53 protein-coding genes (2 of these 53 running past the window's edge) are annotated in these 56200 nt (G+C 69.6%); 26 read left to right on the forward strand and 27 right to left on the reverse strand.

The window, feature by feature from the left end:
• A protein-coding gene (locus RAH39_RS13610; protein ID WP_306590671.1) for a methylmalonyl-CoA mutase family protein crosses the window boundary here: on the reverse strand, nucleotides 1-2675 show its 5' portion. The gene continues 754 nt to the left of window position 1, outside the view; the window shows 2675 of its 3429 coding nt (coding positions 1-2675); its start codon is at nucleotides 2673-2675; the stop codon falls past the left edge of the window.
• Between the two features lie 68 nt (nucleotides 2676-2743).
• Between RAH39_RS13610 and RAH39_RS13615 the strand changes: the two genes are divergently transcribed.
• Nucleotides 2744-3910 carry a S1C family serine protease gene (locus RAH39_RS13615; RefSeq protein WP_306590672.1) on the forward strand — a complete coding sequence of 389 codons (1167 nt, stop codon included), beginning with the start codon at nucleotides 2744-2746 and terminating at the stop codon, nucleotides 3908-3910.
• Between the two features lie 6 nt (nucleotides 3911-3916).
• Here the strand turns inward: RAH39_RS13615 and RAH39_RS13620 are convergent, their stop codons facing one another.
• On the reverse strand, nucleotides 3917-4954 hold the full coding sequence (locus tag RAH39_RS13620; protein ID WP_306590673.1) for a hypothetical protein: 1038 nt from the start codon (nucleotides 4952-4954) through the stop codon (nucleotides 3917-3919).
• Nucleotides 4955-5103: 149 nt separating this feature from the next.
• On the opposite strand from RAH39_RS13620, the gene RAH39_RS13625 reads away from it, so the two are divergent.
• The gene (locus RAH39_RS13625) at nucleotides 5104-6741 is read left to right on the forward strand and encodes a PKD domain-containing protein (RefSeq protein ID WP_306590674.1); all 1638 of its coding nucleotides are present in this window, start codon (nucleotides 5104-5106) and stop codon (nucleotides 6739-6741) included.
• Nucleotides 6742-6957: 216 nt separating this feature from the next.
• Nucleotides 6958-7392 carry a secondary thiamine-phosphate synthase enzyme YjbQ gene (locus RAH39_RS13630; RefSeq protein ID WP_306590675.1) on the forward strand — a complete coding sequence of 145 codons (435 nt, stop codon included), beginning with the start codon at nucleotides 6958-6960 and terminating at the stop codon, nucleotides 7390-7392.
• Here the strand turns inward: RAH39_RS13630 and RAH39_RS13635 are convergent.
• Complete coding sequence (locus RAH39_RS13635) at nucleotides 7379-7810, reverse strand: response regulator (protein WP_306590676.1); 432 nt, start codon at nucleotides 7808-7810, stop codon at nucleotides 7379-7381. The two genes, RAH39_RS13630 and RAH39_RS13635, sit on opposite strands and share 14 nt — an antisense overlap.
• A 217-nt stretch (nucleotides 7811-8027) precedes the next feature.
• Here RAH39_RS13635 and RAH39_RS13640 point away from each other — a divergent pair, with 217 nt between their 5' ends.
• On the forward strand, nucleotides 8028-8441 hold the full coding sequence (locus tag RAH39_RS13640) for a helix-turn-helix transcriptional regulator (RefSeq protein ID WP_306590677.1): 414 nt from the start codon (nucleotides 8028-8030) through the stop codon (nucleotides 8439-8441).
• A gap of 141 nt (nucleotides 8442-8582) precedes the next feature.
• Here the strand turns inward: RAH39_RS13640 and RAH39_RS13645 are convergent, their stop codons facing one another.
• From RAH39_RS13645 to RAH39_RS13690, 10 genes are all read right to left on the reverse strand, one after another.
• Nucleotides 8583-9485 (reverse strand): cation diffusion facilitator family transporter, encoded by a 903-nt coding sequence (locus RAH39_RS13645; protein WP_306590678.1) that lies wholly within the window; start codon nucleotides 9483-9485, stop codon nucleotides 8583-8585.
• Between the two features lie 17 nt (nucleotides 9486-9502).
• Nucleotides 9503-10186, reverse strand: a complete 684-nt coding sequence (locus tag RAH39_RS13650) for a hypothetical protein (RefSeq protein ID WP_306590679.1) — start codon at nucleotides 10184-10186, stop codon at nucleotides 9503-9505.
• 45 nt (nucleotides 10187-10231) lie between these two features.
• A complete protein-coding gene (locus RAH39_RS13655; RefSeq protein WP_306590680.1) occupies nucleotides 10232-11458 on the reverse strand; it encodes a bifunctional folylpolyglutamate synthase/dihydrofolate synthase in 1227 nt (408 codons plus the stop codon).
• Nucleotides 11458-12312: an acetyl-CoA carboxylase, carboxyltransferase subunit beta gene (accD, locus tag RAH39_RS13660; protein ID WP_306590681.1), complete on the reverse strand. Its 855-nt coding sequence runs from the start codon at nucleotides 12310-12312 to the stop codon at nucleotides 11458-11460. Before accD ends, RAH39_RS13655 begins: the two co-directional genes overlap by 1 nt.
• Nucleotides 12313-12320: 8 nt before the next feature.
• Nucleotides 12321-13190 carry a ParB/RepB/Spo0J family partition protein gene (locus tag RAH39_RS13665; protein WP_306590682.1) on the reverse strand — a complete coding sequence of 290 codons (870 nt, stop codon included), beginning with the start codon at nucleotides 13188-13190 and terminating at the stop codon, nucleotides 12321-12323.
• Nucleotides 13190-13969 carry a ParA family protein gene (locus RAH39_RS13670; protein ID WP_306590683.1) on the reverse strand — a complete coding sequence of 260 codons (780 nt, stop codon included), beginning with the start codon at nucleotides 13967-13969 and terminating at the stop codon, nucleotides 13190-13192. The genes RAH39_RS13665 and RAH39_RS13670 overlap by 1 nt, the downstream gene beginning before the upstream one ends.
• 115 nt (nucleotides 13970-14084) lie before the next feature.
• Nucleotides 14085-14624 carry a diaminopimelate epimerase gene (locus tag RAH39_RS13675; protein ID WP_306590684.1) on the reverse strand — a complete coding sequence of 180 codons (540 nt, stop codon included), beginning with the start codon at nucleotides 14622-14624 and terminating at the stop codon, nucleotides 14085-14087.
• A gap of 265 nt (nucleotides 14625-14889) precedes the next feature.
• Nucleotides 14890-15192, reverse strand: coding sequence for an FtsB family cell division protein (locus RAH39_RS13680; RefSeq protein ID WP_306590685.1), 303 nt, complete (start codon nucleotides 15190-15192; stop codon nucleotides 14890-14892).
• A gap of 9 nt (nucleotides 15193-15201) precedes the next feature.
• The gene (gene eno, locus RAH39_RS13685; protein ID WP_306590686.1) at nucleotides 15202-16482 is read right to left on the reverse strand and encodes a phosphopyruvate hydratase; all 1281 of its coding nucleotides are present in this window, start codon (nucleotides 16480-16482) and stop codon (nucleotides 15202-15204) included.
• Nucleotides 16483-16553: 71 nt separating this feature from the next.
• A complete protein-coding gene (locus RAH39_RS13690; protein ID WP_306590687.1) occupies nucleotides 16554-18002 on the reverse strand; it encodes an indole-3-glycerol phosphate synthase TrpC in 1449 nt (482 codons plus the stop codon).
• A gap of 296 nt (nucleotides 18003-18298) precedes the next feature.
• Between RAH39_RS13690 and upp the strand changes: the two genes are divergently transcribed.
• The 3 genes from upp (at nucleotide 18299) to RAH39_RS13705 (ending at nucleotide 19803) form a co-directional block, all read left to right on the forward strand.
• Nucleotides 18299-18925 carry a uracil phosphoribosyltransferase gene (upp, locus tag RAH39_RS13695; RefSeq protein WP_306590688.1) on the forward strand — a complete coding sequence of 209 codons (627 nt, stop codon included), beginning with the start codon at nucleotides 18299-18301 and terminating at the stop codon, nucleotides 18923-18925.
• Between the two features lie 156 nt (nucleotides 18926-19081).
• Nucleotides 19082-19516 (forward strand): flagellar export chaperone FliS, encoded by a 435-nt coding sequence (fliS, locus tag RAH39_RS13700; RefSeq protein WP_306590689.1) that lies wholly within the window; start codon nucleotides 19082-19084, stop codon nucleotides 19514-19516.
• Nucleotides 19513-19803 (forward strand): hypothetical protein, encoded by a 291-nt coding sequence (locus RAH39_RS13705; RefSeq protein WP_306590690.1) that lies wholly within the window; start codon nucleotides 19513-19515, stop codon nucleotides 19801-19803. The genes fliS and RAH39_RS13705 overlap by 4 nt, the downstream gene beginning before the upstream one ends.
• Here RAH39_RS13705 and RAH39_RS13710 read toward each other — a convergent pair.
• From RAH39_RS13710 to RAH39_RS13740, 7 genes are all read right to left on the reverse strand, one after another.
• Nucleotides 19788-21239, reverse strand: a complete 1452-nt coding sequence (locus RAH39_RS13710) for a tetratricopeptide repeat protein (protein ID WP_306590691.1) — start codon at nucleotides 21237-21239, stop codon at nucleotides 19788-19790. The two genes, RAH39_RS13705 and RAH39_RS13710, sit on opposite strands and share 16 nt — an antisense overlap.
• Nucleotides 21240-22559, reverse strand: coding sequence for a tetratricopeptide repeat protein (locus RAH39_RS13715; RefSeq protein WP_306590692.1), 1320 nt, complete (start codon nucleotides 22557-22559; stop codon nucleotides 21240-21242).
• 3 nt (nucleotides 22560-22562) lie between these two features.
• On the reverse strand, nucleotides 22563-24017 hold the full coding sequence (locus tag RAH39_RS13720) for a tetratricopeptide repeat-containing glycosyltransferase family protein (RefSeq protein WP_306590693.1): 1455 nt from the start codon (nucleotides 24015-24017) through the stop codon (nucleotides 22563-22565).
• Nucleotides 24018-24038: 21 nt separating this feature from the next.
• Nucleotides 24039-25088: a glycosyltransferase family 9 protein gene (locus RAH39_RS13725; protein WP_306590694.1), complete on the reverse strand. Its 1050-nt coding sequence runs from the start codon at nucleotides 25086-25088 to the stop codon at nucleotides 24039-24041.
• Between the two features lie 115 nt (nucleotides 25089-25203).
• Nucleotides 25204-26883: a flagellar filament capping protein FliD gene (gene fliD, locus RAH39_RS13730; protein WP_306590695.1), complete on the reverse strand. Its 1680-nt coding sequence runs from the start codon at nucleotides 26881-26883 to the stop codon at nucleotides 25204-25206.
• 39 nt (nucleotides 26884-26922) lie between these two features.
• Nucleotides 26923-27330, reverse strand: coding sequence for a flagellar protein FlaG (locus tag RAH39_RS13735; RefSeq protein WP_306590696.1), 408 nt, complete (start codon nucleotides 27328-27330; stop codon nucleotides 26923-26925).
• Nucleotides 27331-27402: 72 nt separating this feature from the next.
• The gene (locus RAH39_RS13740) at nucleotides 27403-28065 is read right to left on the reverse strand and encodes a flagellin (protein WP_306590697.1); all 663 of its coding nucleotides are present in this window, start codon (nucleotides 28063-28065) and stop codon (nucleotides 27403-27405) included.
• 219 nt (nucleotides 28066-28284) lie between these two features.
• On the opposite strand from RAH39_RS13740, the gene RAH39_RS13745 reads away from it, so the two are divergent.
• Nucleotides 28285-29463 carry a hypothetical protein gene (locus RAH39_RS13745; RefSeq protein ID WP_306590698.1) on the forward strand — a complete coding sequence of 393 codons (1179 nt, stop codon included), beginning with the start codon at nucleotides 28285-28287 and terminating at the stop codon, nucleotides 29461-29463.
• 1 nt (nucleotide 29464) lies between these two features.
• Here the strand turns inward: RAH39_RS13745 and RAH39_RS13750 are convergent, their stop codons facing one another.
• Entirely contained in the window at nucleotides 29465-30814 is a 1350-nt protein-coding gene (locus tag RAH39_RS13750; RefSeq protein WP_306590699.1) for a tetratricopeptide repeat protein, read from the reverse strand.
• A 159-nt stretch (nucleotides 30815-30973) separates the two neighbouring features.
• Between RAH39_RS13750 and RAH39_RS13755 the strand changes: the two genes are divergently transcribed.
• The 10 genes from RAH39_RS13755 (at nucleotide 30974) to queA (ending at nucleotide 41851) form a co-directional block, all read left to right on the forward strand.
• Nucleotides 30974-32530 (forward strand): serine/threonine-protein kinase, encoded by a 1557-nt coding sequence (locus RAH39_RS13755; protein ID WP_306590700.1) that lies wholly within the window; start codon nucleotides 30974-30976, stop codon nucleotides 32528-32530.
• Between the two features lie 2 nt (nucleotides 32531-32532).
• On the forward strand, nucleotides 32533-33234 hold the full coding sequence (locus RAH39_RS13760; RefSeq protein ID WP_306590701.1) for a ribonuclease III family protein: 702 nt from the start codon (nucleotides 32533-32535) through the stop codon (nucleotides 33232-33234).
• A gap of 49 nt (nucleotides 33235-33283) precedes the next feature.
• A complete protein-coding gene (locus RAH39_RS13765; protein WP_306590702.1) occupies nucleotides 33284-34000 on the forward strand; it encodes a HisA/HisF-related TIM barrel protein in 717 nt (238 codons plus the stop codon).
• A gap of 11 nt (nucleotides 34001-34011) precedes the next feature.
• Entirely contained in the window at nucleotides 34012-35799 is a 1788-nt protein-coding gene (locus RAH39_RS13770) for a hypothetical protein (protein ID WP_306590703.1), read from the forward strand.
• Nucleotides 35800-35864: 65 nt separating this feature from the next.
• The gene (locus RAH39_RS13775) at nucleotides 35865-36875 is read left to right on the forward strand and encodes a hypothetical protein (RefSeq protein WP_306590704.1); all 1011 of its coding nucleotides are present in this window, start codon (nucleotides 35865-35867) and stop codon (nucleotides 36873-36875) included.
• Nucleotides 36872-37468, forward strand: a complete 597-nt coding sequence (locus tag RAH39_RS13780) for an RNA polymerase sigma factor (RefSeq protein ID WP_306590705.1) — start codon at nucleotides 36872-36874, stop codon at nucleotides 37466-37468. The genes RAH39_RS13775 and RAH39_RS13780 overlap by 4 nt, the downstream gene beginning before the upstream one ends.
• Nucleotides 37465-38154 carry a hypothetical protein gene (locus tag RAH39_RS13785; protein WP_306590706.1) on the forward strand — a complete coding sequence of 230 codons (690 nt, stop codon included), beginning with the start codon at nucleotides 37465-37467 and terminating at the stop codon, nucleotides 38152-38154. Before RAH39_RS13780 ends, RAH39_RS13785 begins: the two co-directional genes overlap by 4 nt.
• The gene (locus RAH39_RS13790; protein ID WP_306590707.1) at nucleotides 38151-38960 is read left to right on the forward strand and encodes a tetratricopeptide repeat protein; all 810 of its coding nucleotides are present in this window, start codon (nucleotides 38151-38153) and stop codon (nucleotides 38958-38960) included. The genes RAH39_RS13785 and RAH39_RS13790 overlap by 4 nt, the downstream gene beginning before the upstream one ends.
• A gap of 21 nt (nucleotides 38961-38981) precedes the next feature.
• Nucleotides 38982-40787, forward strand: a complete 1806-nt coding sequence (locus RAH39_RS13795; RefSeq protein ID WP_306590708.1) for an ABC transporter ATP-binding protein — start codon at nucleotides 38982-38984, stop codon at nucleotides 40785-40787.
• Nucleotides 40787-41851, forward strand: coding sequence for a tRNA preQ1(34) S-adenosylmethionine ribosyltransferase-isomerase QueA (gene queA / locus RAH39_RS13800; RefSeq protein ID WP_306590709.1), 1065 nt, complete (start codon nucleotides 40787-40789; stop codon nucleotides 41849-41851). Before RAH39_RS13795 ends, queA begins: the two co-directional genes overlap by 1 nt.
• Here the strand turns inward: queA and RAH39_RS13805 are convergent.
• On the reverse strand, nucleotides 41848-42195 hold the full coding sequence (locus RAH39_RS13805) for a hypothetical protein (protein ID WP_306590710.1): 348 nt from the start codon (nucleotides 42193-42195) through the stop codon (nucleotides 41848-41850). The two genes, queA and RAH39_RS13805, sit on opposite strands and share 4 nt — an antisense overlap.
• A gap of 26 nt (nucleotides 42196-42221) precedes the next feature.
• On the reverse strand, nucleotides 42222-43010 hold the full coding sequence (locus RAH39_RS13810) for a sulfite exporter TauE/SafE family protein (RefSeq protein ID WP_306590711.1): 789 nt from the start codon (nucleotides 43008-43010) through the stop codon (nucleotides 42222-42224).
• A 92-nt stretch (nucleotides 43011-43102) separates the two neighbouring features.
• Between RAH39_RS13810 and RAH39_RS13815 the strand changes: the two genes are divergently transcribed.
• Entirely contained in the window at nucleotides 43103-43882 is a 780-nt protein-coding gene (locus tag RAH39_RS13815) for a hypothetical protein (RefSeq protein WP_306590712.1), read from the forward strand.
• A 2-nt stretch (nucleotides 43883-43884) separates the two neighbouring features.
• Here RAH39_RS13815 and RAH39_RS13820 read toward each other — a convergent pair whose 3' ends face one another.
• Nucleotides 43885-44367: a DUF192 domain-containing protein gene (locus tag RAH39_RS13820; protein WP_306590713.1), complete on the reverse strand. Its 483-nt coding sequence runs from the start codon at nucleotides 44365-44367 to the stop codon at nucleotides 43885-43887.
• Between the two features lie 85 nt (nucleotides 44368-44452).
• Here RAH39_RS13820 and RAH39_RS13825 point away from each other — a divergent pair, with 85 nt between their 5' ends.
• Complete coding sequence (locus RAH39_RS13825; protein ID WP_306590714.1) at nucleotides 44453-46894, forward strand: DUF5916 domain-containing protein; 2442 nt, start codon at nucleotides 44453-44455, stop codon at nucleotides 46892-46894.
• Here RAH39_RS13825 and RAH39_RS13830 read toward each other — a convergent pair.
• On the reverse strand, nucleotides 46875-48089 hold the full coding sequence (locus RAH39_RS13830) for an aminotransferase class V-fold PLP-dependent enzyme (RefSeq protein WP_306590715.1): 1215 nt from the start codon (nucleotides 48087-48089) through the stop codon (nucleotides 46875-46877). The two genes, RAH39_RS13825 and RAH39_RS13830, sit on opposite strands and share 20 nt — an antisense overlap.
• Nucleotides 48086-48766: an FAD-dependent thymidylate synthase gene (thyX, locus tag RAH39_RS13835; RefSeq protein ID WP_306590716.1), complete on the reverse strand. Its 681-nt coding sequence runs from the start codon at nucleotides 48764-48766 to the stop codon at nucleotides 48086-48088. The genes RAH39_RS13830 and thyX overlap by 4 nt, the downstream gene beginning before the upstream one ends.
• Before the next feature lie 162 nt (nucleotides 48767-48928).
• Between thyX and fsa the strand changes: the two genes are divergently transcribed.
• The 6 genes from fsa to RAH39_RS13865 all read left to right on the forward strand — a co-directional run bounded on the left by fsa (nucleotide 48929) and on the right by RAH39_RS13865 (nucleotide 55406).
• A complete protein-coding gene (fsa, locus tag RAH39_RS13840; protein ID WP_306590717.1) occupies nucleotides 48929-49576 on the forward strand; it encodes a fructose-6-phosphate aldolase in 648 nt (215 codons plus the stop codon).
• A gap of 88 nt (nucleotides 49577-49664) precedes the next feature.
• Nucleotides 49665-51524 carry an aspartate ammonia-lyase gene (locus tag RAH39_RS13845; RefSeq protein ID WP_306590718.1) on the forward strand — a complete coding sequence of 620 codons (1860 nt, stop codon included), beginning with the start codon at nucleotides 49665-49667 and terminating at the stop codon, nucleotides 51522-51524.
• A gap of 85 nt (nucleotides 51525-51609) precedes the next feature.
• A complete protein-coding gene (locus RAH39_RS13850; RefSeq protein WP_306590719.1) occupies nucleotides 51610-53148 on the forward strand; it encodes an acyl-CoA carboxylase subunit beta in 1539 nt (512 codons plus the stop codon).
• 8 nt (nucleotides 53149-53156) lie between these two features.
• A complete protein-coding gene (locus RAH39_RS13855) occupies nucleotides 53157-53870 on the forward strand; it encodes a tetratricopeptide repeat protein (RefSeq protein WP_306590720.1) in 714 nt (237 codons plus the stop codon).
• A gap of 141 nt (nucleotides 53871-54011) precedes the next feature.
• On the forward strand, nucleotides 54012-54524 hold the full coding sequence (locus RAH39_RS13860) for a tetratricopeptide repeat protein (RefSeq protein WP_306590721.1): 513 nt from the start codon (nucleotides 54012-54014) through the stop codon (nucleotides 54522-54524).
• Nucleotides 54525-54548: 24 nt separating this feature from the next.
• A complete protein-coding gene (locus tag RAH39_RS13865) occupies nucleotides 54549-55406 on the forward strand; it encodes a CPBP family glutamic-type intramembrane protease (protein WP_306590722.1) in 858 nt (285 codons plus the stop codon).
• A gap of 10 nt (nucleotides 55407-55416) precedes the next feature.
• Here the strand turns inward: RAH39_RS13865 and RAH39_RS13870 are convergent, their stop codons facing one another.
• A protein-coding gene (locus RAH39_RS13870) for a class I SAM-dependent methyltransferase (RefSeq protein ID WP_306590723.1) crosses the window boundary here: on the reverse strand, nucleotides 55417-56200 show its 3' portion. The gene runs 74 nt beyond the window's last position; 784 of the gene's 858 nt are visible here — the last part of the coding sequence; its start codon lies beyond the right edge, outside the window; the stop codon is at nucleotides 55417-55419.

The following is a 56200-nucleotide window of genomic DNA, read 5'->3' on the forward strand; positions in this document are numbered from 1 at the left end:
ATCCGCCGGGCCACGCGGCCGATGACGCTGTACTCGGGGTCGAGGCCGTTGCTGAAGAAGAAGCTGAGGTTTGGCGCGAAGTCGTCGATGTGCATCCCGCGCGACAGGTAGTACTCGACGAAGGTGAACCCGTTGGCGAGCGTGAAGGCCAGCTGGCTGATGGGATTCGCGCCTGCTTCGGCGATGTGGTATCCGCTGATGCTGACGGAGTAGAAGTTGCGGACCTTCTCCTCGATGAAGGTCTGCTGGATGTCGCCCATCACCTTGAGGCTGAACTCCGTGCTGAAGATGCAGGTGTTCTGCGCCTGGTCCTCCTTCAGGATGTCGGCCTGGACCGTGCCGCGAACGGTCTGGAGGGCCTCGGTCCTCAGCTTCGCGTAGACCTCGGGCGGCAGGAACTCATCCGACGTCACGCCCAGGAGGGCCAGCCCCAGGCCGTCGTTCCCCGCGGGCAGGGCGCCTTCGTAGCGGGGCCGGACCAGGCCCTTCGCCGCGTACATCGCGTCGATCTTCGCCTGGGCGGCCTCGAACTGGCTGTGCTCCTTCAGCCACTGCTCGGCCCGCTGGTCGATGGCGGCGTTGAGGAAGAAGGCCAGCATGGTGGGCGCCGGGCCGTTGATGGTCATGCTGACGCTGGTGGTGGGGCACAGCAGGTCGAAGCCCGAGTACAGCTTCTTCGCATCGTCCACAGTGCAGACGGAGACGCCGCTGTTGCCCACCTTCCCGTAGATGTCGGGGCGGACGTGGGGATCCTCGCCGTAGAGCGTGACGCTGTCGAAGGCCGTGCTCAGCCGCACCGCGGGCTGGCCCTGGCTCACGTAGTGGAAGCGCTTGTTGGTGCGCTCCGGCGTGCCCTCGCCCGCGAACATGCGGGTGGGATCCTCGCCCACCCGCTTGTACTCGAAGACGCCGCCCGTGAACGGGAAGCGCCCCGGGAGGTTCTCCAGAAGCTGCCAGCGCAGCAGCTCGCCCCAGCCCGATTGGGGCGGCAGCGCCACCTTGGGAATGGGGGAGCCACTGAGGGACACGGTGTAGTTGGCGGTGCGGATCTCCCGGCCGCGCACCACGTAGACGTTCTCGGGCTCCGCGTAGCTCCGCTTCAACTCCGCCCAGTCGTGGACGAGGCGGCGGCACTCGCCGTGGAGCTCGCCCAGGTGTTCCTGGTAGCGCTGGCGCAGCACCCGAATGGCCGGTCCCTGCTCGCCTTCGACGGATTCCGTGAGGTGGGCCGCGTCGTAGAAGGCGCCCGCCGCGGGGACCTTGTCGCCCAGGGTCCGGAGGCTTGTCCACAGGGCGTGGGCCAGTTCGGCGGTCTCCGCCTGGCGGCGGGCCCAGGCCTTGTAGCCCTGGACGGTGTCCGCGATCTCCGCCAGGTAGCGCCCGCGCTCCGGCGGGATGATGGCCGCGCGGCGGGGGTTTCCGGGCCCCGCTTCCAGCTTCGGCGCCCAGTCCACGCCAGCCTTGGCGGCCAGGACCTTCACCAGGTTCACGAACAGCCAGTTGGTGGCCGGATCGTTGAACTGGCTGGCGCAGGTGGCGAAGACGGGCATGTCGTCCAGCGCCTCGTCGAACCGCCGGTGGGCGCGCTGGTACTGCTTCCGCACGTCGCGCAGGGCGTCCTCGGCGCCCCGCTTGTCGGCCTTGTTCAGCACCACCACGTCGGCGAAGTCCAGCATGTCGATCTTCTCGAGCTGGCTGGCGGCGCCGTATTCGGGGGTCATCACGTACATGGACAGGTCCACCAGGTCCGCGATCTCGCTGTCGCTCTGCCCGATGCCCGCCGTCTCGACGATCACCAGGTCGTAGCCGGCGCCCTGGGCGGCGGCGATGCTCGCCACCAAGGCCCCGCTGGTGGCCCGGTGGGCCGCGCCGCGGGTGGCCAGGCTCCGCATGAAGACGCGGTCGCGCAGCTCCGGATGGTAGAGCGAGTTCATGCGGATGCGGTCCCCCAGCAGGGCGCCGCCGGTCTTGCGCTTGGTGGGGTCCACGCTGAGGACGGCCACCCGCTTGTCCGGGAAGTCCACCAGGAAGCGCCGCAGCAGTTCGTCGATGAGGGAGGACTTCCCCGCGCCGCCGGTGCCCGTGATGCCGAGGACGGGCACCTTGGCGACGGGCTTCGCGAGTCCGTCCGTCTCGCCCAGCTCGATGCGGGTGATGCGGCGGGCGAGGGGATGGAACTCGGGGGTGGTGCGGGGGTCGAGGTCGCACTGCCGCACCATGTCGTCGATCATCCCCTGGAGACCCATCCGGCGGCCATCCTCGGGGCTGTAGATGCGGGCGACGCCGTAGGCCTCCAGCTCGCGGATCTCCTCGGGCGCGATCACCCCGCCCCCGCCGCCGAAGACCCGGATGTGGCCCGCGCCCCGCTCCTTCAGGAGGTCCACCATGTACTTGAAGTACTCCACGTGGCCGCCCTGGTAGCTGGAGACGGCGATGCCCTGGGCGTCCTCCTGGACGGCGGTCTCCACCACGTCCAGCACCGAGCGGTTGTGGCCCAGGTGGATCACCTCGCAGCCCGCGGCCTGGAGGATCCGCCGCATGATGTTGATGCTGGCGTCGTGGCCGTCGAACAGGCTGGCGGCGGTGACGAACCGGATCTTGTGGCGCGGGACGTAGCCCTCCGGCGGAAGGCCGGAGCCGGCGGCGGGCTGAGTGGGCGCGGTGGCTGTGGACATGGGACCCCCGTTCGGGCGAAAGCCCAGTCTAGCGGCCCCGCCCGCCGCATAATCGGAAGGGAGCTCCCATGATCCGCGCCGCCCTGATCCTCCTCGCCGCCCTGGCCCTCCCCGCCCAGGGGCCGACCACCCAAGCGCCCCGCCCCGCGGCTCCCACCGAGGAGAGCATCATCGAGCGGTTCCGCGCGCACGCGGCTCCCCGCCCGGTGGCCCCCGCCGCCCCCCTCAGCGCCGAGGAGCGGAACACCATCCGCCGGTTCAAGGAGATCAAGCCGAGCGTGGTGTTCGTGTCCGCCTACGTCCAGCTCTCGAACGACTCCGACAAGATTCCGGCGGGCTCGGGCACGGGCTTCGTGTGGGATGAGTGGGGGCACATCGTCACCAACCACCACGTCATCAGCAAGGAAGTGAACGGAAAGCTGCTCGCTGACGCCAAGGAGGTGGAAATCACCCTGGCCGGGGGCAAGACCTACAAGGGCCGCGTGATCGGCGCCAGCTTCGCCTACGACATCGCCGTGATCCAGGCCTTCGCGCCCCTGGATGCGCTGCGCCCCATTCCCATCGGCGCCAGCGGCGGCCTCCAGGTGGGCCAATCGGTCCTGGCCGTGGGCAACCCCTTCGGCCTGGACCACTCCCTCAGCCGGGGCGTCATCTCCGCCCTCGGACGGGAGATCGCCACCGGGTACAGCACCTGGATCCTCAATTCCATCCAGACGGACGCCGCCATCAACCCCGGCAACTCCGGCGGCCCCTTGCTCGACAGCGGCGGGCGCCTCATCGGGATGAACACCGCCATCGCGGCCACCCGGGGAGAAGGGTCCGTGGGCGTCGGATTCGCGATCCCCGTGGACACCCTGAACGGGGTGGTGCCGCGGCTGATCGCCCGGGGCTTCCTCCACCCCCCGAGCATGGGCTTCGATTCCTGGCCCTCGGCCATCACCCAACAGACGTTCGGGCTCCGCGGCATCCTCATCGGAAAGGTGACGCCCGGGACGCCCGCCGCCCGGGCCGGCCTCCGCGCCATGGAGCTGGACGATTCGGGCCGCGTGCGCGTGATGGGCGACGTCCTGCTGGGCTACCAGGGGCGGGCGATCGAAAGCGAAGGCCAGTTCATGGCCATGCTCGAACTGGAGCCGCCCGCCGACGAGATCGTCTTCGACGTCCTGCGGGACGGCAAGATGATCAAGGTGACCCTCCGCTTCACCGAAGAGGACGCCCGGCCCGCCAGCATCTGAGTCGCTTCAGTGCGTGTGCGGATGGGCGTGTTCGTGCGCCTCGGGCGGCGGAGGCAGGGGCCTGGGCTTTTCCGCCGGGGCCTTGGGATCCAGGAACCGCAGGGGCACGTTCAGGGGCGCCTCCAGGTTCGAGCAGCGGAGGACCAGCACCGCGTCGGCACTCGCGCCGGTCCGGCGGATCCGCAGGACCTGCCGCGCGGCCGAAGGATGCAACTCGTCCACCACCGTGAATCCCGCCCCCTCGATGGCCATCTCCCGGAGCTCGAAGGGCCGGCCATCCCGGGCCGTCAGTTCCAGTTCCAGCTCCGTGGTGCGGAGGTCCGCGAAGACCAGGCGGGAGGGCGTCGCGATCACCGGCAGGGTCAGGCGCCAGTCCGCGTAGAGCGTGAACACCGGCTGCCGGGGCGCATTGGTCGCCACCTTCACGATCTCCAACCCCGCGGTGACGCCGGGCTTCAGGGCACTGGGCCGCAGCTTCAAGCGCAGGTCGCCGCTGTCCCCGGCGGGACCCAGCTCCGCCTCCAAATAGGAGGGCAATTCCGAGGCGAGCACCAGCTTGAGGGGATCGCCCCCCTCCCGCCGGAAGCGGAAGGTCACCTCGGGCCGCTCGTGGGGCAGGACGTCCCCGAAGCTGCGGCGCTCGGCGTCCACGGCCACTTCGGGCCGCACCAGCATGTCGTAGCGCAGGATGTAATTGGGCTGGGCGGGATCATCCGTGCCCAGGCGCACGGCGCCCTTGATGGGGCCTTCCAGGCCCGTGGGATCCACCTTCACCCGGACGGTGCGGACCTCGCCCGGCTGCAGCGGCGCCGCCAGCTGGGCCTCGTCCAGGCTCAATCCCAGCGACAGGTCCAGGACGCGCAGGCGGAACGGGCGGTCGTGGAGGCTGCGGATGCCGTAGGCGGCCTCGCGCGTCTCCCGCGGCCCCACGCTGCCCAGATGCACCGGAAAGGGCGTGGTCATCTCGATGCGGGCCGGAGGCACGGGATCCGGCGCGGGAGCGGGGGCCTGAAGCAGGGAAAGGAGGAGCGCGAAGGCGAGCATGGCGATTCCTGGGGAATCCCTCCAGTGTGCCGCGCGAAACGGCCCGAAGAAGGATGTTAATTCTTGTGAAGAACAGGAAATTCACGTTCACGACACGCCCGATGCCGGTGGAATGGAGAGGATCCTTCCTTCCCCTTTTCGAGGTGTCCATGCGCTCCTTCCGCGTTCCGCTGATCTTCGCCCTGGCGTCGGCCCTGGCGATCTCCGCCCAGGCTCCCAAACGGATCCTGTTCGACCACACCCGCCACGAGGAGGCGGGCACTTCCGCCGAGTGGGTGATCTGCTCCGCCAGCGAGCCCGATCCCAGCCCGGCGGCCCCCGCGTCCGAAGCCGACTGGAACGGCGGCATCAGCGCCTGGGCCTTCGACCTCTACCAGGCGGGCTACAAGGTCCAGTCCCTCCCGCCGTCGGGCCGCCTCACCTACGGCGACGCCACCAACGCCCAGGATCTCTCCAACTACGCGGTCTACATCCTTCCGGAGCCGTACCTGAAGTTCACCGCGGCGGAAAAGCAGGCGATCCTCGCCTTCGTCCAGAACGGCGGCGGACTGTTCCTGGTGGGCAACCACCCCGGCTCCGCCCGCTACAGCGGCACGGGCGGAACCGACGCCTACACGGCCTTCAACGACCTGGTGGCGGTGAACGGGACCAATCCCTACGGGTTCACCTTCGTGCCCGGCCACGGCCCCGGCGACTCCCTGGCCGACACCACCAGCACCGCCTTCTCCACCGGCACGAGCCCCGCCGAGCAGGCCATCCTCCACGGCGCCTACGGGTCCCTGGGGCTGATGGACTTCCACTCCTATTCCTACCTGACCGTGAACACGGCCCAGAACCCCAGCGTGCGCGAGATCCTCCGCACCCAGGTGAGCGGCGACACGGGGTCGTTCATCGTGACCTGCACCCTCGGGAACGGCCGCGTGGTGGCCATCAGCGACAGCGCTCCCACCGACGACGGGACCACCACCACCTCGGGCAAGGCGCTGCACAACAGCTACACGATCAACAGCAACCGCGCCTTCTTCCTGAACGCCACCGCCTACCTCGCCGGGGACAGCGGCCCCGCGGCGCCGACGCCGGTGGTGGGGATCGCGACGCCGGCCTCGAACGTCTCCCTCGCCGCGGGCGGCTCCGTCAGCTTCCAGGGGACCGCCAGCATCTCCGACGGCAGCGCCCTCAGCTACGGCTGGGCCTTCGGCGACGGCGCCACCGCTGCGGTCCTGGGTCCGATCAGCCACGCGTACGGAACGGCGGGCACCTACACCGCCACCTTCACGGCCACCAGCAACCAGGGCAAGTCCGCGTCCGCCACCCGGACCATCACCGTCACCTCCGCGACCGGCAGCAGCCTGAAGGAGACCTTCGACACCGGCGACAAGGCCGCCTACGCCACGGGGACCGTCGCCCTCCCCACCGGCACGTGGACGCTGAACGACGCCCTGCTGGGCGACACCGCCAGCGACCGGAAGGTGGGCGCCCAGAGCGTCCGCGCCCGCAACAGCGCCAAGGTCACCATGAACTTCAACTTCGCCGGCGGCGCCAAGACCGTCACCGTCAAGCACGCCAAGTACGGGACGGACGACCCCTCCACCTGGGGGCTGTGGTACTCCACCAACGGCGGCGGCGCCTGGACGCAGGCGGGAACGGCGGTCAGCACCACCTCCACCACCCTGGCCACCGCCACCTTCACGGTGAACGTCGCCGCGCCCATCCGCTTCGAGCTCCGCAAGACCGACGGCAGCTCCAACCGCGTGAACTTCGACGACGTCACCATCACGGGCTACTGATACCTGTTTGCATTCAATTCAAAAGATAAGGATCACCACCAAGGCACCAAGGACACCAAGAACCACATCCGCAGTGGACAGAGCTTTTCTTGGTGCCTTGGTGTCTTGGTGGTGAAAAGAAAACCCTGCGTCTTGATCCCACATGGATAGGAGCGCCCCTCCGCCCCGCTACGCGAACCCCGGGTCCCCACCCGGGGTTTTCGCTATCCTGCCCCCATGAAGAGCCACCGCAAGGTCCTCACGCTCCACGTCCCCGGCCGCACGGGCTTCGTGAACCTCACGGAAGAGGTGGCCGCCGCCGTCCGCGCCAGCGGCGTGAAGGAGGGCCTGTGCCTGGTGAACCCCATGCACATCACCGCCAGCGTGTTCATCAATGACGAGGAGTCCGGCCTGAAGCAGGACTACCTCCGCTGGCTGGAGAAGCTGGCGCCCTTCAATCCCGGCAGCGATCCCGCCGCCGGCGGCTACCTCCACAACCGAACGGGAGAGGACAACGGCGACGCCCACCACAAGCGCCAGGTCATGGGCCGCGAGGTGGTGGTGGCCATCACTGGCGGGAAGCTGGACTTCGGGACCTGGGAGCAGATCTTCTACGGCGAATTCGACGGCGGGCGCGACAAGCGCGTGCTCATCAAGATCATCGGCGAGTGAGGAAAGGCTCGGGAACCAGGGCGGTCGCGCCTTCCAGGGCCAGGCACTCGGCGAGCTTCTCGCCCAGTTCGCCCACGGTGTAGGGCTTGGGAAGGAAGCGGGTCCGGGGATCCTCCGACAGGATGTGGCCCACGTCCTCATGGGGGAAAGCCGACGACAGCAGGATGGGGACCCGCGCGCCCGCGCCGCCCCGGCTCCGCAATTCCCCCCGCAGCTCGGCTCCCCCCATCGCGGGCATGGTCATGTCCAGGAGCACCAGGTCGATCTCCGCCCTCCGGCGGTCGAATATCCGCAGGCCCTCGGGCGCCGTGGCCGCCTCGATCACCTGGAAGCCGAGGAAGAGGAGCACCTCCCGCACCACCTCGCGGACCATGTCCTCGTCCTCCACCACGAGGACGACGGGCGGCGCCTTCTTCACGGGATCTGCTTCCGGAATCACTGGGCCTTTCCCCTTAGACAACTGAGTTGTATCACATTCGATGACCGCCGTGGTTTTCCAACCTCGACTTCCCTCCGCCCTCGCACTTAACTAGCCTGGAGGTCATGCGGCTACGGATTTTCGGCCACTCCTTCTCCCGGGGTGGCAGGTGCGGCCGTTCCGTTTTACAACAGCGTTGTCCACCGGGACACACCCCATGAACTCGCCCGGGACCGGATTTCCCCGTCGGCTGCGCGAGGTGCGCGAGTCCCTGGGCTTCGGCCAGCAGGCCTTCGCCGACCTGCTGGAAGTCAGCCAGCAGACGGTCTCGCTGTGGGAGCGGGGCCGGCGCGTCCCGGGGCGGCGGATGTGGTCCCTGATCGAGCGGAAGCTGGGCTATTCCCGCGAGTCGCTGGAGACGGGCACGGGCTTCACGCTTCCGGATCCCGGCGTGGCCGAACGCCCCCTGGCGGGCCTCACCGTGCCCCTGCCCGTCCCCCGCGAGGGCGTGGCCGTCACCCGCGTGGGTCTGACCGGCCTCGCCGCCGAGGCCCTGGACCTGGGCCCCGCCCAGCGCGCCCTGCGCGAAGCCGTGCGGAAGGGCCGGCCAGTGTGGCTGGTGGTGGGCTGATACGGGTTTGCGCCTGAAAGAAGGATCACCACCAAGGCACGAAGACACCAAGCAAAGCAGGGGCCGGTTCCCGGGCCGTTCTTGGTGCCCTTGGTGTCTTGGTGGTGAAAGAGTCTTTTCAATGCGTGACGGGCCTGGGCCTCAGGCTTCGTCGGGCTCCACGAACAGGTGCTGGATCTGGGGGAAGCGGGCGCGGAGGCTCCGCTCCAGGGCGTTGATGGCGTCCACGAGGGCCCCGCCGCTGGGCTGCTCGTGGAACTTCACCTTGAGGGCCACCATCAACCGGTCGCTGCCCACGATCACCGCCACCAGGTTCAGGACGCGCTCCACGCCGGGATCCGCATCCGCGGCGGCGCGGATGGCGCCCCGCAGCGCCAGGGGCGGGGCCTCGTTCAGCAGGAGGCTGGCGACCTCGGCGCCCACGAAGGCCGCCACGGCGATGAGCAGCAGCCCGATGGCGACGCTCCCGATTCCATCCCACACGGGATTGCCCGTAGCCAGCGTCAGGAGAACCGCCGCCAGGGCGATCACCAGCCCCAGCAGGGCCGCCATGTCCTCCGCCAAAACCACCACCAGCTCGGTGCTACTGGACTGGCGCAGGTAGCGCAGCAGGGACCGGCCCCGGCGCTCGGCCTCGGCGGCGTGGAGCGCCCCGCGCAGGGACCAGCCCTCCAGGGCGATGGCGAACAGCAGCAGGGCCACCGCCCACCCCAGCTGATGGGGGTGCTCCGGGTGGCGGATCTTGTGGATCCCCTCCACCAGCGAGTAGAGCCCGCCCACCGTGAACAGCAGCAGGGCCACCAGGAAGCTGGCGACGAAGGCCGCCTGGCCGTGGCCCAGCGGGTGCCTCGCGTTGGGGGGCCGGCTGCTCCCGCGGAGGCCCAGGAACAGCAGCACCTGGTTGGCGCAGTCCGCGGTGGAATGGATGGCCTCGGTGAGCAGGCTGGAACTGCGCGTGACGAAGAAGACACCGAACTTCGCCACGGCGATCCCGCCGTTGGCGATCAGGGCGAGGGCGACGGCGCGGGTGGAGGCGGCGGACATGGGTCCAGGTTAGCGGGTCAATCCCAGTGGCGGATCCAGGCCGGATCGTACTTGCCCTCGGCGGCGCGGGCCTCGGTCTCCACTTCGGCGTGGGCGACGCCCAGGGCCTGGAGCGCCGCCTGGAGAGCCTCGGCCCGCTGCTTCTGGAGGGCCGGCTTGAGGGCGCGGGTAACGGGCACCTGGACCGCCCACCGCCCGTCGGCGCCCCACCCTTCCACCCAGGTCCGCAGCTTCTCCTGCCCCGCGGGACTGAGCTCCGCCCGCTGGGGCAGGAAGAACAGGAGCCCCTCCCGCGGCGGCGCCTGGGAAACGGCCTTCGGAGACGAAGGCGGGGCGCCCGCCTCTTCCGCGACCGGGGGCAGTTCCGGCAGGGCCGCCAGATCCGTCCGCCAGGCGAGGTCGCCCTTCAACGGCGCGCCCATGGAACCCGGCGCCGGCTCGAACCGGCTCTCGGCCACGGCGTCGCGCACCTCCACCACGGCCAGATGGCCCAGGGTCGCGGAGGATCCCGGCCGCCGCACGGTCAGCCGCTGGCCCACTCGCAGCCCGCGGTCCCGGCCGCCCTCCAGCAGGTAGACCCGATCCGCGGACTCGTAGGGCGGCAGGCCCTTGCGCTCCACCGCCACGATCCGGCAGGGAGCTTCCGCCGGGACCGAGGCGGCCAGGAGGCCCGGGAGGCAGAGCAGGAGAAGACGTCGCACGGGTGCCTCATCGACCGGAGGAACGCAGGACTTGGGGGACGGCGTTCAGAAGGGCCGGACACCCAGTTCCCGCAGCAGGTCGCCCGCGAGGTACAGCGATCCCGTGACGAGGCGGGGGGCGTCCGCGGGTTCCCGCAGCCGGGCCGCGGCTTCGGGAACGCTCAGCAGGGGCGCCTCTGCGCCCCAGGCGGCGGCCAGGGCCTCGGCCGTGGCGTAGCGCGCGCCCTCGCCTCGGACGAAGGTGAGGGACAGGGGCTGCATCCGCTTCAGCTCCGCGGCCACGCCCGCCAGATCCTTGTCGCCCATGGCGCCGAACCACAGGTGGGGGCGCGTCCCGCAGGCCACGGCGTGATCCGCCAGGGCCCGGGCGCCATCGGGGTTGTGGGCGCCGTCCAGCCACACGTCCTCCAGCCCCGGAACCGCCCACAGCCGCCCCGGCCAGCGGGTGGCCGCCACGCCGGCCCACAGCCGGTCATCGGGCAGGGAGAAGCCCTGCGCCCGCACCTGCCGCGCCGCCTCGAAGGCCGTGGCCAGGTTGTCCAACTGGTGGAGGCCCGCCAGCCCGACGCGGTTCCCCGCCACCTCCGAGTGGTCCCACCGCAGCTTCGCCGGACCCAGCCGGGGCGCGGGGCACAGGATGGGCTGGCAGGGAAGGAGCGGCCGGATCCACGCCGGATCCAGGGAGGGGCCCAGAACGAGGGGACGGCCGTCGCGGGCCGTGCACAGCTTCTCGCGGGCGATGGCCTCCCGCGTGTCGCCCAGGTACTGCTGGTGATCCAATCCCACGGTGGTGAGCACCGTGACGATCGGCTCGGTGGCGTTGGTGGCGTCCCAGCGGCCGCCGAGGCCCACTTCCACCACGGCGATGTCCACGCGCTTCGCTCGGAAGGCGGAGAGGGCCGCGGTGATCATCAGCTCGAAGTAGGTGGCCCGGAGATCCGCGCAGACTTCGGCCTCGAAGGCCTCGCCCAGGAGGCGGTCCAGGGTGTCTTCGTCGATGGGCGCGCCGTCCAGCCAGATGCGCTCGGTGGGATCCACCAGGTGGGGCGAGGTGGTCCAGCCCACGCTGAGGCCCGCGGCCTTCAGCATGTGCGCCAGGAAGGCGCCGGTGCTCCCCTTCCCGTTGGTGCCCGCGACGAGAACCACGGGATAGCCCGCGTCCGGCCGGCCCACCGCTTCAAGAAGGGCGCGGATGTTCTCCAGGCCGCACTTGATGCCGAGGTGGCCCCGCGCCTCGAGCCGCGGAAGATGGACCCGACCCGCGCTGCCCATCAGTCGCGGGGGGCGGGGCCCATCCACGCGAGGCAGGCGGCGATGAAATCCTTCAGGTGATCGCGGGTGACCACCTTGTCCACCATCCCGTGGGCCTGGAGGAACTCGGAGCGCTGGAAACCCTCGGGCAGGCTCTGCTTGATGGTCTGCTCGATGACGCGCGGCCCCGCGAACCCGATGAGCGCCTTAGGCTCGGCGATGTTCAGGTCGCCCAGCATGGCGTAGCTGGCGCTGACGCCGCCGGTGGTGGGATCGGTGAGGATGCTGAGGTAGGGCAGGCCCGCCTTGTCGAGCTTGGCCAGGGCGGCGCTCACCTTGGCCATCTGCATCAGGGACAGGGTGCCCTCCTGCATTCGCGCCCCGCCGCTGCAGCTCACGATCAGGTAGGCGCAACCCTTCTCGAGGGCCCGCTCCGCGCCGAGGCGCAGCTTCTCGCCCACCACGCTGCCCATGCTGGCGGCGAGGAAGTCGAAGTTCATGATCGCGGCCACCACCACGTGGCCGGCCAGGGTGCCCTCCACGACCACCACCGCGTCCTCGGTCTCGCCGGCCTGCTCCAGCCGATCGAGCTGTTCGCGGTAGCTCTTGGTGGCGGCGAAGCCGAGGGGATCCGTACTGCGGAGGTCGCCGAACAGGCCGGTCCAGCCCGCGTCCATCAAGTTCTCCAACCGCTCCTCGACGCCGATGCGGAAGTGGTAGCCGCACTTGGGGCAGACGTTGTGGGTGTTGACCAGCTCCTTGCGGTAGATCAGCTCCTTGCAGGCGTCGCACTTGATCCACAGGCCTTCGGGAACGCGGACGGTCTTTTCTTCGACGGCGATCTTCTGTTGGCGCTTCTTCACGAACCAGGACATGGGAACTCCTACCGGCGCTTCGCGGGACCGTGCTTCAGGGCCTCGAAGAGGCGATCCAGCTCCCCTTCGCTGCCGTAGTGCATCACCAGGGCGCCGACCTTGCCCTTGGCCTTGATCTCCACGCGGGTGCCCCAGGACTGGGTCAGCTCCTCGGCGGCGGCCTTGATGAACAGCTCCTGGGGATGCTTCTTCCGGCCCTTGGCCTTCACCTGCTTCTGGAGCTGCTGGATGCGGGCTTCCAGCGCGCGCACGCTGAGCTGCTGGGCCACCACCTCGTGGGCGAGCTGCTCCTGGAGGCGCGGATCGGGAACGCCGAGGAGCACCTTGGCGTGCCCCGTGCTGAGCCGCCCGGCGGCCACGTCGGTCTTCAGTTCCGCCGGCAGGCGCAGCAGGCGCAGGGTGTTCGCCACCTGCGGCCGCGACTTGCCCACGCGGTCCGCCACCTGCTCCTGGGTGAGGCGCAGGTGCTCGCCCAGCTGCCAGTACGCGGTGGCTTCCTCGATGGGATTCAGCTCCTGGCGCTGGATGTTCTCCACCAGGGCGATCTCGAGCAGGCGGTCGTCGGGGACCTCCTTCACCACCACCGGAACCATGGCAAGCCCCGCCTTGCGCGCGGCCCGCCAGCGGCGCTCGCCGGCGATGATCTCGAACTGCTCGCCCACCTTGCGGACGACGATGGGCTGCACCATCCCGTGCTGCTTGAGGCTCTCCGCCAACTCGGCGAGGGCCGTCTCGTCGAAGTGGGTGCGCGGCTGGGCGCGGTTGGGCACCAGGCTTCCCAGCGGCAGCTCCCGCTGGGGGGCGTCCTCGGGCGCCATCTGGCTCATGAGCGAGGTCAGGCCCCGGCCGAGGGCCGGGCGCTTCACGGGCGTCGTCATCAGGCTTCCCTCCTCGCGGGAACCTCCAGGCCCATCCACTCCTTCGCGAGGTTGAGGTAGGCCTGGGCGCCCTTGGAGCGCAGGTCGTAGAAGGCCACCGGCTTGCCGTGGCTGGGCGCCTCGGCGAGCCGGATGTTCCGGGGGATCATGGTCTGGAACACCTTGCCGGGGAAGGCGTGCCGCACTTCCGCGGCGACGGCGGCGCCGAGGTTGGTGCGCTCCTCCGCCATCGTGAGCAGGATGCCGCCCAGCTTGAGCCGGGGATTGGGACCCGCCTGGATGCGCCGCAGCGTCTCCGTGAGTTCCGCCAGGCCGTCCAGCGCGAAGAACTCGCAGGGCATGGGAACAATGACCTCGTCCGCCGCGGACAGGGCGTTGAGGGTGATCATCCCGAGGCTCGGCGGCGGGTCGATCAGGATGTAGTCGAAGCGATCCATCAGCGGCGCGAGCGCGCGGCGGAGCACCTGGAGCTGGGGCAGCTCGAACAGCTCGAACTCCAGCTGGGCGAGGTCCTTGCCGGCGGGGATGACCTGCATCATGGGCACTTCGGTGCTGAGCACCAGCGCCTCGGCCGGCGCGCCCTTCATCAGGGCGTAGGCGCCCGCGCGGTGGTCCGGCTTGGGAAAGCCGAGGCCCGTGGTGCTGTGTCCCTGGGGATCGAAGTCCACCAGCAGGACCAGCTTCTCCATCATCGCGAGCGACGCGGCGAGGTTGATGGCCGACGTGGTCTTGCCGACGCCGCCCTTCTGGTTCGCGAGAGCCACCACCCGGGCGCGCATCAGACGGCCCTTCTCGTCGCGCAGGCGCTGGTGAAACCTCGCATCGGAACATCCCCTCGGGTGTGGAACACACCAGTCTAGCAGGTCGGGGTTCCACGGCGGAGCGCTGGTGTGGTCAGGGATGCGGCCCCGTCAGGAGCGCGGGATCCACGCGCACGACGCCCAGGTGGCGGGCGGGTCCGGAGAGCCACAGGTCGCGCCAGGCGCCGTCGTCGCCGAGCTGAAGTTCCACCGACAGCGTCTCGCCCGCGGCGTTGTGCAGGCGCCAGCGGGAGACGCCCTCGGTGCGGGCCAGCCACGCGACGGCGACGGCGCTGCCCGTGCCGCAGCTGAGCGTCTCGCCCTCCACGCCGCGCTCCCAGGAGCGGATGCGAGCCTCGCCGGGAGCGAGCACCTCCACCACGCTCACGTTGGTTCCGCCCTCGAGCGCCGGATGGTGGCGGAAGGGCGGCGCGAACACGGCCAGGTCGACGTCGGCCACGGAAGGCACGCGCATCACGAGCTGCGGATTCCCGATCCAGCCGAAGCCCGCCGGGTGCGGCGTCGGCATGGGCACCGCGCGCAATCCGAAGCCGTCGCCCTCGGGCATCCGGATGGCGACGTCCGCGCCGTCCCTACGAAGCCGAATGCGCTCGCCGGTGGAGAGGACCTCCACGACCTCGCCTTCGGGCGCCTCGGGGACCGCCAGGGCGGCCCTGCTACCATTGGAACAAAAGGTCTTAGCCCCATCCGTATCCCAGTGCTCGAGCCTCCACGGGCCGTCTTGAGGCCTTTGCATCAAAAAAAGGCCATCTAAACCGAATCCATGGCTCCGGGGGCACAGGATTCGTGTGTAATGCTCGCCAAAACTATCTTTAGCCTCATCGACCCACAGGTAGCCGAACAGGTTGCCGGAGGCCGACGCGAGGTGGAGATCCATGTCAGCGCTCGCGGTTGCGGAAGGTGTAGACGGTCTCGCCGGGGCGGGCGTAGCCCTGGCGGCGGGCCAGGGCTTCCATCAGTTCGGGATCCTTCGCGGCGAGCCGCTGGACCTCCTCGAGGAGTTCGCGGTTGTGCCGATTGAGCTCCACCAGCCGTCCGCGGGCGGTCGCCAGTTCCGCCTCCCGCTTGCGCAGTTCCGGCAGCCCGCCCTGGGAGAAGAGGAGCGCCACCAGGGACAACAGCCCCGAGGCTCCCAGCGCGCCCCATACGGTGGACGACTTCAGGAGCCAGTTGGCGTTCATCGGGACCTCCTAGGCGAGGCGGGAACCGAAGGCTTCGCGGCCGGCATAGCGAGCGGCGGCGCCCAGTTCCCATTCGATGGAGAGCAGGCGGTTGTACTTGGCGACCCGGTCCGTCCGGCAGGGGGCGCCGGTCTTGATCTGGCCCGCGCCCGTGGCCACGGCGAGGTCGGCGATGAAGCTGTCCTCGGTCTCGCCGCTGCGGTGGCTGATGATCGCGCGGTAGCCCGCCTTGTGGGCCATCTCCACGGCCCGCAGGGTCTCGGTGACCGTCCCGATCTGGTTCAGCTTGATGAGGATCGCGTTGGCCACGCCCTCCTGGATGCCCTTGGCGAGGATGGCGGGGTTGGTCACGAAGAGGTCGTCGCCCACGAGCTGGGTCTTGGCGCCCATGGCGTCCGTCTGGGCCTTCCAGCCCTTCCAGTCGCCCTCGGCGAACCCGTCTTCGACGGACAGGATGGGATGCCGGGACACCAGGCCCTGGTAGTACTCGACCAGCTGGGCGGCCGACTTGTGGGCGCCGTCGAGGGCGTAGGTCTTGCCGGTGTGGAACTCGCTGGCGGCGCAGTCCAGGCCCAGGAACACATCCTTCCCGAGCTTGTAGCCGGCCTTCTTGACGGCCTCGCCGATCAGGTCGAGGGCCTCCTCGTTGGAGCCCAGGTTCGGGGCGAACCCGCCCTCGTCCCCCACGCCCGTGGCCAGCTTGCGGTCCTTCAGGACGGCCTTCAGGGCGTGGTAGATCTCCACGCCCCACCGGAGGGCCTCCCGGAAATTCGGGGCGCCCACGGGCAGCACCATGAATTCCTGGATGTCCACGTTGTTGTCCGCGTGGGCACCGCCGTTGAGGATGTTCATCATCGGGACGGGCAGCAGGCGCGCTGAGGCGCCGCCCAGGTAGCGGTACAGCGGCATCCGGGCGGCGCGGGCGGCCGCGTCGGCCAGGGCCATGGACACGCCCAGGATGGCGTTCGCGCCCAGGCGGGCCTTGTTCTCGGTCCCGTCCAGGTCGCACATCAGCTCATCGAGCTCGGCCTGCTGGAAGGGATCCATACCTTCGAGCGCCGCCGCCAGCTCGACATTGATGGCGTCCACCGCGCCCAGCACGCCCTTGCCGAGGTAGCGCTTCTTGTCGCCGTCCCGGCGCTCCAGCGCCTCGCGGCTGCCGGTCGATGCGCCCGAGGGGACCAGGGCCTGCCCGACCGTCCCGTCGGAAAGGTGGACCCGTGCCAGCACCGTGGGGTTCCCCCGGCTGTCCAGCACTTCGAGAGCGGAGACACGGTCGATCAGATTCATGAGGCACCCGGCTCAGAGAGGCGCGCTCGCGCGCCTCTCTGATCTTAGCCAGGTGTGCGCGACGACCAGCGCTACTTCTTGGCGGCCTTCTTCGGCGCAGCCTTCTTCACGGCCGGCTTCTTCGCGGCGGTGGCCTTCTTCGGCGCGGCCTTCTTCACGGCCTTCTTCACAGCGGTCTTCTTGGCGGCCGGCTTCTTCGCGACGGCCTTCTTCGGCGCCACGGCCTTCTTCACGGCGGTCTTCTTGGCGACCGGCTTCTTGGCGGCGGCCTTCTTCGGCGTAGCCTTCTTCACGGCCGGCTTCTTCGCGGCGGCCTTCTTCGGAGCGGCCTTCTTCACGACGGCCTTCTTGGCAGCCGGCTTCTTCGCGGCGGCCTTCTTGGGGGCGGCGGCCTTCTTGGCGGCCGGCTTCTTCGCGGCAGCCTTCTTGGGGGCGGCGGCCTTCTTCACGGCCGGCTTCTTCGCCGCGGGCTTTTTCGGCGCGGCCTTCTTCGCCGGCTTCTTCGCGGCGACGGGTTCGGTCGGGACGACCATGTTGGTCAGTTCAGCCATGGGTGGCTCCTTTACGCCCTTTTGGGCGGGGTTGGAAGGGGTCGGGCGGGAAGACGGCTTAGCCTTGGCAAGCTGGATGCCAACTCCAGGCGCATCCTTCCGCGGGGTGGATGGGCTTTCCTTGGCTGCCGGAACAGCCTGGGGGGCTTGCGCCGCGTCGGCGGCAGAGCCGGTCTTGCCTTTGGGCTTCACGGCTTTCTTCGGGGGCTCGACGCCGGCCAGGATCTGGGCGAGGCGCTTGCCGGGATAGTAGTCGTCGAGGAGCGCGTCGCCGACGATCAGCCCATGGACGCCCAGGGCCTCCATCTGCTTGATCTGCTCCAGGCGGTGGATGCCGCCTTCCACGATCTTCAGGCAGCTCTTGGGCACCTTCTTGACGAGGGCCACGGCCTGCTCCCAGGCGGCCTCCCAGGTGTCCAGGTTCCGGCCCACGGCGCACACGATGTCCGCCCCGGCTTCCACGGCCCGCTCCAATTCGGACTCGGAGGTGACTTCCACCACCACGTCCAGGCCCTTGCTCATGGCGAACTTCAGGAGGGCCTGGAGCCGCTCTTGGCCGAGCAGCGCGGGCATCAGGAAGATGGCGTCCGCGCCGAGGATCTTGCTCTCCTCGACCTGGTACTCCTCGAAGATGAACTCCCGCCGCAGCAGGGGCACCTTCACCTGGCTCCGCACTTCGGACAGGTGCTTGTCCTCGCCGTAGTACAGGAACTTGTCCGTGGCCACGGAAAGGGCCTTGGCCCCGTTCTCGACCAGGCTCTTGGCATGGGTCGAGGCCTTGTAGGATTCCCGCACCTGGCCGCGGCCGGGGTCGCCCCCGGCCACTTCACCCAAGATGGTGATTCCAGGCTGACTTAGCTCTTCCTTCAACGAATGGTGGCCCTTGTAGGCATCCTTGACCGCCACGGGTCCTCGCTGCTTCTTGATTTCCACATCCAGGGCCTTGAAGATGGCCACTTTCTTTAGCATTTCCCACGCTCCAAATCTCAGATACCTCGCTGCTGGCCCTATGGGGAAGATGATCGGTCGTTTTTCCTCTGATTCAACATCAAACCAGCGATCCGGATGAGGTCAACAGAGAAATCTCCCGAATCTTCATTTTTTTGGACGCTACCTCCCCTTCCCGACCCATTCGTTTCCGCCCTTCGGATGCCCGTACGGACGCGAGCGGAGTCGACGGAAGCGGCGCGACGCGGACCGCGGGAACGCCGCCCCCTGTTACGCTTCAACTCGCGCGTCCGCAGCGGAGCGGCCCCGAGGCACCCATGACGATCCACGTAATCGATCACCCGCTGGTCCACCACAAGCTGTCGCTCATCCGCGACCGCAAGACGCCCGGAAGCCTGTTCCGCGCGCTCATCGAGGAGGTCGGCCTGATCCTCGCGGTGGAGGCGACGCGCGACCTGCCGGTGGAATCCGTGGTGGTGGAGACGCCGCTGGAGCGCACGGGAACGCTTCGCCTGAAGTCGCTGGATCCCGTGCTGGTGCCGGTTCTCCGCGCGGGCCTCGGCCTGCTGCCCTCCTTCCTCCAGCTCCTGCCCACCGCGAAGGTCGGCCACCTCGGGCTCTACCGCGACCACGATTCGCTGGTGCCCGTGCCCTACTACCGCAACTTCCCGCCCCTCCTGGAGGCGCGGCCCGTCTTCGTCCTCGACCCCATGCTCGCGACCGGCGGCAGCGCGTCCGAAGCCATCCGGCAGTTGAAGGCCGCGGGCGCGATCAACCTCACCCTCGTCGCCCTGCTCGCCTCGCCCGAAGGCATCGAGCGCTTGCGCGCGGACCATCCCGACCTCCGCCTCGTGGTGGGCGCGGTGGATCGCCAGCTCAACGACAAGGGCTACATCCTGCCCGGCCTCGGTGACGCGGGCGACCGCTTGTTCGGAACGGCCTGACGGAATCATTTCGCGCGGCATCGTCCAACCCGCGTGATGACGGGCGGAACTTTGGCTTCGCCCCCTGGGTAGAATGCTGGACCTTTCGTCCCATCGCTTCGGGGCGGGACTCATCCGGCCGGGATCCCCGGCCGATGAACGGTAGCGAGGTCAGACATGAAGGGATACACGGCGGGGAAGGCTACGGATCACTACCTTCTTCAGCGCATCCAGGGGGCAAGTCCCGAACAGATGACGGCCCTTCTCCTCGAAGGCGGGCAGCGATTCATCAAGCAGGCCCAGGAAGCCATGCGCCAGAGAAACCTCGCGGACCAAGCGCGGCACACCAACCGCATCGCCGACATCATCCTCGAGCTGAAGGAGCGGCTGAACCACGAGGACGGCGGCGAGGTGGTCCAGAACCTCATCCGCATCTACGAGTGGTGGACGAACGAGGTCTTCGACGGCGCCCAGCGCGACCAGCCCGAACGCCTCCAGCGGGTCTCCATCCAGATGGGCGAGATGCGCGAGACCTGGGAAGAGCTGCACCGCCGGAAGACCGTGGCGAACACCCCTCCGCCGGACGCGTCGCCCCGGGAGTTCACCGTTTGAGCGACCGCGCCCTGCAGTCCCTCCTGGATGAACTGGAGCAGCTGCTCCAGGCGCCGGACGCGTTGGAAGGCGACGTCATCGCCGCCTGGCAAGCGCGCTTCGACGCGGCCGTCGCCGGAGCCGAGCGCGGTGCCGAATGGCCGCAGCTCGTGGCCCGCGCCCATGCGCTGGGAACCCGCCTCGACGCTGCGGCGGAGCGACTGTCCCAGCAGCGCGAAGGGATCCGCCGCGAGATGCAGTTGCAGGGCCAGGGCGCGCGGGCGCTCAAGGGCTACAAGCCGGCCTGAAGCTCCGCCGCCACCTGCTGCAGCACCGGTTCCCATTCGCCGGGAAACGCCTGGCGGTAGAGCCGCAGGCTGGGGTACCAGGGGCTGTCGTCGCGGTCCAACAGCCACCGCCAGTCCGGGCAGAAGGGCAGCAGCAGGAAGGTCGGAACGCCCAGAGCGCCCGCGAGGTGGGCCGCGGCGGTGTCCACGGTGATCAGCAGGTCGAGCTCGCCCAGGGCGAACGCCGTGTCCGCGAGCGTGCCCAGAAGAGGCGCCAGGGACGCGATGCCGGGCAGCGAGGGAAGCTCCTCGCGCCCCGTCTGGAGGCTGAACCACGCCACGCCCGGCAGGGCCGCGAGCGGCGCCAGGACCTCCACCGGGAGGGAGCGCTCCGCATCCTTGGTATGCAGGGGGTTGCCCGCCCACACGAGGCCGACGCGCAGTTTTCCTTCCGCCGCCGTCAGCCGCTCCGCCAGCGCAATGCGATTCGGAACGGTTTCCGGAACGCGGAGGTACGGCACCGAAGCGGGGATGGTCGCCTCGTCCGCGCCGAGTAGGTGCGGCAGCGACATCAGGAAGACGTGCAAGTCGGGATCGGGATGCGGCGCGCCGTAGGGGCGAAGGAGATCGACGCCCTCGCAGGTGGCCGCGAGATCCAGGAGCTGGGGCTGCACCACCAGCAGAACGATTCCTCCCCGCGCCTTCACCAGGGGCAGGTAGCGGAGGAACATCAGCGAATCGCCCAGGCCCTGCTCCCAATGCACGAGCAGCGTCTTGCCGGCGAAGGATTCGCCCTTCCAGGCGGCGCCTCCCAGCGCCTCTCCCTGAACGATCCTGCCGAGGCGGAGGCGGAGCTCGTAACCCGCCCACCCTTCGGCGAACCGGCCCCGCCGCAGGTCCCAGTGGGCCCGGGCGTAGGCGATCTCGTCGTCGGAGGCATCCGGAGGAGAAAGGGCCTGGAGCGCGTCCCAGTCCCGCTGGAGGAAGTAGAGATCCGCCAGCCGCTCGTCCACGCGACCGTAGGTGGGATCCAGCGCCCGCAGCCGCTCCAGGGCCGCCCGCGCCCGCGCCAGATCCCGGCGGCTCCGGTAGATCTCGGCCAGCGCGATCCACGCGTCCCGGTCGGCCGGATTGCCCGCGAGGACGCCCCGGCAGAAGAACTCCGCTTCCTCGCCGCGGCCCAGGCGAAGGAGCGCGTGGGCCAGGTTCACCTTCGCCGGAACGTAGTCAGCGGCCCGCTCCAGCGCTTGGCGGCAGGCGCCCTCCGCCTCCGCAGGGCGGCCCGTCATCAGCAGCAGCCCGCCGAGGTCCGCCCAGGCGCTGGCATTTCCCGGATCGGCCGCAAGGTAGGCGCGGTAGCCCGCTTCGGCCGCCTCCGTGCGGCCGGCGCGATCGTCCTCCACGGCCTGGGTCAGCAGGGCGTGAAGGCTTCCGCGATCCTCAGCGGGCTTCCCCACTCACCCCTCCGCCGACAGGTCCGCGAGCATCTCATCGATGGGCGTGTCCCAATCGCCCGGCGCGGGCTGACGGTAGATCCGCATGGTGGGATACCACGGGCTGTCCGGCCGGTCCCACTGCCAGCGCCACTCCGATCCGAAAGGCAGCACCAGGAAGGTCGGCAGACCCAGCGCTCCCGCCACGTGGGCGAGGGCGGTGTCCACGGTGATCACCAGGTCCATGAAGCTCAGCGCGTAGGCCGTGTCCGAGAAGGTGCTGAGCAGCGGCCCCAGGGGCACCGACGGCAGCGGCAGGGCCTCGGGCGGCGGCATCTGGAAGCAGTGCCACGCGACGCCGGACAGGGCCTCCAGGCGCGCCACCTTGTCGAACGGCATGGAGCGGATCGCGTTGTTCAGGTGGCGCGGGCTGCCGGTCCAGGCGTAGCCGATCCGCACGCGTTGCGTGGGAACGGACAGGACGCCGTGGAGCGCATCGCGATTGGGCGCGTGCGGGGGGATTCCCAGGTAGGGGATCTCCGCCGGGATGGTGGCCTCTTCGGTGCCGAACACGCGGGGGAGCGACATCAGCGGAAGGTGGAGGTCGAAGGGCGGCAGCGGCGCCTCGTCCGCCACCACGTCGTCGATCCCTTCGCAGGTGGCGACGAGATCCACCAGCATGGGCTGGACGACGGCGACGACGCGGCCCCCGAGCGCCTTCACACGGCTGGCGTAGCGCACGAACATGATCGTGTCGCCCAGGCCCTGCTCCCAATGGAGCAGGAGCGTCTTTCCCGGGAACGGCTCGCCGTTCCACCGCGGCTGGGAGAAAGGACCCATGAACGACACCACCTGATCGGGGATCTCGAAGCGGGCCTCGATGTCCTCCCACCCCTCGCGCAGGCGCCCTTCCATCAGGCGCATGGTCCCGCGCTCCCACCGCAGCTCGGGACTGCCGGGATCCACGGCGATCCAGCGGTCGAGGACATCCAGTAGGGCCGTCCGGTCCCGGCAGGCGGTGTAGGTGTCCACCAGCCGCCGGAAGGCGGCGGTGTTCGCCGGCTCGGCGCGCAGGACGCGCTCCAGCTGATGGATGGCCTGGGAGAGGTCGCCCCGCCGCAGGAGGCACTCCGCCAGCGCCTGCCGCGCGGGCGTGTTCAGCGCCAGGTTCACCAGCCCGCGCCGCAGGGGCGCTTCCGCCTCGGCGTACGCCCCTTGGCCCGCGAGGGCGAGACCCAACTGGATCCACGCCTCGGCATCCTCGGGATGCGTCTCCAGGCGCCGGCGGGAGGCGGCGGCCCGCTCCTCCAGGATCTCCAGCTCCGCCCCTCCGCCGTCAGCCATGGGTCAGTCTCCCGAAAGGTCGGCCACGAGGTGCCGGATGGCGGAATCCCAGTCGCCCGGCGCGTCCTGGCGGTAGATGCGCAGGGTCGGGTACCAGGGGCTGTCGGGCCGGTCCCACTGCCAGCGCCACTCGGACCCGTAGCGCAGCAGCAGGAAGGTAGGGATGCCCAGCGCGCCCGCCAGGTGGGCCAGGGCCGTGTCCACGGTAATGACGAGGTCCATGAAGCTGAGGGCGAAGGCGGTGTCCCCGAACGTGGCGAGCAGCGGGCTGAGCGGCACCGACGGCAGGGGCGGCATCTCCGGCGCGGGCAGCTGGAAGCAGTGCCACGCCACCCCGGGCAACTCCGCCAGCGGCGCCAGGGCTTCGAGGGGTAGGGAGCGCGAGCGGTCGTTGAGGTTGCCCGGATTGCCGGCCCAGGCGTACCCGATCCGCACCCGCTCCGTGGGAATCGACAGGATGCGATGAAGCGCCTCGCGGTTGGGCGTTTTCGCGGGGACGCCGAGGTACGGCACCTCGCCGGGAAGCGAGGTCTCGTCGATGTCGAACAGCCAGGGAAGCGACATCAGGGGAAGGTAGAGGTCGAAGGGCGGAAGCGGAGCGCCGTGGGCCACCACCTCGTCGATGCCGTCGCAGGTGGCGATGAGCTCCGCGAGCGGAGGCTGGACCAGCGCCACCACGCGGCCGCCGCGGGCCTTCGCCTCCTTGGCGAAGCGCACGAACATGATCGTGTCGCCGAATCCCTGCTCCCAGTGGAGGAGGAGCGTCTTTCCCGGGAAGGGCTCGCCGTTCCACCGCGGCTGGTCCATGGGCACCATCGGCGAGCGGGGCTGCTCCCGCATGCCGAACCGCGCCTCGAAATCGGCCCAGCCTTCGCGGAAACGCCCGTTCAGCATGTGCAGCGAACCGCGCTCCCAGATCCGATCCGAGCTGCCGGGATCCACGGCGATCCAGCGGTTCAGCACCTCGAACAGCCCGGCCCCGTCGCCGCGGAGGTGGTGGATCTGGAGCAGCCGCTTGAAGGCCCGGGCGTTGGCGGGCTCCCGCAGCAGGACCTCCTCCAGCTCGCGGATGGCGTCGTCCCCCCGCTCCGTCTGGATCAGGCATTCCGCCAGCCCCAGGCGCGCGAAGAGATCGTCGGGGCGCTCCTCCAGCGCCTGGCGGAAGAAGCCGGCGCCCTCTTCGTAGCGCTCCTGGCGGGCGAAGGCGAGGCCCAGGTTGACCAGCGCCGTCTCCAGCCGGGGCGCGAGGGTCAGGGCCCGGTGGCACGCTTCCACGGCCTCCGGCAGCCGGTCCAGGTTCCCCAGTTCCCCGCCCAGGTGGGCCCAGGCGGCGGCGTCCGCGGGGCGCTTCTCCAGGTGGCGACGGTAGGCCTCGGCCGCTTCGCCGTGGCGGCCCGCCGCCTGGTGCGCCAGGGCCTCGTCGAGAGGCGATCGGGGCTGCGGAGATGAATGGGACACGCCTTCCTCCATGGCTCCGGATCAGGCCGTCAGGTCCGCCGCCAGCTGCCGGACCACCGGCGTCCATGCGCCGGGCTCGGGCTGGCGGTAGATCCGCATGGTGGGATACCAGGGGCTGTCGTCGCGCTCCAGCATCCACCGGAAATCCGGCGCCCACGTCACCAGCAGCAGCACCGGGATGCCCAACGCGCCCGCAAGGTGGGCCAGGGCGGTATCGACGGTGATCACCAGATCCATTCCGCTGAGGGCGTAGGCGGTATCCGAGAACGTCTTCAGCAACGGCGCCAGGGACACGAGTTCCGGCAGCGGAGGCCGCTCCTCCCGACCCAACTGGAAGCTGTGCCATGCGACGCCGGGCAGCGCCGCCAGGGGCTCCAGCAGATCCGGCGGAAGGGAACGCTGGGCATCGCGGGGATGGGCGGGATTCCCGCCCCACGCCACGCCCACCCGCACCCGGCCGTGGGAGGGCGCCAGGGCCTGCGCCAGTTCCTGGCGGCCGGGAACGGCGCGGGGAATGCCGAGGTAGGGCACGTCGGCGGGAACGGAATCGAGGTCCGTCCCGAAGATCGCCGGAAGCGAGAACAGCGACGCGTGCAGGTCGAAGGACGGGATGGGGTGGCCGAAGGGCACGATCTCATCCACCCCCTCCAGGGTGGTCATCAGGTAGGCGAACTGGGGCTGGACGAGGAGCAGCACCCGCCCGCCCAGGGCCTTCACGCGCGGGAGGTAGCGCACCAGCATCAGCGTGTCGCCGAAGCCCTGCTCGAACACGACGAAGAGGGTCTTCCCCTCGAAGGATCCGCCGGTCCACCGGGGCTGCGGGAACTGTTTCTCGCGGGGAACGAAGCCGGGCGCGCGCAGCCGCGCCTCCCACTGGCGCCAGCCGACGTCCATCCGGCCCCGCAGCAGGTTGAGGTAGCCCCGCTCGTACTCGGCGAAGGGCGACCCGGGATTCGCCGCGTCGAAGCGGTCGACCTCGGCCTCGTAGTCGTCCCACCGCCCCTGTTCGTAGAGCGACTGGATCAGCGCCTGGTGGGCCTCCAGGCCCTTCTCCCGCGGACCCTGGTCCACGCGGGGCCCCCGGCCTTCTGGCGCTTCTCCCATGCTTCCCCGACGTGCGAACGTAGCGTCTTCTTGTTTATCTCACGAAAGCGCGTCCGCTACGCCGGGACTTCCCAAGGGGAAATCAGGAGAGGCCGGTCAGCCCGCTGCTGGCGGTCCGAAGCTGGGCGAGGGTGCTCTCCATGGCGTCGAACTGGGCCTTGAGGGTGGTCTTGCGCTTGTCGAGGAGGGCCTGCTGCTGGTCGATGCGCGAGGTCAGGGCCTTGTTCTGGGAATCGATGCTGGCCTGGGTCTGCTGCAGGACGCCGGAGTAGGACGTCAGGCTGGAGATGGCGTCCTGGAGCTGCTGCCCGATTCCGCGGGACACGGTGAGGGTTCCGCTGCCGGAGGCGGTCACGCCCAGGACCAGCCCTTCCAGGGGCGTCCCGGCGAGGCCCTGGAGGGTGCCGTTGGTGCCCGTCAGTCCGGAGTAGGTGGTGCCCTGGTAGGTGAGGGAGCCCGAAACCGCTCCGCCGGCGCCGTAGGTGAGGTTGAATCCGATATCCCCGGTGGCGGTGGCGGAAGTCCCCGAGGAGAACTGCACGCCCCCGGCGGTGGAGGTTCCGGACATGCCGAACACCCGCGCCACGGCCTTGGGATCGTTCTCCAGGGCGTTCTTGAACGTGGTCGCGTCCAGGGACAGCGTCCCGTCGGCGTTGGTCTTGATGCCCACGTTCGCGCCGGACTTGTAGGTCGCCGAGCTGGGCAGGCCGCTCGCCCCGCCGGTGAGGGCCGAGCGGAGCTGGCTCATCATGTTGCGGGCGACGGAATCCCCTTCCAGGGGCTGGTGGGTGATGGTGCCGCTGCCGTCGTTGACCGGGGTGGACGCGTCCTTGTAGGTCTTGAGCAGGGAGTTGTACTGCGAGATCAGGCTTTGCAGGGCGGTGGTGGCCGCGCCCGTGTCCTGGGCGATGGTAAGGGTGGTGTCGTTGGTGGTGTCGCCCTTTTTCAGGGTGAACGTGACGCCGTCGACCGCGTCCTTCACGACGTTGGTCTTCCGCGTCATCTGGACGCCGTTCACGGAGAACACCGCGTCCTGCGCCACGCCGGCGCCCGAGGACTGGAGCCCGCCCGACAGGCCCGTCGGCGCGGCGAAGGTGCCCGTCAAGGCGCCGCCGTCCAGGCCCGCGATGGAGGAATCCACCGTGGTGGGGGTGCCGTCGGCGTTGTCGATGGCCGCCAGGCGGACGGTGCCGCCGGTGGTGCCCGTGCCGGTGTCGTTGGCGGTGACGATCAACTGGTAGGGCGTCGCGCCGGAGCCCGTATTGACAATGGTCGCCGTCACGCCCGCGCCGGAGGCGTTGATCGCGTCCCGGAGGCCGTTGAGGTTGTTGTTGGTGAGCGTGAACGCCTTCACCGTGCCGTCCGTTCCCTGGACGGCGAAGCTGCCCGAGGAGGAACTGAGGATGGCGGCGTTGGGATCCGCGACGCCGATGGACACCTGGCCCTTGGTGGCGATGGAGGCCACCTTTACCTGGTAGGTTCCGTTGGTGGCGCCGGTGGCCGTGGCCGACACGAAGCTCTGGTTCGCGTCCGTGCTGCTGACGGTCTTGGCCGCCAGCGCGTCGGACAGGCTGGCCACCCCGACGGAAAGGCTCAGCATGCTCGTCCGCATCGACTTCAATGCGGCGGCTCGATTGGTGTTCAGGGTCTGGCGATCCTTCAGACGCTGCAAAGGCTGCCCATCCTGCTGGATGATGGCGTCGATCAGCGAATCGGTCTGAAGACCGGAGGTGATTCCCTGGAAACTCAGTGTGGATGCCATGTTACTGCCTCCCTCGCGACGGGGCCGGGCAGGGTCGCCCTAGCCTTGGGCGTCCACGATGACGCCTGTCGCCCCCTTGGGGTCGTTGAGCTGTTGCAAGCGCCGGGCCATGGCCAAAATCTCTTCGGAGGGCACTTGTCGAATCGTCTCCTGGGTATTGGGATCCACGATCTTGAAGTAGTACTGCCCCGTGCCCTCGTCCACCATGAACTTGAGGTCGGAGGGCGCCTGCTTGACGAAGTCCTCCACGCTCCGGGCGGCAGCCTTCAGGCTTTCCTTGGAGACCGCTTGCGCGGAAGAGGGGGCGTCCTTGGCGGCGCCGGAAGCGGCCGCGGAAGAGGCGGGAATGGGGGCTGGGGCCGGGCGCGGACTCGAAACCGGGGCAGAAGAAATTGCCTGGGTCGCAACGGCCGCCACACTGCCCACGGATGTGACTTGATCAGCCATGGGAAACCTCCCTACGACGCATGGTTGGGGACGGGCACCGCCCATCCCCAACCATGATCAAGGAAATTCCGATTAACGGAGGAGGGACAGGACGTACTGGCTGGCCTGGTTGGCCTGGCCGAGGGCGCTGGTGCCCGCCTGGCTGAGGATCTGCCACTTGGTCAGGTTCACCACTTCGGAACCGATGTCGGCGTCCATGATGTTGCTCTTCTGGGCCGTGTAGTTCTCCACCTTGATGCCGTTCAGGTTGGCGTCGGACTGGGCCTGAGCCATCGTGGCGGCGATGTTGGAGCGGGCCGAGGAGATGTCGCTCAGCGCGGTCTTGGCGGTGGCGGCGTCGGAGATGGTGGAGATCGTCTGCCCGCCGGTGTAGGCGCTGGCATTGCTGAACGCGGCGGCGGCCAAGCTGGCGACCTGCGTGAACTCAGCGCTGCTGCCGTTGCCGCCCGCGGCCAGTTCCACCGCGCGCTGCACGAGGTTGGTGGCCTCTTCCATGTAGCCGTCCTCGGCGGAGGCCGCATAGTAGGTGTTGTTGTTGGTCTTGCGGGTCTCGGAAGCGATGCGGGAATCCGCGTCCAGGGTGGTGGCGGTGGCGAGGCCGGCCGCGTCGTCCGAAGCGTGGTTGATCCGCTTGCCGGTGGTGAGGCGCTCGATGGTCGCCTTCATGCCGGAAGCCGTGATACCCAGCTGACGGGTAGACTGAAGGGCCGCAACGTTATTAAGAATGGAAGGCATACATCCTCCTTGATGTGCCAGGACAGCATCCGTGCTGTCAGTTTGAAAAGTGGCGGGGAACCCCCGACTTGGAGTTCATCGGCGGGGATTCCGGAAGCTTGAGAATTTTTTTTATTTTTTTATAAACTGCTGTTTTCAAAAGACTAAAGATGGTGTCGAATGGCTTCCGAGCCATCGTCGCCCCTTTTTCTTTCTCCTCCCCAGCCCGGAGATCCAGCCATGTTCGTGATGATCCTGAACTGGAAGGTCGGCGAGAACGATCCTTTCAGCGCCTTCAACGAGGCCCTGGCCAGCTATCTGGAGGCCTCGGGAAAGCGCAGCCAGACCGTGGAATTGAGCGATCCGGGCTGGTGGAACCGACTCCTCAACGCGAAGCTGGACGGCATCGATTTCGTCTTCACGTGGCAGGGCCTGGCGACCAATTTCAAGATCGGCGAGAAGGAGCAGAGCTTCTGGGAGGTCCTCCAGGTGCCGCTGATCAGCATGCATGGCGACCATCCCTGCCACATGCCCGTCAACCACGCATTCGACAGCCCCTACTGCGCCCACCTCTACGCGTATCCCGAGTACAGCCTGTACGCGCAGCGCCACTTCCGGAAGCGCAGCCGCACCATCTCCGTGGAGAATCCGGTCTTCTGCCTGGACGAGCGCCTCGACGTGAAGGGCGGCGACCACTTCGTCCTGCCCAAGAACGTGACGCCTCCTTCTGTGATGGAGGAGGAATGGAAGCGCCAGCTCAGCCCCGAGGCCTTCCGCTTCCACATGGCGCTGGCGGAAACGCTGAAGGCGATGCTTCCCACCGAGGACCACCTCGATTTTCACGCGGTCATCGACGAGCTGATCGAGCTCCACCCCTCGGAGGAATACGACTTCCGCACCCAGGCGGACGCCTACCACCACCTCCACAGCCGCCTCGACTTCTACGTCCGCAACGTCAAGGCGGTGAGCATCCTCGACCACCTGAAGGACGTCCCCCTCCAGATCATCGGCCGGGGCTGGGAGCCCTACGCCCGCGTCGCCAGCCCCCACCACGAGTTCCGCCGCGCGGGAAACATGGCCGACAACCAGCGGCAGTACTACTCCGCCTACGGGATCATCGACGTGACGCCGTCGGTGACCGGGCTCCACGACCGCACCTACCGCGCCATGCGCAACCAGACGCCCTTCCTCAGCAGCGGGTACCTGCCGGAATTCCTGCCCGACATGGCCCCCTACGACCCGCTGTTCTACCGCTTCAACGGCGACGACCTGCGCGAAAAGTGCGAAGCGGTGATGGCGAATCCCGCCGCGCACGCCGAGCTGGCGCGCGAATTCAGCTACCTCCACCAGATGCGGATCCAGCCCTCCCATCTGATGTGGCAGTTGGACAGCCTGGCGCGATCCATGGACCGCTCCTGAATCAGCCCTTATCGCGCCCGAACATTCCCCGCAGCTTTCCCATGAGCCCTCCCGGGGCTTCCCGCGGGTCGGGGAGTAGTTCGGCGCTGTCCCAATCCGCGGGCACGGCCACGGAAGGATCCAGCTCCAACGCGCGGCGGAAGCAGCCCTGGGCGTTGGCCTGGAAGCCCTTGCGGCGGTACAGTTCGCCCATGAGGGCCCAGGGCTCCGCGGCCCGCGATCGGATGCGCGACGCGATCTGGAGCGCCTCCACCGCGCGGGTGGACCAGGCGGGATTCCCCATCCGCAGCTTGCCCAGCAGCAACCACGCGTCGTAGGCCAAGGGCGAGTCGCCGTCGAGCTTGATCGACTGCTCCAGCGCGCGGATCGCTTCGCTGGTGCGGGCCTGCATCATGTAGGACTTGGCCTTCACCATCAGCCGCCGGGCACGCTCCGTCGCCGACAGGGTTTCTTCCTCCGGAGAAGGCGGGGCCTCGACGGGCGGGGGCGGCATGTCCGCGGCGGCGGGCTCCACCCGGGGAAGGAGAGGCGGCGGCAAGGGCATCGGCGCAGGCGGAGGGTTCGGCGCGGGCGCCTCCATCACCGGCGGAGGAGGTTCGGGTTCCACCGCGGGCTCCTCTTCGCGGAAAAGGCGGGGCAGCTCCCCCTGGACCAGCGTGAGGCCGCCCATGGCCCACAGCATGGCGACCAGCCGCGAGGCCTCTTCCTGGGGCAGCCCCGACAGGCTGCCGATCATCTCGTAGCCCAGGACCTCGGTCCCGAGCAGGGACAGGGCGTACGCCAGGGTGGGCGTGAGGGGGAAATCACTCAGCGAATCCAGGAGGTCGCGCCGCGCCTCCCACCGCCAGGCCGGCTCGCTGTGGAACATCTCCACCAGTTCGCGGTCCAGCTGGGCGCTCTGGAACGCGTCCCACACCAGCCTCCGATGGTTCACGCGGAACGGCAGGTCCCCCCTCAGGTTGTCGTCCAGCGGACCGGGCGTCCACGTGGCCTTCAGGATGGGGTGCTCCATGGCGTGGACCAAGATGGAACCCAGCAGTTCGTTGAGCCGCGCGTCCCGGTCGGCCACGCTGAGCAGCCCGCTCTGGACGATGCGTTCGCCCATGGGGGCGCTCTCCCCGTCGGCCAGCAGGCCGTTGAGGGCGGCCATGTCCAGGACGCCGCGGCGGACGAGGAAGTTGCCGAACTGCTCGCCCCCCGCGTCGCTGCGGAGGTAGACGAGCTCGCCGCCAGACCAGGACAACCGGCGGGTTCCGTCGTTCTGTTCGAGCACCAGTTCCCCGTCGGTCCTCTGCTGGCGCAGCGAACCCATCAGGGCGGGCAGGAAATGGCGGAGGCGGACTTCAGGCACCGGGACTCCGTGGGGATTGGGATGCTCCAGTTTGCACGTTTCGAGCCAGGACGCCAGCCGGAACGCTCGCCGCCGTGCCGCATTTATCCAATCACCTTGGCCCGCTCCCCGACTGGACCTATCCTGTCCCTCCATCCGCCCCGTCCACGGAACTCCTCCATGTTCGAGAAGCTCGGAAAATTCGAGATCCAGCGCGTGCTGGGAAACGGCGCCATGGGCGAGGTCTACCTCGGCGTGGATCCCTCCATCGGCCGCGAGGTGGCGATCAAGACCATCCTTCCCTCCGCCGCCCAGGGCGCCGAGGCCAAGGAGCGCTTCTCCCGGGAGGCCCGCGCCGCCGGCGTCCTGAACCATCCAAACCTCGTGACCATCTACGAGTTCGGCGAGGACCAGGGCGTGCTCTACATCGCCATGGAGTTCGTGAAGGGCCACGACCTCGACGAGCTCCTCCATCAGCAGGCCCTGGGCCGGGGGGAGGCTCTGGAAGTCCTGGCGCAGGTCTGCGACGGCCTCGCCTTCGCCCACCGCCAGCAGATCGTCCACCGCGACATCAAGCCCGCCAACGTCCGCGTCCAGCGGGACGGCCGCCGGCTGCACGCCAAGGTCATGGATTTCGGCGTGGCCAAGATCAGCAACTCGGACATGACCGCCACGGGCATGGTGATGGGCACCGTGAGCTACATGGCGCCGGAGTACATCCGCACCGGCAAGCCGGATCCGCGCAGCGACCTGTTCGCCGTGGGCGTGATGCTCTACGAGTGCCTCAGCGGCCGGAAGCCCTTCGCGGGCGACACCACGCCCACCGTCCTCTACAAGATCGTCAACGAGCCGCCCGATCCCATCGACACCGAGCTGCTCCAGGGCATCAGCCCCGCCATCCGGTCGGTCCTGGACCGCGCCCTGGCCAAGGATCCCGACGAGCGCTTCCAGACGGCGGAAGACCTCGCCAAGGCGCTCCGGGCCGCGCGGGATCCTTCTTGGGCGGGCCAGGTGGAGGACGCCACGGCCCTGATCCGCGCGTCCGCGCCCACGGCCCCCACCGCGCCCGGCGCCCTGCCGCCGCTGGCGTCTTCGCCCCGACCCCCCGCGCCAGCGCCCCGCCGTACGAGCCTGTGGCTGGGCAGCGCCGCCCTCGCGATGGTGGCGCTGGGCGGAAGCTGGTGGGCCTGGGGACGAAAGACAACCCCTTCCGCGCCCGCACCAGCGCCCTTGCCCCAGGCATCGCCTGCGTCCGAACCGCCCGTCCCCGCGGCCGCCGCCCTTCCGGTGCCGTCGCCCCGCACGGACCCCCCCAAAGCCGAATCCCCGGCGCCGGCGCCCAAGAAATCCGCGCCCGTCCGCGCCGAGGAGCCGCGGACCATCGACCAGCCCAAGCGCTACGAGGACGAACAGCTGGACAAGCTCCAGGTCCACGAGCGGCTGAACCTGGCGAACGTGTCGCTCAGCGAGGCCATCCAACTGGCGGACAGCCAACCCGAGCGGGCCATTCAGGGATTCCGCCAGGCGCTCCGCGCCGATCCGGGCAACGTGAATGCCCGGGCCTGGCTCGCCGTGGTCCTCTACGACCAGGGGCGGACGGCCGAGTTCACGCAGGAGCTGCGGGAGGCGCGGCGGCTGGGGGTGCTCGGCTCCATGGCCGCCCGCAACCTCCGGTTCCGGTCCGTCCTCACCCAGGCGCGCTTCAACCGGAAGCTCCCTTCCGATCTGGCGGAGTGACCATGGCGCGGCGCGACGACGATCTGGGCCGGTTGGAGGCCCGGCTGGGGCACCGGTTTTCGGACCGGACCCTTCTCCAGGAGGCCCTGACGCACGTCTCGGCGTCCACCGGGCGGGACAACCAGCGGCTGGAGTTCCTGGGGGACTCCCTCCTCAACTTCGCCGTGGCCTTCCTCCTCCACCGGGAGCGCCCCGATTGGCAGGAAGGGCCCATGAGCAAGTTCCGCGGCGTGCTGGTGCGCACGGACTCCCTGCACGAATGGGCCCTGGACCTCGGCCTGGACCGCGCCCTCACCGCCGCCCACCCCCGGAAGGCCCCCCCCATGGGGCCCAAGCCCCTGGCGGATGCCCTGGAAGCCCTGCTCGCGGCGATCTTTCTGGATGCCCAGGCCTCGGGCCGCGACGGGACGGCGGCGGTGCTCGCCTCCGTCGAGGCCCGCTTCCTGGCGCCGATCCGGGCCGCCCAGCCCGATGCCTGGGCCCGGCTGGACCCCAAGACCACCCTCCAGGAGGCCGCCGCCCGCCTGGGCCGCCCGGCCCCGGCCTACACCCTGGTGGCCCAGTCGGGCCCGGCCCACGCCCCCCGCTTCACGGTGCGGGCGGCGGTGGGGGACCTCCACGCGGAGGCCACCGGCCCGTCCCGCAAGCGGGCCGAAAGCGACGCCGCCCGCCAGCTCCTGGATCTCATGCCGGAATCCACATAGGCCCGACCCTTGCGTTACACTCCATCTGCCGGTCTACCGGGGTGTCCGCTTGAAGATCTACCCGACTTTGAACCTTCAGCACGGCCGCGTCATTCCCACTACGGGGGACGGAGGTCCTTCCGTCCAGGCTCCCCTCGACTTGGCGATCCGCCTGCTGGATGAGGGCGCCACCCGCATGGCGCTGGTGGACGTGGACGCCGCCATGGGCAAGGGGAACAACCGCGAGCTGATCGCCCAGATCCTCCAGCGCTGCCAGGCCCGGGACCGGAAGGTCTGCATCCAGGTCGCCGGCGGCATCCGCAGTTCCGACCAGGCCCAGTTCTTCATCGACCAGGGCGCCGCGTGGCTGGTGGCCGGGACCATCCTCCACAAGTCCCCCATGGTCGCCGAGCAGCTCATGGCGCGGTTCCAGCCCTTCCTCACCGCGGCCATCGACGCCCGCAGCGGCACCGTCCATCGCTCGGGCTGGGTGGACACCTCCACCCTCAGCGCCCGGGACCTGGCCCTGAGGGCCAAGGGCTACGGCTTCAAGCGCCTCCTGTTCGTGGACATTCCGGAGGAGCCCGGAACCGCCCCGGATTTCGAGACCGCCCAGGAACTGGCCGCGACCACGGCGCTGCCGGTGGTCATGGGCGGGAGCCTCACCTCCCCCCACCATCTGGCGGCCTGCCACGCCCATCCCGGACTGAAGGGCGCCCTGGTGGACGCCCTGCTCTTCCAGGAGGATCAGGGGCTGTTGGCCCTCCTTCACGCCGCCTGCGCCTGAGCGGGGGGCCCGTGTCGGAAGCGGACGGCGCGTTTCTGGCCTCCCTCGCGGAGCCCGAGCGCATCCACTTCCGCCACCTGGCCCTGGTGCGCCCGCACCTGCCCACCGAAAGCCAGATCCGGATGCTGGAGGGCCTCGCCCGCTCCCTGGCCTCGCCCCGCCTGCTGACCCTGATGGCGCGGACCCCCCACTGGCTGGCCCATTGGCCCATCCTGCTCGGCCTGGCGGAAAACGAGGCGACGCCGGAATCCATCCGCCGCGACCTGGAACTGGTGGTCTCCCTCTTCGACCAGATGCGGGAGCTGGACCACGCGGGTCCCGCCGAACGGAACGAGCGGGCGGAAGGCGTGAAGGCCCTCTATTCCCAGCTGGACCCGGCCCTCAAGCCCGTCGCCAAGCTCCTCGCCAAGCAGTTGGCCCGGACCGTCTCGGCCACCGGCACCACCCAGGAGCTGCCCCCCCTCCCCTCCGTGGACGCCGACTGGGAGACGCTCACCACCCCGCCCCCGCCGCTGCCTTCCCCGCTGGCCGCTCTAATTCCCGCGCCCCGGGAAGATCGCCTGGAACGGGCCCGCTCCGCCGCCCAGCCCGACGAACTCCTGGCCTTCCTGGGAGATGCCGACTCGGACCTGAGGAGGGCGGCCCTCCAGAATCCGCTGGTCTCCGAGGATCTCGTGTGCCGCGCCCTGGCCGCCAGCGGCGACCCGGCCCTCTGCGAGGAGGTCTACGCGGAGGCCCGGTGGTACTTCCGGGAGCCCGTCCGCGAGTGCCTCCAGGAAGCGCCGGTCTGCCCCCCGGGCCTGTCCCGCCGCCTGGCCCTGTCCCGCCACCTCGTGGCCGCCCTCGAACGGAGCCCGGCGAACCGCGCGGGCCTGCGGAGGATCGCCAGCCTCTTCACGCAGTTGGAGGAGGAGGAATACCAGTTCGTCACCTACTGGGCCAAGCGGCAGGCGCCCCATCTCCTGCGGGTGGTGAAGTACTTCTGGGACCGCCTCCAGCGGCGGCCGGCGGGCCTCGGCTCGACCCAGCCCGAGCGCGGGGAGGACGGCCGGTGGGCGACCCTGGAGGAGCGGATCTTCCTCGCCACCCAGGCCACCCAGGAGGAGCAGCTCAGCCAAGTGCTGCGGGATCCCGATCCCCAGGTGTTCCGCCTGGCGCTGGAGAATCCCGCCCTCACCCCGCGGCTGCTGGCGACGGCCCTGCCGGCCCTCGACCGCGAGCGGGCGGAACGGCTGGCCGCCCACGCCGCCTGGTCCGCCGATCCGATCGTGGCGGGCGCCCTGATCCACCACCCCGAGCTTTCCGAACCCACCCTTCTCCGGCTGATGGCGCGCCTCCCGGGGCTGAAGCCCCTTCTCGGGATCCTCGGCGACGCGCGGATCCTCCACCTGGAGGTCAAGCGGCGGGCCCAGGAATCCCTGCGCGGCCTCTACCTGGCTCTGGGCCCCGCCGAACGGGTGGCCGCGCTCCGCGCCTTCGGCGGCGACCTGCTGCGTCACATTCCCCAGGAGGTGCTCCAGGACGAAGAGGGGCTCCAGCGGCTGGTGTCCGACCGCCAGCTCGATCCGGGCCTCCTGCTCCGCCTGGCCCGCAACAAGCTGACGCCCCGGACGGTCCTGGGGCAGATCGCCGGGCACCCCGTGCTCATGGCCCACGCGGCGATCATGTCGGAGCTGCTGCTCAACCCCAAGACCCCGCGGGAGGCCTCCATCCGGATCTGGGGCCTGCTGTCCGAGGCGGAGCAGCACCAGCTCCTCCGCAGCCCCCACCTGCCCGCCGCCCTGCGGTCCCTCATCTGAACCCAGGATGAACATCCGGGGGTAAACGCCCACCCCGCGGTCCCGTAGTCCTTTCAGGAGCCTTCATGCGTCGCCCCGCCGCCCCAGTGATTCCCGCCGCGGTGGCCGTGCTTTGCCTGACGTTCGCGGCCTCGTGCCGTCCGCGGCCCAAGGTGCCGGGGTGGGTCCAGTCGGCGCCGGCGGAGAGCCTCGCGGCCTTTTCGGGCGAAGCCGGCTGGATGCTGGGCCACAAGGCCTTCCAGTCCTTCGTGTCCCGGGATCCCATCATGGAGCGGGCCCTGGACCTGTTCCTCCAGAAGGCCCGGATCAATCCGCGCCGGGAGACGGGTCGGGTGACCTTCCATGTCATGGGGGTGCCGCAGCAGGGCGAGGGCGACATCCAGAAGGGGCTGGAGCACGTGCTCATCCAGCTCAACCAGTTCCAGGATCCCGCCGCCCTCATGTCGGCCCTGGCCGAATCCTTCCCCCAGGAGGGCACGCTGCGCCTCCAGGGCCGCGACTGGCCCCTCTACGTGATCCTCGACCTGGAAGTCCAGGGGACCAAGGCCCACATCCGCGCCGCCAGCGATGAGCAGGGCCAGATCTGGATCGGCTCGCTGGAGGCGCTCAACCGGATGGCCACCCGCGGCAGCCTGGGTGCCGAGCCCGACGCCGCCCTCGCCGCCGAGTGGATCGGCGCCAAGGCTCCCTTCCAGGGCTACCTCCAGCCCGACGTCCTGTTGGGGGGGCTGCGCCAGAACCTGAAGGGCAACAACTTCATCAAGGACCTGCCCCAGGGCGTCCAGGCGCTTTTCTGGAGCATCACCCCGGGGTCCGAGAAGGATCCGGCCATCCGGTTCGAACTGGCCCTGGCGGGGACGCCCGAGGGCATCGGGCAGGTCACTCCCTGGATCCAGCGGCTGGTGGCGGCGGCGGAGGCGGTCCAGGCCGCTCCGGGCGCGGCGCCCCAGCTCATGCAGGAGAAGCGGCGGGTGGGCCTCCGCTGCAACCTGACGCCCGAACAGCTCAAGCTCGTGATGGAGAAGCTGGGCCAGCCGGATTTCTCCTTCACCCTTCCCGGCGGACCCAAGGCGTGAACGCGGCCCTTCCCCTGCCCGCCGGCGCAGGTGCCGGTTTCGCCGCCCCGGCGGCGGAGTCGCCCGAGTACTGGATGTCCCAGCTCAAGGCGGGACGGGAGGAGGCCCTGGCCCACCTGATGGCCCGCTTCGAGCGGCCCCTGTGCGCCTTCCTCCACCGCCGGCTCCAGGGCGAGGCGGGGGTCGTCCAGGAGCTGGCCCAGGAGGTCTTCCTCAAGTGCCTCCAGCACTGCCAGCGGTTCGAGGAGGGCCGGCCCGTGGCGGCCTGGCTTTTTACACTCGCGGCTAATGCGGCGACCGACCACCTCCGTAGACGGGGGCGAGAGGTATCCCCTCCCGAGACCTTTGACGCACCGGATCCCCATGTTTCTTCCCCCTGGGAATCCGTGGACCAAAGCCGGCGCATCCAGACCCTTCGAGGGGCCCTGGAAGGGCTGACCCCCCGCCAGCGGGCCATGGTCCTCGCCTACTACGTCCACGAGCACCCCGTGAAACGGATCGCCCAGGACCTCGGCTGCGCTGAAGGAACCGTCAAGGCCACCCTCTTTCAAAGCCTCCAGAAGCTCCGCAAGACCCTCGGACCCCAGCCATGACCTCCCCCGACCTCCAGCCCTCCGATCCCCGTCTCCAGGACGAGGCCCGGGCGTTCGACTTCCTCGAACAGCCCGAGTCCTGGCCGGAGGATCCGGCCGTCCAGGCCGAGCTGGCCGCCCTGCTGGAGCTCCACCTGGCCCTGGGCGCCCACGGTCCCGCCCTGGCGGCGGAACTGGCCCCTACCCCCCGCGCCCGCTGGACCAGCTCCTGGTCCCTGGCCGCCGCCGCGGTCCTCCTGGTGGCCCTGGTTCCCGCGGGCATCACCTGGCAGCGCACGCGCAGCCTCCAGGCGCAGGCCCGCGATACCGCCCGCCTCGAGCTGGTGGCGCAGAAACGCAGCCAGACGCGGGCCTGGGGAGCCTTCTTCCAGCAGAGCAGCACCCTGCTGCAGGACTTCGAACAGAACCCCACCCTCTGCCGGAAGGGCGAAGAGGACCGCCGCCAGGAGCGCGAGATGGCCGTCACCCTCCTGGAGGCCAGCCACCAACTCGCCGCCCAGGGCGCTCCCATCAAGGAGGCCGAGGCCATCCGGGCGTCCCTCCACACGTGGCTTTCCGAAGTGGCCCTGGAGGACAGCTGCCTGCCCGTCGAGCGCGCCCGCGAACTGCGCCAGTGGGCCGCCGCCAACAACCTGGAGACCCAGGCCGAGCGCATGGGCCGCCGGCTGAAGGGGGCGGACGCATGACGCTGTTTCTCCTGATGGCGGTTCCGGCGCTGATCGCCCCCGCCTCGCCCGACCTCCTCTCCGCCCCCGCGGAAAGCCCTTCCGAAGCGCTGTTCCGGGCCGGCCGCGACCTGCGGTACGCCCAGCGGTGGTTCGAGGCGTCCCAGGTCTACCGCAGCCTGATCCAGAGCTACCCGACCTCCTCCCGCATCCCCGACGCCCGCTACTGGCTGGCCTCCTGCCTGGAGCAGGACCAGCGCTGGGACGACGCCGTCCGGGCCTACACCGAGTTCCTGGAGAAGCACCCCGACCAGCGCCTCCTCGGCAAGGAAGCCCGGCTGAACCGCGTCCGCTGCTGGGGCGTGCGCCAGTGGGACAGTCCCGCCGCCACCAACGGCCTGGTGGGCGCCCTTGCCGACGACCGCGAGGACGTGCGGATCGCCGCCGCGCTCCAATTGGCCAAGCGCCGCGACGGCCGCGCGATCCCGGTTCTCCAAATGGGCCTCCGGGCGGACGCCTTCAGCGAGGCCTGCCGCCTATCCCTGCTGTCCATGGGCGTCCAGCCCCAGGCCGCGGGTCCCACACAGGGGCGCTTCCTGGTGCTGCGCGTGAAAGAGCGCGCCAAGAGCGAAGCCCTCACCATCCGTCTCGCCCTGGGCTTGGCCCGCGCGGTGGGCGGCTACCTGTCGGATGAGCAGCTGCAGCAGGCGAAGCGGAAGGGCGTGGACCTGGAACGGCTGATGGACCAGGCCCTGAACTCGCCCAAGGGCACCGAGCTCTTCAGCCTCGAGGACGGCAAGAGCACCGTGACGGTGACCGTGGAATAGCCGGATAAGCTGGATCTGACCATGTCCAGGATCCTCCGCTTCTTCCGAGACCACCTGCGTCCCCACGCCCCGTTCATCGCGGCGGCGACGCTGCTGCTGCTGCTGGCCGGACTGTGCCAGGGGGCCCTGATCGCCTCCATCAAGTTCGTGTTCGACGATGGCCAGGCGCGGGCGTCGCACCTGGCCCAGCCGGGCCTGTTCGGCCAACTGGAGCACCTGCGGGCCTGGGCCCTGGCCCGCCTTCCCGAGGCCTCGGCCCTGCGGACGGGGCTGCTGGTGCCCTTGGTGCTGGTGGTGCTGTTCGCGCTCAAGGGCATCCTGACCTACTCCGGCACCCTCCTGATGGTCCGCAGCGGGATCCGGGCCACCCAGGCGCTGCGAGAGCGCCTGTTCGCGCACCTGATGGAGCAGGAGCCCGCCTTCTTCCAGAAGCACCCCGTGGGCGAGCTGATCACCCGCAACATCAGCGACGTGGGCGCCGTGCAGGGCATCGCCAGCAACCAGCTGGCGGAGGCCGTGCGCGAAATCTGCGTGGCCCTCACCATGCTCGTCACCCTCCTCTACATGGACTGGAAGCTGAGCCTCACCCTCTTCCTGGCGGGGCCTCTGGTCGTGGTGCCCGTCAAGCGGCTCAGCAAGCGCATCCGCCGGGTGAACCACCGGAACCAGGAGGCCTCCAGCCGGCTGCTCCAGCGGCTGAAGGAGGTCTTCAGCAACATCCGCGTGGTCCAGGCCTTCGCCCGGGAGCGCTACGAAGTCCGCCGCTTCCAGGCGCAGAACCACGAACTCTACCGCCTGGGGATGAAGAGCGCCCGGGCGTCGGCCCTGTCCACGCCCATCATGGAACTGGTGGGCGGGGTGCTGCTGGCCGGGCTCGCCGCCTATGCCGCCGGCCGCTTCAAGGCGGGAACCCTCACCACCGAGAACTTCCTCACCTACATCCTGGCGGTCTACGCCCTGTACGACCCGCTGCGCCGCCTCACCAAGCTCAACAACGAGATCCAGGTGGCTTCCGCGAGCTTGGACCGCGTCTACGCCATGCTGGACCGACGGTCCGAGCTGCCCGTCAGCGCCGCGCCCAAGCCCGTGCCCGTCCGTCCCGAGGCCCTGCGCTTCGAGGGCGTCGAGTTCACCTACGACGCCCAGCATCCCGTTCTGCGGGGGATCGACCTCGACATCCGGGCCGGGGAGACCGTGGCGCTCGTGGGCGGCAGCGGCGGCGGGAAGACCACGCTGGTGAACCTGGTGCCGCGGTTCTTCGATCCCACGGCCGGGCGGCTGACGCTGGACGGGATCGACCTCCGGGACTTCGATCCCCACGAGCTGCGGAAGATCATCGGGATCGTCACCCAGGAGACCCTGCTCTTCATGGACACGGTCCACGACAACATCGCCTACGGCGTGGAAGCTAGCCGCGACGCGGTGGTGGAGGCGGCGAAGAAGGCTCACGCCCACGGGTTCATCGAGTCCCTGCCCAGGGGCTACGACACGCCCCTGGCGGAAACCGGGTCGAGCCTCAGCGGCGGCCAGCGCCAGCGCCTGGCCATCGCCCGCGCCCTCCTCCAGGACCCGCCCATCCTGATCCTCGACGAGGCCACCAGCGCCCTCGACACGGAGAGCGAGCGCGCCGTGCAGGCGGCCCTGGAAACCCTCATGCAGGACCGCACCACCCTCGTCATCGCGCACCGCCTCAGCACCATCCAGCGCGCCACCCGGATCTGCGCCCTCAAGCAGGGCCGCATCGTCGAGCAGGGCACCCACGACGACCTCCTGGCCCGGCAGGGCGAATACGCGCGGCTGCACAAGATGCAGTTCGCGGAAGCCTGATGCTGCGGTCGGACTTCCACTTCGATCTCCCCCCGGATCTCATCGCGCAGCACCCCGCGAAGGACCGCGACGGCGCGCGGCTGCTGGTGGTGGACGCCCCGTCCGGCACCTGGTCGCACCGCGGGATCCGCGACCTTCCAGAGCTCGTGCCCACGGGCAGCCTGTGCATCCCCAACGACGTGCGGGTGCGCCACGCCCGGCTGTTCCTGCGGCGGTCGGGCGGAGGCGCGGGAGAGGCCCTCCTGTTGCGCAGCCTGGGCGAAGGCCGCTTCGAGGCCCTGATCCGCCCCGGCGCTCGGCTGAAACCCGGCGCATCGGCCACGGTGGTGGATCCCGCTTCCGGCGCGGAACTGGCCCGGCTCGACGTCCTGGAGACGCTCCCCGAAGGCCTGCGGAGGGTGCGGGTCCACGCGGATCACGGCCTCGACTGGGACGAGATCGACCGGATCGGCCGGCTGCCCCTGCCGCCCTACATCGAGCACGCGGCGGAAGCCGAGGACGAGACCCGCTACCAGACCGTGTTCGCCGCGGCGGAAGGCGAAGCGGTGGCGGCCCCCACGGCGGGGCTCCACTTCACGCCCGCGCTGATCTCCGCCCTCGAATCGCGCGGTTGCGGCTGGCATCCGGTGCGGCTCCACGTGGGGCTCGGCACCTTCCGGCCCATGACCGCCGACCGCCTCGAAGACCACGCCATGCACGAGGAGCGCTTCGAGATCCCCGCGGCCACGGCCGTCGCCCTGGAGCCCGTCCTGCGGGACCGCTCCCGGCCCGTGCTGTGCGTGGGCACAACCTCCCTGCGCACCCTCGAAGGCGCCTGGGACGGCGCGAGCCTGGCGCGGGAGGGCGCCACGCGGCTGTTCATCACGCCCGGCTACTGCCTCCGCACCGCCGACCACCTGCTGACGAACTTCCACCTGCCGGAGAGCACCCTGTTCGTCCTGGTGTCGGCGCTCCTGGGCCTCGACCTCGCCCAGGCGGCCTACGCCGAAGCGGTGAAGGCGCGGTACCGGTTCTTCAGCTACGGCGACGCCATGCTGATCTTGAACGCGCGGTCGTCCGGCTAGAGGTATTCCACGAACTGGTGGATTACCGGGATGCGATGGCGCTTGCCCTTGGTGGCCTGGAGGATGCTCGTCACCGACATGCCCAGGCACCACAGGAGCCACAGCGGCAGGAAGAACCGGACGGAGATGGGCCCGAAGATCGGGAACAGGCCCAGGATCAGCATCGCCAGGGTGACGGAGCACTCCGTGAAGGCCAGGATCACGCCCTGGCGCGCGTGCCACAGGAGCTCGGGATCCTCGCGGTTGCGCATGTAGGGCAGGAAGGCCCAGGGACCCGCGTAGCACAGGATCAGGTCTCGCAGGCGCTCCCCGACGTAGAGGGGAGTCTGGACATCCACGGGCACGGCAACCTCCGGCTCGAGGATAGCGCCTAGCGTCCCCGCAGGGCCACCAGCAGAGCCATCAGGAGCAACACCACCGCGTAGCTCTGCTTCAGCCTGGCGCCCCGGATCCGGGTGGCCGCGCGGGCGCCGGCGAGGGCCCCGACCGCGAATCCCCCTGCCACGCCCGCGATCACCACCCACGGCAGCCCGCCCTGGGCCTTGGCGTACACGTAGACCCCCGGCAGGCCGATGGGCGGAAGCAGCATCATCAGGCTGGTGAGCTGCGCTTCGTGCTGGGTCATCCGGAACCGCGCCGCCAGCAGGGGAATCACCACCACCGCGCCGCCCAAGCCCGTCAGGCCCGACACCACCCCCGCCAGCAGACCGATGGGAAGGCCCCAGGACCACAGGCCCGTGGACAGGTCCAGGGGCTCGATGCTGCGGTCCACCGCCGGCGGTTCCGCCCGGGAGAAGGTCTTGAGGGCGAGGAACACCAGGAAGGCGGCGTACCCCCAGCGGAGGGTCTCGGAGGGAATGAGGTTGGCGACCTGCGCCCCGCCGTAGATCCCGAACAGGAAAGCCAGGACCAGAACGCCCACCAGCCGCACGCTGCTGTGGATCCCCCGGCTGCGGTACTGGAGCACGGCGGGCAGTCCCGTGGGCAGCAGCATGGCCGCGAGGGTGGCCCCCTGCGCGCGGTGCTGGTCGAGGTGCAGGACCGCGGCCAGGAGCGGGACCATCACGCTTCCGCCTCCCACGCCGAACAGCCCCGAGAGAAGCCCCCCGCACAGCCCCGTTCCCAGGCCGGCCAGAAAGGGGTGCGAATCCGCGAGCACGGGACCTCCCAGGGAGGGAACCCGCCGCGGGCCGGCGCCCCTTTCCTGATTCTCGCGTCCGCTGTGGTCCAATGGAAGTCCGGAGGCCCAGGGTGCAGCTCCAGTTCAACGACGACGTGGTGCTCGACAGCCGGCGGGCGGTGTGGCTGCCGCGCCAGCGGACCCTCGTCCTGTCGGACCTCTTCTTCGGGCTGGGAGCCGCGCGCCGCCGCCGGCCGGATCCCCTGCCCGCCGCCCCCCAGCTCGAGATCTGGGAGCGCCTGTTCAGCCTCATCGACGACCACGATCCGGCCCAGATCGCCCTGCTCGGCGACCTCAAGCCCAACCAGGGCTCCCTGGAGGGCGACGAGGCGGACGAGCTGCGCACCATCTTCCGCAAGCTCCAGGGCGGAGGACGCCAGGTGGTGCAGGTGGTGGGCCACCCCGAGCGCAGCGGCGGACCCGCCCTCCAGGGGACGGGCATCCAGCCGGTGGAGCAGCACCGCGTGGGTCCCTTCACCCTGATGCACCGCCGCCGGATCTTCGTCTATCCCCGCCACGACTCGTCCCAGGGCTTCTGGATCAACGGCGGCGTGCACCCCCTCTTCGCGGTCCCCGGCCCCGGCCCCACCGGGGAGCCCGATTGGATGCGCCTTCCGGCCTTCCTCTACACCGGCTTCGCCCTGGTCATGCCGCCCTTCGTCAGCTACGCCCAGGGCTTCGAGGTCATCCAGGGCGAGCGCCTGCCGCGCCAGGCCCGCGCCTGGAAGCTGCTGGCGGACCGGCTCAGCCCCCTGGACCTGACGCAACTCCCGCCGGCCCCGGAGCACCTCCGCACCCTCACGCGGCCGGTCCGGAAATCCCGGGAACCCGGCGCCAAGCCCGCGGAATAGGCCTACTTCTTCTTGGCCTTCGGCAGGCCCGCCCCGCCGCGGAACGCCCGGCCGTCGTCCAGCTGGAGGTCCCAACCCAGCCGGTCGCCCTTTTTCAGGCCCACCCGCTTGAAGGTGCCGGCGGGAAATTCGATGAAGTGGCGGGCGGGCACCATGCCGCCGTAGGTGGGGCAGTCGTCGCCGCGCATGGGGCTGCAGGGCGGGACCTGCTCGGCGGTCTCCACCACGCGCCCTTCGGCGTCCACCCACGCCACGTCCAGGGCGATCAGGCAGTTCTTCATCCAGATGGCGTGGCTGCCGTCCTCGCCGTAGACGAAGAACATGCAGCGGTCCTTCGCCAGGCTCTGGCGGTACATCAGGCCCTTGGCCTTCTCGGGTTCCGTGGAGGCCACCTCGGCCATGAACGCCGTCTGCTTGAAGGCGACGGTACCCCCGCCTCCCGCCAGCAGCGGCAGGGACAGCAGGGCGGCGAAGAATGGGCGCATGCGGACTCCTGGGGGCTCCATTATCCGCGAAGTGCCGCGAACCCGGATCATTATACCTCGCAAGATGTGGCACCCTGGAGGGGCCATGCGTTCCTTCGCTTTGCCGCCCTTGGTCCTTCCCCTGCTCTGCGCGCATCTCATCGCGGTGGGCCCGGACGCGGGCCTTCGCGCCCTGCGCACCCGAGAGGCCATCCGCCTCGACGGCCGCCTGGACGAGGCCGTCTGGCGGGAAGCGGCCTGCGCCTCGGACTTCACGCAGGAGTGGCCCCAGCGCGGCCGGCCCGCCCGGCAGCGCACCGAGGTGCGCTGCCTCTACGACGACCGCTTCCTCTACGTGGGCGCGCGGATGCACCACGACCGCGCCCTCGACGGCGGCCGCGCCACGGTGGTGCGCCGGCTCCACCGCCGAGACCAGGACAGTCAGGGGGACTGGTTCGGCGTGGCCCTGGACACCACCTGCGACCGCCGCACCGCCCTCGTCTTCGAGGTGAACGCCGCCGGCGTGCAGAAGGACCAAGTCATCTACGGCGACACCACCTTCGACGCGAGCTGGGACGGCGTATGGGAAAGCGCCGTCTCCACGGACGAGGAGGGCTGGACGGCGGAGTTGAAGATCCCGCTGTCCCTGCTCCGCTTCCGGGCCGGCGGCGGCCCGCTCGCCTGGGGCGTGAACTTCAGCCGCGTGGATCAGGGCGCGCTGCGGGAATCGACCCGCTGGAAGGTGGTGCCCCGCGGCGAGAACGGATTCGTCAGCCGCTTCCCGGACCTCACGGGCCTGGAGGGCCTGGCGCCCCAGCCGCGGCGGGAGTTCATCCCCTACCTGGGCGCCTCCCGGAAATTCGAAACCGCCCGCGCCTTCGACGACCGCCGGTTCGAAGGGCGCGCCGGCTTGGACGCCCGCTGGAGCCCCGATTCCCACAGCCAAGTGGACCTCTCCGTCCGCCCCGACTTCGGGCAGGTGGAGGTGGACCAGACGGTGCTCAACCTCGGCACCGTGGAGACCTTCTTCCCCGAGAAGCGGCCGTTCTTCCTCGAAGGCATGGACGTGTTCCGGGTGGCGGGGCCCGATCTCCTCTACAGCCGTCGAATTGGACATGGATTGTCCGATCCGGATCTGAATCCTGGCGAGACCTTGCAGGACCGGCCCGGCGCCACCGACATCACCGCCGCCGCGAAGTACACCGCCAAGTACGCGTCGGGCACCAACCTCGGGATCCTGGGCGCCAGCGTGGAACCGGCGCGCGCCACGCTCCAGGACGCGGAAGGCAGGTCCTTCCCGCGCGAGATCTCCCCCCTTTCCAACTTCGGCGTGGTCCGCGTCCAGCAGTTGATGGACGGGCGCGGGAGCTACCTCGGCGGGTTCGTGTCGGAGATGCGGCAGGCCGGCCCCGAAGGGCGCGCCGCCCAGGTCCAGGCGGTGGACGGGGCCTACACGACGCAGGACCGCGGGGGCCTGCTGGAGGCCACCCTCGTCCGCAGCCAGGCGGGGCCCAAGGACGACCAGGCCCAGGGCTGGCGCGGCCGGCTGCGGGCCCACGGGGAATGGCGCAGCGGCTGGAGCGCGGAGTTCCAGGCCATCAACGCCAGCCGCGACTACGATCCCAACGACGTGGGCTACCTCAACCGCGCGGACGAGCGGAAGACCTACGCCGAACTCGCGCGCCGCTGGGATCGCACCTGGGGCGTCCTGCGCAACTGGGAGTGGGGCGTGGCCCACACCGCCGCCCAGGACCAGGCGGGGCGCACGTTCCAGCGCAGCCTCAACACCTGGGCCCGCACCGACTTCACCAACTTCGTCTCCCTGTGGGGCGGCGGCGGCGTGGACCTGGCCGCCGACGACGATCGGGAGCTGCGCACCTACACGGAGCCCTGCAAGAAGTACCTGGCCCGGCCCAGCCTGCCCTGGGCGAACCTCGGCATCGACACGCCGGGCAACCGGCCGTGGTACCTCAAGCTCACCACCAGCCGCTCCTGGTCGGAGGGCGGGCCGTCCACGGATGCCACCCTGTTCCAGATCGTGAAGCCCGCGGACCGGATGGAGCTCCAGTTCTCGACCTCCATCAGCCGGGAGGAAGGCGAGCTGAAGTGGCTGGAGACGCCCGCCACCACACCCATCGTGGGCCTCCGCCGCCTCAGCCAGTTCAACCAGACCCTGCGCGTGGCCTACGCGTTTCATCCCAACCTGACCGTCCAGCTGTTCAGCCAGTGGCTGGCCGCCAACTGGAACTACCGCGACCTGAAGCACTACGTGGACGACCAGACCCTGGCCTCGGGCCTGCCCGACGACCAGCCGCTGGGCACCAGTCCCGAGACCGCCTTCAGCTACCGCACCTGGAACGTGAACCTGATCACGCGCTGGGAATTCCGGCCGGGCTCCGCCTTCTTCCTGGTCTACACCCACGGGGCGAGCACGGACGCCCTCATCAACGACCGGGCCAGCCTGTCGCCCCGCCCGGACCTCGCCATCCTCCGCCGCCTCCCGTCGGACGACATCGTCCAGGCCAAGATCAGCTGGCTGTTTCGCTGAGCCACGCCGCGACGCGATCCGCGTCGGCCTCCGTGTGGAACCCGTGGAAGGCGATGCGGAGGTAGCCCTCGCGCACCGACGCGAAGACGCCGTGGCGGTAGCCGCTGTGAAGGAGCGCCTGCATGCGGTCCGCGCCGCGGCCTTCGTGATGGAAGCCGAGGATGGAGCCCAGGCGTCCGGCCCCCAGAAGCGCTTCCAGGCGCTCGGCGTCGGCGGCCCACGAGGACCCGCGCAGTCCCGCCAGGAGCCGCCGCTGGAGTTCGCCCACATGAGCGGAGATGGCGGGCACGCCCGCGCCGTTGATCAGGCGGAGGGATTCTCCGAGGGCGGAGGTCAGCAGCAGATTGGGACCGCCCGGCTCCAGCGATCGGCCATCCGGCAACCAGGCGCGGTTGAAGTCCGTGGACGGCCGCGAGAAGTCCGTGGCCTCCTCCACCGACAGCCATGTGCCCGAAGGCGACAAGGACTGTCGAAACGCCTCTTCCGTCCACAGGAGGCCCAGCCCCTGGGGCGCCAGCAGGCCCTTGTGGACGCCGGTGGCGAACGCGGCCAGCCCCTCCAGGTTTCCGGGCACGGTTCCTGCGGCCTGGATCCCGTCCACCACCAGGTGGACGCCCCGCTCCCGGCAGCCCGCCGCGAGCCGCCCCAGGTCGAGCTTGAGCCCGTCCTGGAAGCGCACCCAGGAGACGGCAAGGATCCGCGTGCGGGGTCCCAGGGCCTCCAGCAGCCGGGCCTCGGGGTTCACCCCCAGCGTGGGCGGCGCGCTGGCCCAGGCTTCAGCCCCGGCGGAGTGGCCCTCCCACAGCGGCACCTCGCGGAACGCCACGCCTCGGTTGCGAAGGGCCAGCCAGGGCCACGCGTTGGAGGGGAACTCGCCCAGCGGCGCCACCACCTCGTCTCCCGCGTGCCACGGAAAGCCCTGGGCCACCGCCAGAAGGCCGGTGGAGGTGCTGGCGCACAGGCTGACGTCCTCGGGCCGGCCGCCGAGCAGGGCCGCGCCCTCCCGCCGCGCCGCCGAGGGCAGGCCCTGGAAATCCTCCTCCCAGCGCACCTCCCAGGGCCGCAGCTCCTTGCCGAGAAACGCGGCTGCCGCCTCCGCCGCGGCGCGGGGAATGGGTCCTTCGGAGCAGTGCATCACCCACAGCCGGGCCGGATCCAGGTCGAACAGGGCCGGAGCGAGGGGGGGAGCGCTCATCCCCGACCCGCCGCCAGCAGGGCCTTGAGGCCCACGGGATAGAGGGGTTCCACCACTTCGCGCACCGCGGCGGCGTACTGCTGGATCTCCCACTGGGCGTGGCCGTCCGCCCGCAGGCGGATGAAGTGGGCCACGGCCTGCAGGCTGACGGTCCAGTAGACCTCCGAGTACAGCGCCACCGGCAGGACGCAGCGGGCCTGCTCGCGGCAGACGCCCAGGGTCAGCAGTTCCTTGTAGTGGGTCACGGCGCCGCGACAGCTCTCCAGGTAGCTCTCCTGCGCCCGGCCGCGATTCGCTGCGTCGATCTCGCCCTCGCTGCCCTGCTTGTTCACCTTCGCCTGGCGGCGGAACGCGGCAGGGACGAAGAACTCGTCCTCCGGAAACTCCACGTAGCGGCCGCTGATCTCGTTGAACTCCGATCCGATCCGATGCTTCATCCACTGCCGGAACACGAAGATCGGCGCCTTCACGTGCAGCGTCAGCGCCGTATGGCGGAAGGGCGAGGTGTGCTCGTGCTCCGCCAGATAGGCCACCAGCTTCGCGTCGCCGTCCTCGAAGGCCTCCTTCTTCTTCCCGAAGGACACCCGCGCCGCGTTCACCACCGACAGGTCGGAGCCCATGTGGTCCACGAGGCGGACGAAGCCCTTGTCCAGCACCTTGATCTCGGGATTCGCCATGGAGGACTCCGGGCTTCCAGCTTCGCGCGACCCCTGGGAGAATGGAAGGTCCGCCGGGAGCCCCCTGCAGTTCTTCTTCGCCCCTTCGGGGCTCAGGGCTGGAAGGCCCTGAACGCTACTCGCGACAGTCCCGCATTCGACCCATCTCCCCGGGAGCCACCCATGCAGTTCTTCATCGACACCGCCAACATCGACGAGATCAAGCGCATCCACGCGTTGGGGGTCCTCGACGGCGTGACCACCAACCCCAGTCTCATCGCCAAGGAGACGGGCAAGCCCTTCGAGGCCATCATCGAGGAGATCTGCGCGATCGTGGATGGTCCCATCAGCGCCGAGGTGATCGGGCTGGAGGCGCCGGGGATGATCGAGGAGGGCCGCCGCCTGTCGAAGATCCACCGGAACGTGGTGGTGAAGCTGCCGCTCATCGCGGAAGGACTGAAGGCCTGCAAAGCGCTCAGCGCGGAGGGGATCCGCACCAACGTGACCCTGTGCTTCAGCGCCACCCAGGCCCTGATGGCCGCCAAGGCCGGCGCCACCTACGTGTCCCCCTTCGTGGGCCGCCTGGACGACATCAACCTCGACGGGATGGAATTGATCCGCGAGATCGCCGCCATCTACGAGAACTACGGCTTCGAGACGCAGGTCCTGGCCGCCAGCATCCGCCAGCCCCGCCACGTGACCGACGCCGCCCTCGCCGGCGCCCACGTCGCCACCATCCCCACCAAGGTCTTCGACCAGATGCTCAAGCACCCCCTCACCGACAAGGGCGTCGAAGGCTTCCTGGCGGACTGGAAAAAGAGCGGGCGCTGAGGACGGGGCAGCTTCGGGGATTCGTGATCGATTCCTGAAACGCCCCCGGTACCATGGCGCTGGCCCCGATCCGGGCCGGAGGCTTTCCATGGATGCCATTACGTCTGTCCTTCGCCGCTGCGAGATCTTCTCGGGGCTTTCCGACGCCGATCTGGGCGTGATCGCCCAGGCCGCCCGCCGCCGGGAGGTGCCCGCCGGAACGCGCCTGTTCGAGCAGGGCGAGCCCCGCGCCGGGGCCATCGTCATCGCCGAGGGGCGGGTGGAGATCAGCCGCGACAACGGGGACGGCCCCGAGCCGGTGGTCATCCTCGGCCCCGGCGACGTGGCGGGCGAACAATCCTTCCTGGCGGGCAGCACCCACACGGCCACCGGCGTGGCCCTCACCCCCGCCGTCCTCCTGGACCTCGAGCGGGACGCGGTCCTTCAGAACCTGCGCGGGGACGGCAGCGCCGCCATCGCCGTGCTCAGCAAAGTGGCCAACGTCCTCCACCGGCGCATCCTCTACTCGGCCACGCCGCGGACAGGCCGCGAGCAGGCCTACGCCAGCGGCCGGACCCGCACCGAATCCGACCTGATCGGCCCCCTGGACGTCCCAGAGGACGCCCTGTTCGGGGTCCAGACCCTGCGGGCCGTCCACAACTTCCCCATCACGGGGACGCCCACGAGCCACTTCCCCGCCATGATCCGCGCCCTGGCCATGGTCAAGCAGGCCGCCGCCCGGGCCAATGCCAGCCTCGACCTGCTGGATCCCGCCATCGCGGACGCCATCGACCGGGCCTCGCAGGAAATCATCGACGGCCACTGGCACGGCCACTTCCCCACGGACATGATCCAGGGCGGCGCCGGCACCTCCACCAACATGAACGCCAACGAGGTGATCGCCAACCGCGCCCTGGAGCTGCTGGGCCGCCGGCGCGGCGAGTACGCCCACTGCCATCCCAACGACCACGTGAACCTCGGGCAGAGCACCAACGACGTCTATCCCACGGCCCTGCGCCTGAGCGCGATCTTCATGCTGAAGAACCTGCTGGACGCCATGGATCGGCTCAAGGCCGCCCTCCACGCCAAGGGCCGCGAATTCTCCGACGTCATCAAGATGGGCCGCACCCAGCTCCAGGACGCCGTGCCCATGACCCTGGGCCAGGAATTCGAAGCCTTTGCCGTCACCACGGGCGAGGACATCCAGCGCCTGAAGGAGACCGCGCGCCTGTTCCTGGAAGTGAACATGGGCGGCACGGCCATCGGCACCGGCATCTGCGCCGATCCCCGCTATCCCGAAGTGGTGGTCGCCGAGCTGCGCAAGGTGACGGGCCTGGAAGTGGTGCTGGCCGAGAACCTGGTGGAGGCCACGCCGGACACCGGGGCCTTCGTGATGTTCTCCGGCGTGGTCAAGCGCGCCGCCGTGAAGCTCAGCAAGCTGTGCAACGACCTGCGCCTGCTCAGCAGCGGTCCCCGCTGCGGCTTCGGCGAGATCAACCTCCCGCCCATGCAGCCCGGAAGCAGCATCATGCCCGGCAAGGTGAATCCCGTGATCCCCGAGGTCGTGAACCAGGTGGCCTACCAGGTCATCGGGAACGACCTGACCATCACCCTCGCCGCCGAGGCCGGCCAGCTCCAGTTGAACGTGATGGAGCCGGTCCTCGCCTACAGCCTGGCCACCAGCCTGCGCACGCTGACGGCGGCGGTGAACGTGCTCACCACCAAGTGCATCGTGGGCATCACTGCCAACCGCGACCGCTGCCGCGATCTGGTCGAGCACAGCATCGGCATCGTCACCGCCGTGATGCCCGCCATCGGCTACAAGCGCGCCACGGAAGTGGCCAAGGAGGCCCTGGAGACGGGCGTTCCCGTCCGGGAACTGATCCTCCGCAAAGGCTACCTCAGCGCCGCCGAACTGGACGAGGCGCTCAGCCTGGAGGCCATGACGCAGCCGCGGCCCATGCGCTGAAGGGCGCGGAGAGAGGCGGCTCCGCGCTATCCTGGCGGCTGATCCCCCCTTGATCGGCCGCCTTGCGAACGTCCCCGGAGCCGCCATGTCCTTCGAGAAGAAGATCGAGCTATTGAAGGCCAAGCACGCCCAGGCCCTGGCCGGGGGCGGCGAAGCGCGGATCGCGAAACAGCACGAAGGCGGAAAGCTCACCGCCCGGGAGCGGATCGCGGCGTTCCTCGACGAGGGCTCATTCGAGGAAGTGGACGCGCTGGTGGTCCACCGGAACTGGGGCGTGGAGAAGATTCCCGGGGACGGCGTCATCGCGGGCGTCGGGCGGGTGGACGGCCGCCCGGTGGCTGTGTTCGCCCAGGACTTCACCGTGTTCGGCGGTTCGCTCAGCGAAGCCTACGCCCGGAAGATCTGCAAGGTGATGGACCTGGCCATGAAGGTGGGCTGCCCGGTGGTCGGGCTCAACGACAGCGGGGGCGCGCGCATCCAGGAGGGCGTCGTCTCTCTCGGCGGCTACGCGGACATCTTCCTGCGCAATACGCTCGCCTCGGGCGTCATTCCCCAGCTCAGCCTGATCATGGGGCCCTGCGCCGGCGGCGCCGTCTACAGCCCCGCCATCACGGACTTCATCACGATGGTGCGGGGGACGAGCTACATGTTCGTCACCGGCCCCGACGTCATCAAGGCCGTGACGCACGAGGAGGTCACCAAAGAGGAGTTGGGCGGCGCCGCCACCCACGCAGCGAAATCCGGCGTGGCCCACTTCGTCACCCCCAATGACCTGGCCGCCCTGGCCCACGCCCGCGAGCTGCTGTCCTTCCTTCCCAGCAACAACCTGGGCGAGGCTCCCCGCCGCGCCCCAAAAGCCGCCATGCCCGTGGAGAATCCGGAGCTGGACCAAATCATTCCCGAGGATCCCTCCAAGCCCTACGACATCCGCGACATCATCCGCGGGGTGGTGGACGACGCCCATTTCTTTGAGGTGCACGAAGCCTTCGCGCCCAACCTGGTGGTGGGATTCGCGCGCATCGACGGGCGCAGCGTGGGCGTGGTGGCCAATCAGCCCGCCTTCTACGCCGGCGTTCTCGATATCGCGTCCAGCGAAAAGGGCGCCCGCTTCGTCCGCTTCTGCGACGCCTTCAACATCCCGCTCATCACCTTCGAGGACGTGCCCGGCTTCCTGCCCGGCGTCACCCAGGAGCACGGCGGCATCATCCGCCACGGCGCCAAACTGCTGTTCGCCTTCTGCGAGGCGACCGTCCCAAAGATCACCATCATCACCCGCAAGGCCTACGGCGGCGCCTACTGCGTGATGGCCAGCAAGCACATCCGCACGGACTTCAACTTCGCCTATCCCACCGCGGAGATCGCCGTGATGGGCGCCGAGGGCGCCATGAACGTGCTGCACGGCAAATCCATCGCCATCGCCCCCGATCCCGCCGCCCGCAAGGCGGAACTGGTGGCCGAGTACAACGAGAAGTTCGCCAACCCCTACATCGCCGCCGAGCACGGCTTCGTGGACGAAGTCATCCTTCCCCGCGACACGCGCCGGAAGCTGATCAAGGCCCTGGCCTTCCTCGAAACCAAGCGGGACACCATGCCTCCCAAGAAGCACGGGAACATTCCGCTGTAGGAGCCTTCATGCGCCGCCTCGTCTTCTGCCTGAGCCTCCCCCTCCTGGCCCAGGAGGGCTCCGCCGCCTTCTTCAAAGGCGATCCCAAGGCGGTGATGGCCGCCTGCGCCGATCGGGCCCGGACCATCGACGCCAAAGACTCCCGACTGCTGGCGGAGTACGGACGCGCCTACCTTTTGGCAGGCAGCCGCGACAAGGCGGAGGCCGCCTTCAAAGCCGCAGTCCGCTCCGATCCCAAGGACGGAGAAACCTACCGGCTCATCGCAGTGGCTTGGCTCTCCGCGGGACGGAGGCCCGAAGCCCTTGCAGCTTTCGAAACCATGCAGGCCGTGGACCCGAAGGCCCGGAATGTCTTCCAACGTGCCGCCGTCAATCTCCTGGATGCTGGTTGCATCCAGGAAGCGGTAGCGCTGATGGAGAAATCCTGGGCCTTCGATCCGAGGGACTACCACAACGGAAAGGACTTTGCCTTCGCCGCCCTCCGCAATCGACTCGGGGACTTGGCCGGAGAATGGATGGATCGGGTCCACACCTTGGAACCCGGTGACTGGAAGGATCGATTGGCCTTTGCGCGGGAGGCCCTGAAGGTGGGCAACAAGGATCTCGCCGCTCTCTGGCTGGAACGAACGGTCCAAGCGCGGCCCAAGGAGGAGCGCATGTGGAATGAGCTCGCGCTGCTGTTTGCGGAACGGGAGAATCCCGCCTGGCCCGCCCATCCCTAGCCGCTCCCGCGATCGCATCTCGAAGAGGCATTTATGCGTACCTCCCTTTTGATCCTCGCTGGCTTGAGTCTTTCGGCCCAAGGTCCTGTTCCCTTCTCGCCTTCCTTCGACACTGCTTTTCTTGCGGGAGACCGGCGTGCGGTGCTGGCGGCCTGCGCGGACCGCATGCGGGCCCTGAAGCCGAAAGACGCGAAGTATCTCGCCGAGTGCGGGCGGGCTTACCTCGCCGCGGGAAACAAGGCCAAGGCGGAATCGGCTTTCCAGGCGGCGGAGACGCGCGAGCCGAAGGACGGGCAGGTGCTGCGCCTGATCGCCTTCGGTTGGCTCAAACAGGGCTACAAGACCGAGGCGCTGGAGGGCTACGGAAAGATCCTCGCGCGGGATCCCCGGAACAAGGAGGCTCTGGCCCAGGCGGGCGTGGATCTCGCGGAAGTGGGCCTGAACGCGGAGGCGGAGCGCTACATGGACGCCCTGGCGGCGCTGGAGAAGGACGACTGGGAGCGGTTCCTGCGCTTCGGCCGCGCCTTCCTGGTGACGGGTCAACGCAAGCGCGCCAGCGTCTGGTTCGCTCGCGCGACGACTGTGAAACCAGACGAGGAGAAGGTCTTCCTCGAGATCGGCCGCGCCTTCGCTGAAACCCAGAGCGTGATGTAGCGCCTCCGGGCGGCGGGGAGCGGCGTGGGCAGCCCATTTATCGATGACGCGGGAAGGGTCCGCAACGGCTGGAAGATCCTGGGGTTCGTGGCCCTGATGAACCTGCTGGGGTTCCTGGCGTGGCTCCTGGGCCAAGCCATTCCTTCGGCCTGGAAAGGGGTATTGTCCCCTCGCTGGATTGACGCCGTAGTAGCTCTTGCAGCGACCTGGGTCTGCCTCCGCGTGGAGGACGAGCCCCTGCGCGCGATCGGGCTGGAGCGCGGGCGCGCCTTTCTGAAGGACTTCGTGGCGGGCGTCCTGTTGGGCGCCGCCATTATCGGAATCGCGGCCTGCGCCGTCCGGCTCCTGGGCGGTTTCCACTGGGTTCGGACGCCGCGCGTGGGGCCGGCGGCCCTCCTGTCCGGAATCTGGCTCTACCTCGCCGTGGCGTGGGCCGAGGAACTGCTGTTCCGCGGCTACCCCTTCCAGCGGGCGGCGCGGGGTCTCGGCTTTCCCGCCGCCCAGGCCGCCTTCGCCCTGGCTTTCGCCGCAGCCCACTGGAACAATCCGGGCATGTCCGGCGCCACCCGGATCTGGGCCACCCTCACCATCGCCCTCGCGGCCCTCCTGCTTGGTCTCGCCTGGCGCCGCACGGGCAGCCTCGCGCTCCCCATCGGCCTCCACCTGGGCTGGAACTGGATGCAGGGCCCGCTCCTGGGCTTCGGTGTGAGCGGCACCTCGGACGGCGCCGGGTGGTGGACGCCGGTCTTCCACGGCCGGCCCCAGTGGCTCACGGGCGGCGAGTTCGGCCTGGAAGCGAGCGCCGCCTGCGCCCTGGCCTGCGCGGCAGCCATCCTCGGCCTGTGGCGGTGGAAGGGGCGCGGGGGCGCCACTGGCATCTGACGGAGCGGCGCTAGGTGGTCGCCACCAGCAGTTCCTCCGCGTGATCCGGGGGCCGAAGGCCGTCCGTTCGGTCCGCGAAATAGCGCCGGGCCAGCAGGGCGGCTGATACGTGCTGAGCGGTCTTGAATCCCGCCTCCCGGGCCAACGCCAGCATTTCCTCCGGCGTGAAGAAGCTGAGAAACGGCGTGCCGTTGGCCCGGGCGCCGGCGGCCGCCCGCTCGATGGCGGGGCGCAGTTCAGGCTCCGCCATCTCGACCGGCAGCATGAACGACATGGCGAGCGTGGATCCCGGCGCCAGCGCCGCGACTTGGCGCAGGGTTGCCGAGACCGCCTCCCGCGTCAGGTACATGCTGACGCCGGTGGAGGCCACGATCGCGGGTTGTCCGGCATGGAAACCCAACGCCCCCAGCCGCTCGCGCCAACTGTCCTCCGCCTCGAAATCCACGGGAATGAATCGTAGAAAGGGTGGAATCCCGAATCCCAACTCCACAAGGCGCTGCCGCTTCCACGCCTGGGGACCAGGCCGATCGATCTCGAATACGAGCAGGCGTGAAGCCAGATCCGACCGGCGCTGGGCGAAGGTGTCCAGGCCCGCGCCCAGGATGACGTACTGTCCCACGCCGCGAGCCGCCTGCTCCGTGACGAGGTCCTCGATGAAGCGGGCGCGGGCCAGGATGGAAGCCCGAAAGGGCCGCGTGAAGGGGCTCATGTCGGGCCGCTCGCGCCAGCCCTCGCCCGGTGCCGCAAGCTTCAAACCGACGTCGTCCTCAAACACGTGCGGCGGCGAGTCCGCT

Origin of the sequence: Geothrix sp. 21YS21S-4, assembly GCF_030845995.1 — a bacterium.
GTDB lineage: Bacteria > Acidobacteriota > Holophagae > Holophagales > Holophagaceae > Geothrix.

What these genes read in the sequence shown, in the direction of transcription:
- RAH39_RS13760 (WP_306590701.1), top strand. Translation starts at nt 32,533, where the DNA reads ATGGCGCGGCGCGACGACGATCTGGGCCGGTTGGAGGCCCGGCTGGGG.
- RAH39_RS13745 (WP_306590698.1), top strand. Translation starts at nt 28,285, where the DNA reads ATGTTCGTGATGATCCTGAACTGGAAGGTCGGCGAGAACGATCCTTTC.
- RAH39_RS13790 (WP_306590707.1), top strand. Translation starts at nt 38,151, where the DNA reads ATGACGCTGTTTCTCCTGATGGCGGTTCCGGCGCTGATCGCCCCCGCC.
- upp (WP_306590688.1), top strand. Translation starts at nt 18,299, where the DNA reads ATGACGATCCACGTAATCGATCACCCGCTGGTCCACCACAAGCTGTCG.
- RAH39_RS13625 (WP_306590674.1), top strand. Translation starts at nt 5,104, where the DNA reads ATGCGCTCCTTCCGCGTTCCGCTGATCTTCGCCCTGGCGTCGGCCCTG.
- RAH39_RS13670 (WP_306590683.1), bottom strand. Translation starts at nt 13,969, where the DNA reads ATGCGCGCCCGGGTGGTGGCTCTCGCGAACCAGAAGGGCGGCGTCGGC.
- RAH39_RS13755 (WP_306590700.1), top strand. Translation starts at nt 30,974, where the DNA reads ATGTTCGAGAAGCTCGGAAAATTCGAGATCCAGCGCGTGCTGGGAAAC.
- RAH39_RS13655 (WP_306590680.1), bottom strand. Translation starts at nt 11,458, where the DNA reads ATGGGCAGCGCGGGTCGGGTCCATCTTCCGCGGCTCGAGGCGCGGGGC.
- RAH39_RS13620 (WP_306590673.1), bottom strand. Translation starts at nt 4,954, where the DNA reads ATGCTCGCCTTCGCGCTCCTCCTTTCCCTGCTTCAGGCCCCCGCTCCC.
- RAH39_RS13855 (WP_306590720.1), top strand. Translation starts at nt 53,157, where the DNA reads ATGCGCCGCCTCGTCTTCTGCCTGAGCCTCCCCCTCCTGGCCCAGGAG.
- RAH39_RS13640 (WP_306590677.1), top strand. Translation starts at nt 8,028, where the DNA reads ATGAACTCGCCCGGGACCGGATTTCCCCGTCGGCTGCGCGAGGTGCGC.
- RAH39_RS13820 (WP_306590713.1), bottom strand. Translation starts at nt 44,367, where the DNA reads ATGCGCCCATTCTTCGCCGCCCTGCTGTCCCTGCCGCTGCTGGCGGGA.
- fliS (WP_306590689.1), top strand. Translation starts at nt 19,082, where the DNA reads ATGAAGGGATACACGGCGGGGAAGGCTACGGATCACTACCTTCTTCAG.
- queA (WP_306590709.1), top strand. Translation starts at nt 40,787, where the DNA reads ATGCTGCGGTCGGACTTCCACTTCGATCTCCCCCCGGATCTCATCGCG.
- RAH39_RS13715 (WP_306590692.1), bottom strand. Translation starts at nt 22,559, where the DNA reads ATGGCTGACGGCGGAGGGGCGGAGCTGGAGATCCTGGAGGAGCGGGCC.
- RAH39_RS13775 (WP_306590704.1), top strand. Translation starts at nt 35,865, where the DNA reads ATGCGTCGCCCCGCCGCCCCAGTGATTCCCGCCGCGGTGGCCGTGCTT.
- fliD (WP_306590695.1), bottom strand. Translation starts at nt 26,883, where the DNA reads ATGGCATCCACACTGAGTTTCCAGGGAATCACCTCCGGTCTTCAGACC.
- RAH39_RS13630 (WP_306590675.1), top strand. Translation starts at nt 6,958, where the DNA reads ATGAAGAGCCACCGCAAGGTCCTCACGCTCCACGTCCCCGGCCGCACG.
- RAH39_RS13690 (WP_306590687.1), bottom strand. Translation starts at nt 18,002, where the DNA reads ATGCTAAAGAAAGTGGCCATCTTCAAGGCCCTGGATGTGGAAATCAAG.
- RAH39_RS13740 (WP_306590697.1), bottom strand. Translation starts at nt 28,065, where the DNA reads ATGCCTTCCATTCTTAATAACGTTGCGGCCCTTCAGTCTACCCGTCAG.
- RAH39_RS13825 (WP_306590714.1), top strand. Translation starts at nt 44,453, where the DNA reads ATGCGTTCCTTCGCTTTGCCGCCCTTGGTCCTTCCCCTGCTCTGCGCG.
- RAH39_RS13850 (WP_306590719.1), top strand. Translation starts at nt 51,610, where the DNA reads ATGTCCTTCGAGAAGAAGATCGAGCTATTGAAGGCCAAGCACGCCCAG.
- eno (WP_306590686.1), bottom strand. Translation starts at nt 16,482, where the DNA reads ATGAATCTGATCGACCGTGTCTCCGCTCTCGAAGTGCTGGACAGCCGG.
- RAH39_RS13645 (WP_306590678.1), bottom strand. Translation starts at nt 9,485, where the DNA reads ATGTCCGCCGCCTCCACCCGCGCCGTCGCCCTCGCCCTGATCGCCAAC.
- RAH39_RS13735 (WP_306590696.1), bottom strand. Translation starts at nt 27,330, where the DNA reads ATGGCTGATCAAGTCACATCCGTGGGCAGTGTGGCGGCCGTTGCGACC.
- thyX (WP_306590716.1), bottom strand. Translation starts at nt 48,766, where the DNA reads ATGGCGAATCCCGAGATCAAGGTGCTGGACAAGGGCTTCGTCCGCCTC.
- RAH39_RS13680 (WP_306590685.1), bottom strand. Translation starts at nt 15,192, where the DNA reads ATGAACGCCAACTGGCTCCTGAAGTCGTCCACCGTATGGGGCGCGCTG.
- RAH39_RS13795 (WP_306590708.1), top strand. Translation starts at nt 38,982, where the DNA reads ATGTCCAGGATCCTCCGCTTCTTCCGAGACCACCTGCGTCCCCACGCC.
- accD (WP_306590681.1), bottom strand. Translation starts at nt 12,312, where the DNA reads ATGTCCTGGTTCGTGAAGAAGCGCCAACAGAAGATCGCCGTCGAAGAA.
- RAH39_RS13845 (WP_306590718.1), top strand. Translation starts at nt 49,665, where the DNA reads ATGGATGCCATTACGTCTGTCCTTCGCCGCTGCGAGATCTTCTCGGGG.
- fsa (WP_306590717.1), top strand. Translation starts at nt 48,929, where the DNA reads ATGCAGTTCTTCATCGACACCGCCAACATCGACGAGATCAAGCGCATC.
- RAH39_RS13665 (WP_306590682.1), bottom strand. Translation starts at nt 13,190, where the DNA reads ATGACGACGCCCGTGAAGCGCCCGGCCCTCGGCCGGGGCCTGACCTCG.
- RAH39_RS13785 (WP_306590706.1), top strand. Translation starts at nt 37,465, where the DNA reads ATGACCTCCCCCGACCTCCAGCCCTCCGATCCCCGTCTCCAGGACGAG.
- RAH39_RS13830 (WP_306590715.1), bottom strand. Translation starts at nt 48,089, where the DNA reads ATGAGCGCTCCCCCCCTCGCTCCGGCCCTGTTCGACCTGGATCCGGCC.
- RAH39_RS13615 (WP_306590672.1), top strand. Translation starts at nt 2,744, where the DNA reads ATGATCCGCGCCGCCCTGATCCTCCTCGCCGCCCTGGCCCTCCCCGCC.